This is a genomic window from Marisediminitalea oceani, from assembly GCF_003731635.1.
Classification (GTDB): domain Bacteria; phylum Pseudomonadota; class Gammaproteobacteria; order Enterobacterales; family Alteromonadaceae; genus Alteromonas; species Alteromonas oceani.
Genome location: NZ_RCUA01000011.1, coordinates 62,292 through 119,962, shown reverse-complemented (window position 1 = coordinate 119,962; position 57,671 = coordinate 62,292). Strand labels below are relative to the sequence as shown.

Here is a 57,671-nt window from a genome sequence, read left to right as displayed (position 1 = left end):
ATAGCTGGAATCTCGGCATTCATGTAATAACGATTGTATAACCCGGTGAGTGGATCTCTGAAGGTTTGTTCAGTAAGCAGATCTAAATGAAGCTTGCTCAATACGATATTTTTTACCCGATGCTGTAAGGTTGATGCCACTACTGGTTTAACTATAAAGTCAGAGGCTCCAGCTTCCCAACATCTATCCTGGTCTTCGGGTTTACCTGAACCGGTAATGAAGATCACGGGTATATTGGCAGTAAATTTGTTCGCTTTGAGCTCCCGGCAAACTGTAATACCGTCTTTACCTGGCATATTTAGATCAAGCAAAACCACATCTGGTTTTGACTCCAGGCAAAACTCCACCATATTCAAACTATTATCACTGCACTCAGTAATAATAATGTCTTGCAAGATAGCAGCCAATACCAACTGACTGGACTTATCATCATCGACTATCACTGCCTTGCACTCTGTCAGGGCTTTGGTTTGAAACTGAGGCTCTTTGAATGTCGTATACTCGCCTAGTAAATTCATAGTATCTCTGAGTCTGTGGAATTCATAGAATAATGGGCTTCCAGGCATTTGTCAGTTCATCGACAGGCAATGGTTTACTAAAATAATAACCTTGCGCTTCGGTACAGCCCATCTCTTTTAATATATTCAGTTGCGCTTCATTCTCAACCCCTTCACACACAACATTTAAATTCAGTGAGTCTGCGAGATGTTTAATGGCCTTAAACAAATTCCTGGCTTGTTCTTCAAGTGCGATGTCATTGATAAAGGAACGGTCAACCTTGAGCACATTAAAATTAAAGCTACGAAGGTAGGATAAACTGGAATAACCCGTACCAAAATCGTCCAGGGCGATACTGATACCAATCTTTTGCAAAGATGTAATGGCTTGCTTGGCGGCGTTGATATTTTCAACCAAAGCTGATTCCGTTATCTCAAGCTCAAGATACTTAGCAGGTAAATCGCACTTTAACAGCGTATCAGCAACGGTTTTAGTAAAGCCAAACTTATTGAACTGCGCGGCCCCTATATTTACTGCAACCTTGGTTGGCCGCCCTTCGTCCAGCCACATTTTCGCTTGTCGGCAACTTTTTTCAAGGACTTGTTTGCCCAACTGAATAATAAGATCAGATTCTTCCGCAACGGGAATAAACACTATGGGTGGGAGTAACTGCCCGGTCTGATTGAACATTCTCACCAACGCTTCCATACCTGTTAACTCGCCATTAATGAGGCTATATTTGGGTTGAAAATATACCTCTAAGGCATCTTCTTTTATTCGTTGGTGCAACAACTTTTCAATACTTAATCGCTCTTCCAACTCGTGAGAAAGTGAATTGGAATAAAACGCGATATTGTTCTTCCCCTCGCTTTTTACTTTATACATGGCAGTGTCAGCATGACGCATCAGCTCTTCCGGCGTATTTGCATCTTTTGGGTAAATCGATATGCCCATGCTGACAGACAAGCGATGTTCTTCGCCATTAAGCACAAAGGGTTCATTTATGGCATCCAGTATTTGAGACGAAACACGATTGATACAATTCATACTTTTACAATCGCTTATCATTACCACAAATTCGTCACCACCAATGCGTGAAACCGTATCCCTGGAGTCAACAACACCATCAAGACGCCTCGCCACATGTTGGATGATATTATCCCCGAGGTGATGCCCTACCGCATCATTAATGTATTTGAAATTATCCAGGTCAATTAGCAGTGTTGCGACCATGTGGCCTGTACTTTCTGCCAACGTTATAGACTGTAGCATACGGTCGTGGAGTAATACGCGGTTCGGAAGCCCGGTTAGCTGGTCATGATTGGTAAGGTGTGTCATCTGAATAGCCATGGCAATGGCATCAGTAACATCCTGAAATACAATCACACCACCACTCAAGTGCCCTGCCATATCCACTATCGGGCTCGCTGTATCTTCAACCCGATAGCGTTCTCCATCCTTTGCAACCAGTTCTGCATTAAGTGCCATTGCAACAGTGCGTCTCTGCCTGAGCGCTACTTTAAGTGGGTTCTCCATTTTCTTACCACTGCTGGCATCCTGTAAGTTCATTACCGTGTCTATCGACTCCCCTTGCGCTTGTTTATCCGTCCAACCAGTTAAGCGCTGTCCAACAGGGTTAATATAGGTAATTTTTGCATCTTTATCGGTGGCGATTACGGCATCGCCGATACAATGCAAAATTGTGTTCAGGTGGGTCTTTTCCCGGTGCATGGCTGAATAGGCCTGATGAAGAGAGCGAGCTTGCTGTTTTATAGTAATCTGGCTTTTTACGCGTAAACGGCATACTTCCATATGAATGGGCTTTGATATGAAATCTACCGCGCCAATTTCTAATGCCTGCGCTTCCGACTGCACGTCTTTATGTGAAGTAATAAAAATAAAACTAGTGTTAACCAACGTTGGGATGGCCTGCAGAGCTTTACAAAGGGTAAATCCATCCATATCCGGCATTTCGATATCCAGAAGAATAACATCGGGCGAGTGTTTTTCAGCGAGTTTAAGCGCCTCGAATGGAGATGTGGTTTTGATGACAGAGTAATAATCTTTTAGCGCATTTTCCACAATCAACAAGTCGGCTTCCTGGTCATCCACGGCAAGAACCACGCCTTTTTGAAAATCTAGCTTCATCAACAATCCTTCGTACACAATAATACAAATAATGACTTCTCCATAAATCTTAGTAGACTTTTGGATTTCAGTCATTTTTTATTGCTATTCTTATAGTTATCGTCTATTCATTATAGCAATATTGATATTTTTTTCGTGCTAATCGACACACCATCCATTTCGCCACATGGGAAAATCTTAATGGATTCAAGGTTCTCTTTTTCTTTGTATGCAGCAGTCACCACAATCGTGTCATTGCTTATTGGTTTCACTGGTAACCAACAGATTGTTACGAGTTATAACGAAAATTTACTGACTGATTTGCAAATCAACCTGAAAGAAGCGGAAGTACATCTAAGTAATGAATTCGCTAGCTACAGAGAAGACATCGGCTTTTTGTACACCACGCCACCAATAAGTGGTCTTACACGCTCAAGTGTAACAGGCGTGGATCCGCTGGACGGTACTACAACGGCCTTATGGAAATCGCAACTTGAAAAAATTTTTATGGGCTTTATGCAGCACAATCGAGCCTACTTCCAATTACGCATTCTGGATAATCAGGGGCAAGAACTCATTCGGGTGGAACGGTTGGACAACCTGATTACGGCTCGCGCCAGCAACGACCTTCAGGATAAAAGTGACCGCTATTATTTTACTGAAACGTCGAAGCTTTCCGAAGAGCAGTTATTCGTCTCCATCATCGACCTGAACCGTGAAAATGGAAAGCTCTCATTTCCATACCGTCCCACACTCCGACTTGCCCGGCCAATATATGGAGAAGATAACGCCTTTTTTGGTATCTTAATTGCCAATATCGATGTCAGTTACCTAATAGCAGAGCTGGACCTTCTCGTCACTAACAAATATGACTTGCTCCTAACTGATGTTGAGGGCTTTTTTATTAAACACCCTGATAGTAAGTTGCGTTATAGCCGCGATTTGGCTCCTTCACTTGAGTTTTCCAGTTATTACAAGGTCACACCTACCTCTCTTTCAAACCTCTTGCACTACTCGACGACAGACCAGCTTTATTGGGGAATTGATGATGAGCTAACTGTTTCTGGTTACTCTCAGGGGAGTGAATTACACCCTTATATTCTGTTTCCAGACGACATTTATCAGGATGAATTAAATAATATCAGGCTTCAGTTTTTCCTGGCTCTCACTGGCATTTGGGCAGCCGCACTATTCGGACTTTTCTTTTTGAGTAACAACAATAAGCGGCTATCAAACCTTCTAAAAGTGGCAGAAGAAGCGCAATCAGCAGTTAATGTGGCAGACGATGCTATCATCACGGTAAATGAGTATGGCAACATTAATACTGTCAATAATGCATTTGAAAACATATTTTTAGTTCACCGTAATGAGTGCTTAGGCGAGTCTGTGTCTGATGTGTTTTCTCGGTTTGGGTGCGAAGTATTCAAAAACAGCTTTGAAACCGGCAAAGTTAATGCATTACAAAATTTCGAGTGGCAACTGGTGCGTCAAGGTGTTCCTGGTAAATGGTTAAAGACAAAAATTCAGCCAGTCGAAAACTCAAAATCGGAAGCCGCCTTTGCGATCGTTACCTGTGATATCACTGCGGAAAAACAGGCTACTTCAGAAATTGAAAAGAATAACCAACAATTAGAAGCGACGGTAAATGAAAGAACGTTAGAGCTTAAATCTGCAATGGATAAAGCTCTTGAAGTCAGCGTTCTGAAGTCAAATTTTATTTCCACTATCAGCCATGAAATGCGTACCCCGTTAAATGGGATTGTCGGCGCAGTGAGCCTGTTGAAAAATCAACCACTAAACGCTCAGCAGATCGAGCTTACACAAATGGCTGAAAACAGCGTTGATGCGCTGCGTCGCTTAATCAACGACGTTTTAGATCTATCAAAAATCGAGGCTGGAAAACTGGAATTACAGCATCGTCATTTTAATGCCGAAGCATTAATAGAAAGCATTGCCAGTACTATGTCAGTTGTGGCCCATGAAAAGTCACTGGACTTTTATATTGATACTGTTGATCTCGAATTATCAATGATAAATAGCGATCCACATCGTCTCACCCAGGTGCTAACCAACCTACTCAACAATGCTATTAAATTTACCGATGGCGGTTTTATTTTGCTTAAAGCCTGGAGTGCTGTAGCTAATGGCAACGCTTGTCTTCATATAGATATAACAGACACAGGCACCGGGATTGCAGCGCAAAACCTGGACAAATTATTTAAACCTTTTTCTCAGGCTGATGAAGGCATTTCGGCCAAATATGGTGGAACCGGCCTGGGGCTTTCCATCTGTAAGCAAATTCTCGATTTACTTGGCGGCATGATCACTGTGGAGTCAACCGAGGGTAAAGGTTCAACGTTCCACGTTGAGTTACCGGTAGATCTTTGGGAAGAAAAATCCCTGGAAGGTAAAGAGCGGTTGAGCGGCCAGACTATGGGTATTTTAGTCAACAAAAGCCCTTTAAACTCACTAGTTGAGCGGTTAGTGAATAGCCATGGTGGCGATTCACTTATTATGAGTAATTACCAGAACGAAGATGAGTGGGCGCAGTTATCAATGCTCGTGGTTAATCAGTCGCGAGAAGACTTCAATAAAATAAAAGCTATGTTCAAATCGGTAGTCTCGAAACTTGGCCGAGGCATTAAATTCATCGTAATTTCCGCTATGCCCATAAACAAGGATGATTTACCGGAAGGCTCAGTTAACCTAATTGAGCCTCTCTACCGCTCTTCGTTTTTATCCTCTTTATTGGACAGTCGGCAAAAGACCTGGAGCAGCCCCTTAGACTCAGAAACTTATGTTGAGCGACGAAGTACCGACATCCATTCATCTGATAAAACTGAGCCGCCCCGCTTACTCAACTGCAGGGCACTCGTTGTTGATGATAATGAAATCAACACCCAGGTGGCTCGCTTCATATTAGAACCCCACAACGTGAAGGTTGCCGTGGTCGAAAATGGCAAAAAAGCGATTAAACATTTGGCAAACTCTAAAGAAACCTACAACGTTGTCCTGATGGATTGCAACATGCCCGTTATGAACGGTTACGATGCAACGCGGGCAATTCGGGCCGGCCGTGCCGGTGAACACTATAAAGACATACCCATTATCGCCATGACAGCGAATGCTATGAAAGGTGAAAATGAGAAATGTAGGGCTGCAGGCATGGATGACTACATTACGAAACCCGTTGAGCCCTCTTTGCTTATAAGAAAACTTTCTCAACATATTGATACAGCAGTTTCAACCACGGATGAACCAAAACCGGCTAAGGCTGATGATGTTGTTATGGATGAAAATGAGTCTGCTACTGTGCCACTCTGGAAAAAAGACGATGCGTTAATACGGTTAGGTGGTAGAGAGCCTCTGCTGGCACAATTGTTATCATTATTTGTAAAAGGCGCTGAACAAAAGTTTGAAGCTATACAAGATGCTCTTTCAGCTCAGGATAGGGAGAAGCTTCGTTTTTCAGCTCATGCCCTTAAAGGCAATTCAGGGGATGTTGGTGCAGAGGCGCTGCATAAAACGCTGGCTGAGCTAGAACAGCAGGCACCTGATGCTCCATTTGATACTCTGAAGTTACTCGTTGAATCTGCCCAAACACTGTTAAATGAGACGCTACAGATATTTGATGATTATCTTCGTTCGCAAGGATAAGAAAGCACTTAGGCCTGTAGATAGGGATTAATTATCAAAATACTGCTTTAAACTATGAGAGCAGACCAACCAGACGCTTTAAATGTATTAACATCGATAAATACAGTGGAGTTGGTCGTTGTCAGTGCATCTAATTAAACACCCCCTAATCTTAGTTATAGATAACAAGCAATCGTCCCGGCAGTTATTGTTAGGCGTACTTGAAGAGCTTGGTGAGTGTGCTTCAGTTATCAACACCGACGATGCATTGCGGTTCCTGGGGAATAACTCAGTGGATCTGATTGTAGTGACTATTTCCCCTTCGGATCTCACCGGCATTGATTTTTGCAAATCGATTAAACAAGAGTACCGATTTTCAAATATCCCGGTTATTTTCGTAGCCCCCCTCCTTGGGCCTGACACAGAGCATGCTTGTTGGATGGCGGGAGGAAGCGATATTATAACAAATCCAACTGCAATAGATTCATTACGGATACGAATTGAGAGACTCCTCCAACAACAACTCTCAATGCAGCATGTTCGAAAAAACAGCTTCTATGATTCTGTTTCAGGGTTATTCACCGAAGAATATTTTGCGCAAGAGGTAGATGAGTTATACCAATTTGTCTCATCTACTGGCATACCGTTTTCTCTGGTCGTTATTGAAGTCTCTGGCATCGCACTGGTTCAAGCATTAAGCGGTTTTATAAAAGGAAACCGGGTTGTACAGGAGTTAGCGTCAATACTTTTAAGTATTGTGATAAAACCACTTAACAAGTGCATGTGTATCAAAGGATCGGTTTTTATTATCTCGTTGCCTGGCGTTAACAAAGAAGCAGCAAAACTCTACAAACTTCGCGCCGAGAAAGCATTGGCCTCCCACATGTTCAGCTCTGAATCATCACTCCCGCTGTCATTACAATTTAAATTTGGTATAGCCTGCTCAGAGGGCCGGACTTATAAAAATGTTCATGAGGTTCTTGAAGATTATCTACAGCACGGTTCGCAGCAAAAGGCTTGGCAGTATCTAAAACGATAAATCACCAAAGCTGCATTATTAATCGGATACTCAAACTACGCCACTGACTCTCTAGCTATTCATACTTTAGGATAAATCTGCTTTTTTCCTCACAGAAAAATTTGTCTGAAAATTGTTCTTCAACTATCAACTATATATGGGTGATTTTGAGAACTATGAAATTACTATGGCATTAACCATGATGCAGTCTGGTAAAAAGGATATGAATATGACTGATGAAGTAACAACCGAAATAATCACATCATCTTCGTGCCACGTGTTGAGCAAGAATGCCGGGGATTGTTACTTTATTGCTAAGCAGGTGGATGAAGATGTTGTACTTTGCAACAAATGTTTAATTGGTCAATTAATCGGAGGCAATACACTCCTGCTTCCGCCTGTTTTGGTAGGTAAAAATGCGCAACAGGTATTTTCTGCGCTGGGGTGTTTAAACTTCAATTCATATCAAAATAGTTTGTTTTATGTTGACTTCTCTCGGGTGGAGCGAGTCGACTCAGGCGGCATAGGCGCGCTCATACTGCTGCGAAAAAAAATCGTCCCCCGAAAAATAGAAATATGTCTTACCAACATTAAATCAGACATTTACAGAACTTTTTCGATGTGTAATTTTAATAAAATTTTTATGTTAAAAAGGTAGCTAACATAGCGGGTGATCCCGCTAGGTTTTTATCATTCACAATATCTTAAGATGCCTGTTTATTCATCTCCACATTGTCGGATCAATTTCAACTACTTTATTTATCATCTTGTATCTACAAGTTTGAATTAATTGGATATTTCTCTTCTAAGCCAATACACATTTAAGAATGTCTAAATCTATCTGGATGGTAATCCGATATAGCACTTAATAATGCATGCTCAGAAAGTGGTTTAGTTAAAACAAAGTCCATACCCTCGGACAAAAAGAGCGCATGTCGTTCCTTGAAAGCTTCTGCTGTCAAACCAATAATTGGCGTGTTGGTATATTTATCCAACTGACGAATTGCTTGCGTACTTCGAATGCCATCCATTTCTGGCATATGAATATCCATAAATATCATTTCAAATGATTGCTGCTCCGCTACTTCCAATGCTTCCCTGCCATTGATGACGCGCGTAACGTTATGGCCAAAGTCCTCAAGCATGGTTGTTGCAACCAGCGCATTAATGTCATTGTCTTCTGCTAACAATACAGTCAAATGTCGCTCTGGCGTGCATTTTTGTTCGGTGTAAGGCTCGTTGATGACCTGACGTTCTGTCATCAGTGTTACGGGAACTGAAAGCGTGAACTCTGTTCCCTTATTAAGTTCACTATCAAGGTTTATAGACCCATTCAGCAAATCCACAAGATTCTTAACTATGGCAAGTCCGAGTCCACTGCCACCATGCTTTCTGGTTATTGAGTAATCTGCCTGGGTAAACCTGTCGAATATTTTGGTTTGCGCTGTCTTATCAATACCGATACCTGTATCTGTTACGGTAAATGTGAGCTCAGTGCCTTGTGGTTCATCCTGTGGAGCCTTATTCGCTTGTGCTGACAGCGTAATGGAGCCACCTTCGGTAAATTTAACCGCATTATTGACAAGATTGTTCAGGATTTGACGAAGTTTAGCCCGATCACTTCGCACAACCAGGTTCGTAGCACAATTAATCTCTATGATTGTGTTTTTGGCATTTGCACTTGCCTCATAAAGCGTTTTTACGCCGCTGAGTAAGTCATTCACTTCTAATTCAGACTCGTCTACCTCTACACTACCAGCCTCTATTTTTGCCAAATCAAGTACATCAGAGACTAGCGTTGTAAGACTGTCTGCTGATTTAATAAGATTTCTTGTCAGTTCACGCTGATGATCATCCAGCTCTGTTTTTTCAAGTATAGATGCAATGCCAATAACACCATTCAACGGTGTACGGATCTCATGGCTCATGACTGAAAGAAACTCTGATTTAGCTTTATTTGCTGCCTGAGCCTTAACCAGGCTCGTTTCTATTGTTGTTGACATTGTTTCAATGGATTTTGCCAACCTGCCGATTTCATCTTTATTTTCAATGTTAATTTTAACAGTTTGTTTAGACTCAGCTATTTGTGAGGTTGCCTTTTCTAGTAGGTGTAATCGATTTAAAATTATATTTTTAATCACTAGTTTTACACATAAATAAACTACGCATGCGGACAATAAGGAGGCAAGAAACGTGAGCCAGGTGATTCGCCAAAGCTCAGCGCGAAGGCTGGAAATATCTTCAGAAACAACGATTGTCCACTCCCATGGCAGATAATCGATGTTCGCAAAAAGCGTTGAATCGTCAAGGATGCCTACCAATACGCCATTGCCAGCTCTATTTAGCGTATCCATTTCATCGATGTTTTTTTGTATCAGCGGTAATTCGCTTTTATGATAAACGGCGAATTGTTTACCTGTGCTTAAGGAAAGTGCCTCAAGCTCTTCTAGCACTTCATTTTGATAGGCTTTTTCAAATGATGCTATGCCTTTCAGACCACTTGAAACCAGAACTTGCTCTCTGCTATCAGCAATTTCATACGCCATCTGAGATGCGAATACTGCCAGTGTTTCAAACTCACGCTGTTTAAGCGTTTGGTAAGCTGTGAGATAAGACGTGTAGCCAAGTACTGCGACTCCAGTTACTACAGCGGGTATCAGCCAAAGTCCAATTTTAGCAGTTAATTTCATCGAGTTGTTCCTACTACCCTAGCATTACGCAAGATGTCTGATGGAATAACGATATTGTGTTGTAGAGCTGCGCTCAAATTAATAATTATTTGAAATGAAGTGATTCGGCTAATCGGCATTGAACGGACTTCTGCTTCGTCCGTCAACACTTGTATAGCCTTAGCTGCAAGTGACCGCCCGATTTGCTCCGGTTCTACTATCATGCCCATAATTGCACCATCTTTGACTTTCTGACTGTCCTCGGCAAAGAGTATTGGTACCCCCACTGTTTGTGCTATCGCGCCTGCTGCCGTAGGGTGGTGTAAAATAGGACCTGTGGTAAACCATAATGCGTCAAACTGTTTTTCAGAACTCTCTATTTTCTGCACAATACTCTTTATCATTTCATCTGCGCCACCTGCCTCTGAAAGATAAGGAGTAGAAACGTGCGTCAGTGAGAATGGATGTCGGTTAGTTATTGCAGCCTGTAGTGCTTTCACCTCACTTACTGATGATGGGTAATCTGAACTCACCAGCGCAATTTCCCATTTCTCTTTAAGGGAGGACTGTGAGAGTGAGCGAGACACCAGGTTTAATTTATTACTTGCGGTAATAACGTGTGATTCGCCACTTAATTTTGAACTGCTTACTTCACCAAAGCGCTTTGTAAAACCTTCGCCAATAGGATCTGCTACCACCATGAAAAGTTTGGGAATATGCTTCCACTCCTCAGTAGCGGCTGCTAATCGGCTTGCCAGCGTAGCCACAGTGACGATGAGGTCTGGCTCTGATGTTTCACTAATTGTATCGACAATCCGCTTACTGTCTGCGGTATTCCCCTTCATGTTATAAACCTCTATTTGAATACCTTCGTTAAAGTGTTGTTTTAACGTCGACTGAAAGGACTGACTGGACAGGGTTACTATCGGAACGTCCATGGTTTCTATCACAACAACTTTTGTTGAAGCACAAGCGATAAATGGTGCAACTGTGAAAAGTAGAAACAAGCGGGTAAGCATGGCACGAGATTTAAATTTAATTTTCATTAAGCTGCTGACTTTTCATAGAAATAGACGTGTTTTCCCTAAAGAGTAGTCCTTTTCGAAAAATAGACAAATGTAACTTTAGATTAAATTTAAAATCGCCGATCAGTGTGAGCGACTTGAGATAATCGTATAGGCAGCTAATCAAGGGGCTACATTAATTCTGGGTACACAAGTAGCCGCAGCCGTTGCTATTTCTCCCGTTATTTTTCAGGCGTTTTAATGATGAGTAACTTATCAAGAACTGCCTGAACAGAGGTCACCTCGCCTTTTAACTGAATGCACGGTGAATTTGATTTCTCTGATCAAAGTTTAATGGATACACACGAATTTGCCCTTAACAAAATGTAAGGCCCTAATCTCTTTAAATTTCTTTAGGGTCTTAACCCCCCTACTCTGGTAGCTATTAAATCTAATAAGCTCACGACCGGAATGTATACTTTTAACAAATTGTTTTTATTAAATATTTATCAAATCTATGCGCTTATTCCATAAAATGTTGATGAAAACCCTAAGAGCCAACTCTTCCAGGTTATCAATCTCCATAGCGAGATATGAGTCAATATAGGCAGAACTTTGGTCGTAAAGCTCGTCCCCATAACCAACATCAGGTGTATAAGCCGGTGCAATCCCTTGTATTAGTTAACTCGTCGGTTTGCTTGATTACTTAAGCGATAATACGCCTAATTTGTAAGGTTCGCCGCCATAACCACCATTAAGTGATGGCCCTGACTCTCCCTGGAATACAAACTGTAAGTTACACGGATCAATGGTGAGATATTCATCGTAGCCGGAGCGGATCATTTCACCGTGGCTGATCCCGTCTGCCCATTTGCCTTCAACCCAGTCTACGTTGGCATTTCCGGCAAAAGGGTTTTGTTCGGTGTCAGCCTGTGGCGTCCATGGCCCATCTAAATCTGTGGCCGTCCAGGAACGGAAGTATCTGGGGCCATAGGCCCCCTTTTCACTGTTATAAGCTTCCACCAATAACAGGTACTGATCAGTGCCGTCCACTTTGTAAACATTGGCCGCTTCAAATAAGAAGCTATTGCCGTTACCACGGTGGTCTTCCATTACGACTTCGTAGCCCACAAAGTTTGGAAAGTTTTCTCTGGACGTTTTGGATTTGTAGAGCACGCCATCGTCTCGGGAGAAAAATAAATGGCAATTCACATCGTCACAAATTACCCAGTAATCAAGTTCTGGCTTGCCTTGCTCAATAGGAGGCCCGTCTTGCAGAAAGTCTTTCCTGGCGGTCCAGCTGTTTACATCCGTTATATCGCTGGTTGTTGAATAGCCCCGCCCCCACTGCGTAAAGTTGTACCACTTGTTATGCGGGCGGTAATAGAACACCTGCGGTGCAACCGTGTTGCCCACCTTAGTGCCATTCATAGGTTGTTGAACAGCCTTCGACGCGTTTTGCCAGTCAGCAAAGCTGAAATACACCGATTTCCAGTTTCCGTCATTTATCGTAGCCCAAATATGATACTCGTCCTCGTAATAAACCACGGATGGATCTTTAATACCGAATATTCCTTCGTTAGGCGAAACCAACGCAGAACTGGCTTCCCACTGAAACTCAGACGGTAATGGACAGGTTTTAGCAATCTCGCGGTTATCTGAACTGCTTGTTCCTGTGCATCCTGCCAGCCACACGGAAGTGAGCACCGCACCTAAAACCTTCTTATTAAACTTCATCTCATTATTCCTGCTGATTTACCTTTAATGGAAATCTCCCGAAAGAGACAGTACCACTGTTAAAGGAATGTAAATTTATCAGCCATAGTATGAGTATCGCGGCGAGATGAAATTATTTTATAAAGGATCCACTTTGCGTTATTTGGCAAATTGCGCAACGCTCTCCTAGCGTAACAACTTGCGTATATAGGCACCGATGAACACAGTGATAAAAACAATGCCCACAACGGATTCAAATACGGTTAGTGCCGCAATGTTGCCGCTGGGCTCATAGTCTGGCCACTTGCCAAAGAAGTTGCCGGTAAAACCCTGAACGCTAAGCGCAAGTGAGGCATGCCAGCTCATATCGGGCTGGCAGAACCTGAATAGGAACATAAACAGCAAAATGATCAGTGTCGAAGATATGGCAATATTTCTAAGCCTCACGCCCCAACCAAAAACATGCCCAAACAATAATCGGGTTATTGCGAAGTGAGGTTGCTTCTGACGCATAAAAAAATACGCGTCGTCTTCAGCGTCCAGTTGACCCGTATCACTAAACCAGTTCTTTAATGAACAGTAGAGTTCGGCCGTTTTATCATTAGCTTCCTGCTCCTGAACGATAAACTGCCGGGGTTCTAATGAAAGCGGGAAATGCCGCTTTTGGACATAGATATCGTTAATGGGCAGAAATACCAGTCTTGCTGCACTGAGCCGGTTAAGCTGCAGATTACAGGCCTCAAGTTGGTTGTCTTCAATATAGGCATTGCCGTCAATGGTTGAATTTTGCAGTGCAAGGTTGCCAACAAAGCAATTATTAAACAGTCTCAGGTGACGTTCTATAGAAGTGCGTTGCATGGATATAGCTGGCAACTCAGGCGCGATAAAGGTTGTTTGAGAAATGCTTAAGTCTTTAACTATTGTTGCATCGGTAAGGTGAATGGTAGCTATTTCGGTCTGACTGATGGAGCAGTATTGAACAGTGGTGTTATTAAGGAATAAAGTATTGATATCACAATCTTTAATTTTTAACTTACCGTTTAAGATTGTGGTATTTGCGGTCTCAGAATCATAGAGTTCACGACCAGCATAAAATGCCTTAATCACTCCCCTGCTCGTTTCAGTTTCCTGGTCCTGATTACCGATGACTTCAATATCATTGTGAAAAGTACCACCTATTGACACCACGCCGGAAATTGCCACTTCATTAAGCCAGATAATGTCTTCACAGCCCATCACACCAAAATCAAGATAAACATTAGAAGCTATCAGGCCGCGCAACGATACGCCTCCCGGTCCGCTAAAATTGCAGGATTCCATATGCAGGTTATGTTGGATACCTGATGATTTTAAACTGAAATGTTTGTTAAATCTGCTGCTACAAAACCACAGATTACCCGGAAAATCGCAGGCAATTAGTCTGAAATCATCAGCAAATTCACAGTCGAAAAATGCGCATTGGCTGGTCAGCGATAGCCCTTCGATATTCACTAACCCGAAAGTGCACTGTCTGAATACAATTAATGGTACGTCCTTTTGCAGGAGGGACGATAACTGCTCCTGACTGAAAGTTTCCCCGATGTAATACTCAAAATCGGGAAATTCGCTGGGTTGCTCAAAACAAACTGCCGACTCCAGCGCCAAACCCCGCTCGATAGTCTTTTGGGGCTTAGGAGAAAATTGAGCACATAGTTCTTCACTTGCTCCAAGGTGCCTTATACCCAGTTTTTTGAGTTCCAGCCAGTACACAAAGTAAAGCGTTTTGTTTTCATTAATAAGAACCGAAAATCTAGAATGTTTCGGTTCGGTAAAAACACAATGAAACGACTTATAATTCAATGCTCATTCCCTGTTTGGCAAAACCCATAAAATGTTCTGTTACGACACCTTCGAAGGATAGCCAGTCATCGCCATAACTCATTAAAAGTATCTTTTGTTTTACGTTATCGGGATAGTCCAATAACGAACTCAGGTTTGCATGCACCGGGTTACCTTCATGTAATGACACATCGTGAAAGCAAAAATCGTAGTCGTACTGTTTTACTATATCCGGAATGGCCAGGGTATCTGCGGTATAGAGTATTTTCTTATTGATACAAATGCCATAGCACGGTTTCCCAGGGGTATGGGCTACTTCGAAGACCTCATAATTGACGCCCTCAAAGCTAAACTGGTTCTGCTCAATAAACCGCACATCAAAAAAGTCTTCCAGTGTGGCGTCGCCCTCACCAATTCTGCCCATAGAGCCTTTTAGGGTCTGATGCCACAACTCATCATAAATTTCACGCTTTAAATAAAGTGGCACTTTTCGTTGTAGACGAAACAGATATTCGTAGCCCACTCGCTCTAAACCGAATACATGATCACCATGTACATGACTGATAAAAATACCGGAAATGTTATCGAACCCAATGCCACATGTGTTTAAAGCACTTTTAATAGTGAATCCACAATCAATCAAAAAGGCCCCGGATGCGCTAACAATTGCAGCCCCCGTATTAAACATCGTGTCGGAATCTGAACTCCCTGTTCCCACCATTTTAAAAACAACATCCATAAACTTTGTACCTTCACTGGCAATAACAATCATTGATCTGCAACCTGGTAAAATACAAACTGCAGATCTAAGCATTGCACAAACCTACTATATAGCAGCCTCAATTGCATAGTTATCAATGACATTTGCGTAAATTTAGTAGTTAAAATATCCTTACATAAGATGAGAGGTTCAGTCGTCCAGGCTCACCTTCTTAATTATAAGAACATGCCAGGCATCAGGGAGGCAGCCAGTCATGCACGTTATTATTAAAGATAAATTCACCTTACTCACTGATCAGCACGACGGTACAAAAGTTAAATTTGGTCTTGGCTTAGGCATTTTGCTGTCTGTGCTTATTGCCTGGTTGGCCCTGAACCTACTCTTTCCTAAAGAAATCAAATCTAACCCACCGGCGATTATGTACGAGCTGGAAGCATCTAACCGCCCTGCTACAGATTCAGAACTTAATGAGATTTTCAATTATTACCGCAGTATCTGGCAGTTTGATTATGAATATATTCAGGCTAATAAGGATGTGATTTTTCAGAATAACTTAGTGTCCGATGCCCCCCATAAACGCCAGTATTTTCATGCCAGGGCTATTGCAGTTGCACCATTGCTGGATAAGCCCCTCAATGACTGGCTTGAGTATCTGAAGAACGAACCGGCACCAGCCAGTTCTCAGGTGTTTTTTGCTTTGCAGGAAACCTACAGCCGGGCGAATCATTGCGAAAGCTTGCTAACCCTGGAAACATTAAAAGCATGGTACTTTGCCAACGGTTACCGGGAACGACAGTTATCCTGTGGTACGGCCGAACAAAGAAGCCTGTTTGAATTTTTATCGCTATTTAACTTTGAAACCCGCCGCCAGCCTGATTTGATTTTTGCCGCTATAGCGAAGATAGAAAACCCCTCGGTAAGAGAGAAAATTTTAGCGAGCTATGAAGCGCACCTCACCACGTTAAGTGAGCTTTTTAACCGCTATGATGGCGCTGAGCGCCTGCAGGCAGCGCTGGAAAGTGACAGGTCACCCCAATTAGAAATCAACTGGTATCAATATCTTCAACAAAAGTGATCAGTTAACAAAAGTAGCTGGCCTTATCAAACATAAGGCCAGTAATTGAGGGCGTCTAAAAACAAAACAAAACAATACACCAATGCCCGGTGGATTAACTAATCGCGTTGGCATCTTCGTAAAAACGCTTTTCCAGTTCTTCGTACTCTTCGTTTAAAGCTTCAAACTGTCCGTTTATCTTATTGCTAACATAGGCGGCCATTAGCTTTCTGCCACCCAGAATAACAACCAGCGTCGCAACGCAGAATGAAATAGCTAATGATGATACTTCGAGCCCCATATTGGCAATCACCGACAGCACCACAAGCCAGGTGATAAGAGTAATAACAATACCCACACTTCGCAGAAAAGAAGGCTGCTTACCCAGTACCAGCAGTAAACTTCTGATAGAGGGATTTTTCGGCTTAATCGATGTCAGCCGATTTGCATAGTCTTCAATGGTAATCTGATTATTATGTTCTATCCCTTCTGCTTCCAGAAAGTCCTTTAGTCCCTGGCTAAGGTTAAATGCCACTCCCTTCTCCCGCGATTTCTGTATTCTGAAGTCAACGAAATCAGCCGCCTTTTCGCCATAACAGGCCATGACATCCTGGTAGATACGGTTTTGCACCTGTTTGTCGGCATATTCCCGGTAAGCAAAGTCAGTTGAACCGTCATTTTGTACCCAGTACACCACAGTTTCTGTGGCAATCAAGGCGCCAAAGTCACTGATAAGCTCATCCACCATCTTCTTACGGAAACTACGCATTCTTACCAAGTTACCAATCGCGTTACCAATCGCGTTACCCATCGCGGCGCCGACTGCTGCGCCCCCTGCTGCCATCGCAATACCTGAATTTCGACTCATAATAAGATCCTCATTATTTTTGTATGCACAAACAGGTGAGTCACTGAGCACGCGCTCAGTCAGTGGTGTGCCGGCCTACAGCAAACGGCCCTTTTTATTCGATTTTATTGGGCTTACTGGCTACAAACATCAGGTTGACCACACCCTGGTTCACCTTACAGACGAAAATTGCCTGCACCATTACCTTAATGAGGCTGCCGAATGATGTGTTATCGCTGCAGCGACAACAATTATCAAAGACACGACAAGCGTGCGACGCTTCGGTTATCTACTACTGCCGCGTGTAATAAACCAAATTACTGACTGTGTCAGACATATAGGCAAGGATCCCAGAGTTTCCTTCAAGTCCAAATTCTGGCCTTATCAGAACAAATAAGTACACATGGTGACTTAGCATTTTTGATTAGCTGATTCACCGCTTTTATACGTGTCAGCAAGAGTCACACTGCGCGTCTAAATTTTGGATACGAAAACAAGGAGACGATAATGTTGAACGAATACTATACATTGGCAAATAATGTACTGATCCCCAAAATTGGCCTGGGTACCTGGATGGTAGAGGATGAAGATGCTGAATAGGTGGTAGCCAGTGCAATTGAAGCCGGCTACCGTCACATAGACACCGCGCAGGCGTACGAAAATGAAGCCGGTGTAGGTCGTGGTATCAAGGCAGGCAACGTACCTCGTGACCAACTCTTTATTACAACTAAGCTGGCGGCCGAAGCTAAGTCTTATGACGAGGCGAAAAAGGCTATTGATGAGTCATTGGCTAAACTGGACCTCGACTACATTGATATGATGATCATCCACAGTCCGCAGCCATGGGCAAACTTTGGCGATGATGATCGTTACTTTGAAGGAAACCTGGAGGCGTGGAAAGCGCTGGAAGAAGCTTACAAAGATGGCAAACTGCGTGCTATTGGCCTGTCTAACTTTAAGCAGCAGGATATTCAGAACATCCTCGAGAACTGCACAGTGAAACCACTGGTAAACCAGGTATTGGCGCATGCCAGTAATACCCCTTTTGAGCTAATTGAGTTTGTTCAGAAGCAGGAAATGCTGATAGAAGCCTACTCTCCGGTGGGCCATGGCGAACTGTTTAAAAATGACGAAATTAAAGCATTAGCAGATAAGTACGGGGTTTCTGTACCGCAGTTAGCTATTCGTTATGATTTACAGCTTGGCTTATTGCCATTACCTAAGTCGACCAACCCGGAGCATATGAAAAATAACGCGGACGTGGACTTTGTCATCAGTGATGAAGACATGGAGACACTGAAAAATCTGCCCACCATAGAAGACTATGGTGATGCCAGCGATATGCCTGTGTTCCAGTAAGCATTAGGGTAAGTAAAAAGCCGCCTCGGAGCGGCTTTTCTTTTGCCTGATTTATGAAGTTCCACGCGCTAAGGTGGTGCTTATTGATAGGTATTATGCGCCAATATAGGTCATACGTGGTGTGCAACGGATAATCGGTACAACTTATCCATTTGAAAAATATGGAATTATTAACATGGCATCGTTAATGCTTCCATTTTATGAACAAATTGATTCATAAACACGGTCTATGTGTTTGAGCAAAGACGCTCATGCTGTGCCAGCTTGCTGGTAATGGCATGGGCGTTTTTTTGTGCCCAAAACTTAATATCGTTTAACCCAATACAGGAAGCTAACATCATGATTACCGATCGTACCCAGGTTACCGCAATGATCCAGTCTGCCAAAATTACCAAAGGAATTAAGTGGTCTGAAATTGCTGAAGTTGTAGGTCAGTCAAAAGAATGGAGTACCGCCGCGTGTTTAGGTCAGATGGCCATGACCAAAGAGCAGGCTGAAGGTGTAGGTTCACTGCTAGGGCTCAGTGATGAAGCCGTTGCCTGGCTACAAATTGCCCCTTATAAAGGTTCTTTACCTACTGAAGTGCCAACCGATCCGTTAATTTATCGCTGGTACGAACTGGTAAATGTATATGGCACCACGCTCAAAGAGCTTATCCACGAAGAGTTTGGTGACGGCATTATGAGCGCTATCGATTTCTCCATGGACTTACAGCGCGAGGAAGATCCCAAAGGCGACAGAGTTCACGTTGTCATGTCAGGTAAATTCCTGCCTTACAAGATGTATTAAAGGTTTCATTGGCTGTTCCCGGCCGGTTTCGCAACCTAACACCGTTTAGGTTGCGCCTTTTTTAGTTACTGTTATATCAATTTTAACCGAAATTCTGTTTGCCCTGTCCAAACTTACGCCACAGAGCCGTGGTGATCTGGTAGCATAGCACTATTGTTTAAATGGCTCTTACGCCCTGCCCCCAAATGTAATTCCAATAATGACGCAATCTTCGGTATTTACCTCCCGCTTTGTCTGGTTTTTGTTCGGACGAGGTATTTTTAGTGCCATCGAGTCTATTATGGCAGTGGCGTTTGCCTGGCATTTGTACGAACGCACCGGCGATCCTTTCGATTTAGCGTTAGTAGGTTTGTTCCAGATTGTGCCGGTGTATTTATTATTTCCTATCACCGGTTGGGCAGTAGACCACATCTCCCGCAGCAAAATTTTGCTAGCTGGTGCCACCATGCAGTTGGCGGTGCTTAGCGGTTTTGCGCTATTAATGATGACACCGGATTTTAATAAGTGGTTCCTGTTGGCGCTAATCAGCTTGCACGGATGTGGCAAAGCGTTTATGTCGCCGGCACTGCAGGCAACGTTACCGAATCTGGTCCCGCCACACCATTTAAATCAGGCCGTGGCTATCACCAGTACGGTGTGGAATATTGCTCTTACCGTAGGCCCATTTGTGGCGGGTATTCTGATTGCGCTGTTAGATCGAAATATCTACTGGCTATTGGTCGCCGCGGCCATTGCCACCCTCACCTGCTTTTATCAGATCCCAACCATGGGGGCAGCCAATACCGGTAAAGGTAAGCGGGATTTGCTCGGCGGCTTGCGTTATGTCTGGCAAAATCAAATTGTGCTGGGTAGCCTGAGCCTGGATTTGCTGATTGTGTTGTCAGGTAGTGTCGTAGCTCTGCTACCGGTATATGCCGCAGACATCTTAAATGTGGGGCCTGAGGGGCTGGGATTCCTGCGAGCCATGCCGGCAGCAGGCGCGGTACTAATGGGTATTTACTTATCTCGTTTCAAAACAGAATTCGAAAACACCGGTACAACCTTGTTTATTTCGCTTGGCGTGTTTGCCCTATCAATTATTACTTTTGCGCTTTCAGAAACGCTATGGCTTGCGGCCTGCGCGCTGTTTGTTTATGGCGCATCTGACATGATAAGCGTGGTCATTCGTGGCGCTGTAGTGCAATTAAATACCCCGGATGCATTGCGTGGCCGGGTGAGTGCTGCCAATTCTATATTTATCGCTTCTTCAAACCAACTGGGTGATTTTCGCGCAGGCGCCGTTGCTGCGGCAGTAGGGCCTGTTGGAGCGACTTTGCTTGGCGGTGCCTGTGCTATGGCAGTGGCAGCAGGCGGTGCCTTTTGGTTCAAAGACCTGCGCCGCTTAAAAAAGATCGAGAATTAACGGATACAAAATAGTAGCCCAGCAAAATAGCGCCAGCATGATTGCCACAAAAACAGCCGCAGAGCCAATATCTTTGGCTTTACCGCTGAGTTCATGAATTTCCGGCCCTATTCTGTCAACCACAGCTTCTATAGCACTATTGAGCAGTTCTACAATAATAATTAATAGCAGGCTACTAACCATCAGTACTCGTTCAACCGCGGTCACATCCAGCCAGAAGCTTATTGCTACACCGAACACCAGCAAGGCCAGTTCCTGACGAACCGCGGGTTCACTCAAAAACGCGGCTTTCAGTCCTTTGAGTGAATACCAGGTTGCATAATATAACCGTTTAATGCCGGTAACTTTGGTAACAAACATTACTGCTCCATAACTGCTCTGCACATGACGCCGGACCTATTTATACCATAATCTCAGGCCACCACTATGAATGTATGGTGTATAGATTGCAGGATAATTAATCGGCTCATTTTCTATAGTGTCGCGCATTTCGATTAAGGGAATCTTAAGTCATGGAATTCATTGATGTTTTGACAAGAAAGCAAAGTATGATCGCCGGCGGTTGCCTTGCTATTATAATCATTTTATATATCGCAAAACGCCTTTTTCTGGTGCGTTTGCGCGCTCAGATGCAGCAACAGGATAGCGAGCACAGTCACTTTTATCAGGTTCTCATTCTTGCCCTCAACGCCCCTCTCAACCTGACAATATTAACCATTCTGCTATGGCTGATTCGCTACGGGGTAACGATCACCGGCGCATTAGCAAAAGAAGATACCGAAATCTTCGGTCATGTGATCCAGGCGATGGTCATCATTACGCTTATTTTGTTTATAGAACGCTGGATCACCTATGCTATCAAGGTTTATGCTTCCCGCTCGCCGTTGCTGAATAATACCCGCAGCATTGCCAGTGGGGCTATCCGTGCTCTGCTTATTGGCCTGTGTGTATTGTTGGTGCTGGGATCCTTAGGTATTTCGGTAACGCCACTCATTGCCTCACTGGGTATCACTTCTTTGGCCGTGGCGCTGGCCCTGCAACCTACCCTGGAAAACTTCTTCTCCGGCGTGCAAATCATTATCGATAAACCTTTCCGTATCGGCGACTTCATCGAGCTGGAAAGCGGCGAACAGGGTTTTGTAGATAAAATTGGCTGGCGGTCAACCTGGATAAAAATGCTGCCAAACAATATCGTCATAGTGCCCAACAGCAAAGTATCGCAGTCCAAAATCATCAATTATTATTATCCTGAAAAGGAGCTGTCGGTGCCCGTAGAGGTCGGCGTTCACTATAATTCTGATTTGGAATTTGTTGAAAAGGTCACTCTGGAGGTGGCAAATCAGATACTGCTCGAGCACGAATGGGGAGTAGAGTCTTACGATCCCTTTGTGGTGTATCACACCTTTGATAATTCCAGCATTAATTTCACCGTCATGCTAAGAACCAAAGAGTATTTCAATCGTTTCTTTGTGAAGTCGACGTTTATCAAGGCACTACACAAGAGATTTAATGAAGAAAATATTGTTATCCCGTTCCCTATCACCGCACTCAATTTACAGCAGGAAGGCGCGGAATCAGTAATGGCAGGCCGTTACGCTGAACAACTCGACGCCGGTCAATCAGCGGGTGCTGAAACCAAATAAATAACGTGCGCACAGCACAAACGGCTGTGCGCTCCCTGTTTATACCTTAACGGCCAGCAAATCACACTCGATGCCGTGCAGCACAGAGTTGGCTGTAGAGCCAAGCAGCAATTGCACACCGCTTTGGCCATGTGTGCCCATAACGATTAAGTCGGCATTGAGCTTTTTGGCCATTTCATGGATCTCTTCGGCAGCAGAACCAATCGCTACGTGCAGATGAGTTCTGGGGATGCTGTGTCCGTCGGCAATGCCCTGCAATTTCTTAAGCGCCTGCTCGCGCACCTCTTCTGAAAAGTCCCGCTCTAAAAACAAGCCATAGGGCTCAAAATTAGTTTGCGGATAGGCAACGTATATCAGGTTTATTTTGCCCGGAGAGCCGGCCAGCTCCAGGGCTTTTTCCACCACTTTGCTGTGCTCATTAGCAAATACATCAATTGCAACTAAAACGCTGTTATAACCACTCATTGTCAGCCTCCTTATTTGGCTGTTTTGTTTACCTTAGTGTAGTACATCTGCGCGATGACTATTTGATGTTTATCAATATATTAAGTTATCGGTAAAACCGTTTTATACATCGTGGCTAAACCGACTGGGTTTCATGATTCACCTCAGCCAGGGTATTCGCCGGCTTGAAGGTTGAGGCGCAGGCCTCTTTTAAATGTAACTGATAAGCCTTGGGGGCATCGTCTTCATCCATAAAACTACCCGGGTGAATTAATGGGAAAATTTCGTCGTAGCGTAATACGGTGTGCTGGTCGACCCGGCGGAAAATATGCGTACGATTTAAGTGTTCAGTGCTGCTATGACCGGTAGACGACAAAATATCCACCATGGCCAGGATGGTTTTCTTATGGAACATGGCCACCCTGGTACTCTTGTGATTTACATCCAGGCCTTTATATAACTTTGGATCCTGAGTCGCGACACCGGTTGGACAAGTATTGGTATTACACGACAAAGACTGTACACAACCAATCGCAAACATCATTCCCCGGGCACTGTTACACAAATCAGCACCCAGTGAGAGGTTTTTAACAATCTGAAAAGCAGTAATGATTTTACCTGAAGCAATGATTTTTATCCGGTCTCTGAGGTCAAATCCTACCAGGGCATCATCCACAAATGCCAACGCTTCTCTGAGCGGAAAACCTATGGAATTAGAGTATTCCAGTGGTGCCGCTCCGGTGCCGCCTTCCCCGCCATCCACGGTAATAAAATCCGGTGTGATTCCGGTTTGCTTCATGGCTTTACAAATGGCAAGAAACTCACTTTTGCGCCCCAATGCCAGTTTAAAACCGATTGGCTTGCCACCGGATAACTCTCGCAGCTTCTTAATAAACTCAAGCATTTCAAGCGGCGTATTAAAAGCATTGTGGGTAGGCGGTGAAATAACGTCTTCGCCAGCAGTAACACCGCGGATATCGGCAATCTCCTGGCTGTTTTTATGGGCCGGTAAAATCCCTCCATGGCCGGGCTTAGCCCCTTGGGAGAGTTTTATTTCTATCATTTTTACCGCGGGTAGTTTGGCTTTTTCCTCAAACTGCAATTCATTAAAACGGCCATCCTTGGTACGACAGCCAAAATAGCCCGTACCAATCTGCCACACAATATCACCACCATTTTCAAGGTGGTAAGGTGTAAGCCCACCCTCGCCGGTGTTTTGGTAAAAACCACCCAGCGCTGCACCTTTATTTAACGCCAGCACGGCGTTTTTACTCAACGCGCCAAAGCTCATAGCTGAAATGTTGAGAATACTGGCCGCATAGGGCTGTTTACAATCCGGCCCGCCAATAACTACACGGGGATCGTCATCGAGTTCGTCAACGCTTAAGGCAGACAGTGAATGTCCAATCCATTCATAGCCCGACTTGTAAGTGTCAATTTGAGTACCGAAAGGCACGCTGTCCATACTGCCTTTGGCGCGCTGATACACAATTGAGCGAAACATCCGGCTGATGGGCCGGCCGCTGGTTTCCGTTTCCAATAGGTATTGTTGAAAGAACGGCCGGAAATCTTCGATTATCCAGCGCATACGGCCTATCAGGGGAAAGTTAACCAACAAGGAATGTTTGTGCTGACGAGCATCGTAAATTGCCACGCCCAGCAGGCCACCGCTGAGCACAACTAACCACCACAGCACCGGTAACCAAAGGCTTAACACAATACTGATAACCAACGCTGCAATCAGGTAGGTAAAAATTAACTGTCGCACATCAACTCCTTGATTATGTTGATTTAGCAGGTTCTATATGAATGATGACATCATACAGATCAAACTCCTCTTTGAGGCGGTCCTCGAACGCATGAGACAGGGCATGCGCCGCAGTGAGCGAGAGCTGAGGATCAATACATAGGGTAAGATCGCAGATCACCTGCTCACCCATCGCCCGGCTACGAATATCAGTCACTTGCTCAATAGGCTTAAACTCATTCACAATTGACTCAAGCTGCGCCGACGTAAACATCTCGTCGGTTACATCGGCGTCAACAAGTACCGGTAAGGCCTGCTGAAAAAGCTCCCAGGCCAGTTTGCCAACAAACACCGCCACCAGTAAACAAAACAGCGTATCCAGCCAGTAATAGCCGAGTGCAGCTAGTTGCCAGCCAACCAACACGGCAATGGAGGTCAGCACGTCGCTGAAGGTATGCTTGGCATCGGCTGCAAGCAGTTTTGAACGCAGTTTCTTAGCCTGTGCCCCTTCCCATTGGCTAAGCGTAAAATTAACCACTATGGCCAGAATGAGAATAGCCAGCCCGGCATAACTTTGCTGTACCACCTGACCGTGATTTTCGATAGCATAGGCTACTAATTCGAACGCCACTACACTCAGCAGTACCGCTAATATAAAGATAGCCAGGTATTCAAATTTCTGATGACCATAGGGATGGGAATTATCAGGCGGCTTATGACTAATACGCATGGCCACTACTGCGATAATATTATTGGTTAAGTCGGTCAGGGAGTGCAATGCATCGGCCAGTATCACCGAAGACTGGGTAATCAACCCGATGACCAGCTTTACCACGCACAACAGTAGGTTTACAGCCCCTTCAATAACGAGTACGCGGGTGATAGCACGGTTTTTTGACGTTTCCTTACTTACTGCCGACAACTGATTTTTACCTTCTAGCGTCAAGTAAATTTACAGCACGAATCATACAGTTAAACGCAATGAAAGTGCAAAAAACGGTTAAAAACACGTCAAATATTTGACTTTCGTAGCATTGCGTGCTCAATTAATCACCTGTAACATCGACCTTTGAAATCGGTAAGTTTACGATTCTTAACATCATAATAATCCATAACTATAAATTCTGGCATTAAATCAGTCAGATAAAATAATAAGTGCGCAAAAATGGAAAAATTAGAAACCGTAAAACGATTAGTTCGTCAGAACAATTACAGAGACAACGACATTACCTATAAGCAATGCCAGGAACTCGGCGTTACTGTTAATCGTGTTGGTCTGGAAATATTTGCCCGTAAACTGCGAGCAATGGACAGAGCAGACGAAGTCAACGCGTACAAAGAGCAGTCCATGGCAGCTCAGGCTGAACAAAATGGCTCACCTGCTACGGGGCTGTCTTTTGAGAAGTCATCCTATATCCCCGGTACGTTTGAGCAGAATTACTCATCGTCTACGCAGTACTCTAACGTTACCCCGTTAAATAAGGCGGAAGTTCGCCGCAAGCCTTTGCCGAACGACCCTACCGAACGTAAACGGGAAATCACCTTCGAACTGGGTACTATCAAGGTACGTGAATACGAGTTGCTGCAGGAGCTGAATTTTCTGGAGCATAACGAGAGAATGGCCGAAGCTCACTAAAGCTGAACTTCGGTCTTTTCATTTCCCCACGACCACTTCCGCTGCGCCACGACTGGTTGGTAAATCGGCGTAGAGTACTCTCTGTCGACTAAGACATTGGTATACCAGCCTGGTTTTCGCCATATTTTTTGCGTAAGTAACTTTGCCAGTTATTGAACTATCGTGATATTTTGTAGAAAACCGGTAATTCGATAGCATTTAATGGAATATATATTTTTACTCTTCGCTTTTGTATGTGGCCTGGGCGTAAAACTTGTAGGCATCCCACCGTTGGTTGGCTATCTGGTTGCCGGATTTCTGCTTAACGCATTTGGCTTTTCAGCCACCCCTGCTATTACTACATTTGCCAATCTGGGCATTACCATAATGCTCTTTACGATTGGCCTTAAGCTGAATTTAAAAGATTTATCCAAACGGGAAGTCTGGGCCGGCAGTATTGCGCATACTGTGCTTTGGGTAGTTGTTATTACCGCGTTACTGATTGGTGCAGGCGCGGTTCTGAGTGCTTTAACCGGCCAGATAGACTGGCAATCCGCAGCCCTTATCGCTTTTGCCTTTTCGTTCAGCAGTACGGTGTGCGTTGTAAAAGTACTTGAAGAAGCGGGTGAATCAAAAACCCGCCATGGCAAACTGGCCATTGGTGTGCTGGTTATGCAGGATATTTTTGCGGTGGTTTTTCTGGTTGTCGCCACCGGTAAAATACCCAGTTTGTGGGCACCGCTACTGTTGCTAATTATTCCATTAATGCCTGTTTTAAAGCGTGTACTCAATCAGTCCGGGCACGGTGAGTTACTCCCTCTTACCGGGTTTATATTTGCCCTGGGTGGATATCACTTATTCGAACTGGTCAATATCAAAGGCGATCTCGGCGCGCTTATTTTCGGATTATTATTTGCTCCCCATCCAAAAGCCTCAGAGATGGCGAAGTCTCTGCTGGCGTTTAAAGATCTCTTCCTGATTGGCTTCTTCTTATCCATCGGGCTAACCGCCCTGCCGGATATCAACATGTTGATGATGTCAGGCCTGCTGGTACTGATCATTCCAATTAAATTTATGCTGTTCTTCTGGCTGTTTACCCGCCTGCAGCTGCGTGGTCGTACTGCCTACCTCGGTGGTTTGGTGTTGTCTAACTACAGTGAATTTGGCCTTATTGTCGGGGCGTTAGCCGTGAGCCTGGGTATGCTGGGTGAAAAATGGCTGGTGGTACTGGCAGTCACCACTTCAATTTCGTTTATTTTTACCAGTATTATTTACCGCTACTCTCACAGCATTTATCAGCGCATTAAAGAGCCGGTTAAAAAGCTGGAGAGTCCGGTTCGACTCAAAGAAGACATCTACCCCGAAATTACTCGCGCCAAGATCCTTGTGGTTGGCCTTGGTCGTGTTGGTATCGGTGCATTTACCTCGTTAAATAAGATTGCAGACTCCCGCGTATGGGGAATGGATGCCGACCGAGCAAAAATTCAGCGTATGCGCAAGGACGGCATGAATGTGATCAACGGCGACGGTGAAGACGTTGACCTGTGGGAAAACCTTGATATCCGCCATGTTCAGCTGGTTCTGCTGGCCCTGCCGTCTATTGAGGATGCCATCAACATTACCAAACAGCTTAAAAACGCCGGTTACAGCGGTAAGATAGCGGCAATTGCCCGCTATGAGGATGAAGTATCTGCCCTGGCCGATAACGGCGTTGATAAAGTGTTTAACTTCTTTACCGAGGCCGGACTGGGTTTTGCTGAGGAAAGTTTGTCTTTAGTCGAGTAATCAGGGTGTTACGCCAAATACTAACAAAGGACAAACCGATAATCGTTATCATTTGTATGTGACTGTTTTTTATAGAAAAACTTGATATGTCGTACAATACCGCCTACACTTAAGCCATTAAACGCTCAGGAATCAGATTATGCAAGGCGATAAATCGGTAATTGCCATACTAAACGAAGTGTTAACCAGTGAGTTGACCTCGATCAATCAATACTTCCTTCATGCCCGTATGTTTAAAAACTGGGGCCTGGAAGAGCTCAACGAGAAAGACTACAAAAAGTCCATCAAAGACATGAAACAAGCTGATGAACTCATCGAGCGCATTTTGTTTCTGGAAGGTCTGCCTAATCTTCAGGCGCTGGGTAAGCTTTATATTGGTGAGCACACCGAAGAAATGCTTCAGTGCGATAAGAAGTTTCAGGAAGAGCAACTTCCCCTGCTCCGCAAGGCGATCGCGCTGTGTGAGGAAAAGCAGGATTATGTAAGTCGCGATATTCTTGAATCGTTACTCGAATATGAAGAAGAACACTTAGACTGGCTCGAAACCCAGGAATACCAGATTGAAAACATGGGTATCGAGAACTATCTGCAAGCACAAGTAATGGGAGACGACTAATGCAGGGTAATCAAAAAGTCCTTGAGGGCCTCAACGAACTGCTCTCATACGAGCTCGCGGCGATGGATCAGTATTTCATTCATGCACAAATGTACCTCGATTGGGGGTTCAACAAATTGTATGAGCGCATCAATCACGAGTTCGACGATGAGAAAGGTCATGCCACCAAGCTTATCGATCGTATGCTGATGCTTGAGTACGCACCGGATATGACTCAGCGTACTGGCTTTAAAGTGGGTAAAGACGTTCCGGAAATGCTCGAAAGCGATTTGCGTGTAGAGTACGAAGTCGGTGCTAAATTGAAAGAAGTTATCGCTGTGTGCGAAGAAGCCCAGGATTACGTTACGCGTGACTTTTTAGTCGAACTGCTCGACGACACCGAAGTAGACCACGCGCACTGGCTTGAACAACAGCTTAAGCTGATTAAAATCCTCGGCTTACCTAATTACCTGCAATCTCAGATGTAAGCTACATCTGGGTGGTAAAGAATATCCAAACCGGCTCCGGCCGGTTTTTTATTGTTATCACCATTTGCCATTGCATGGTGGATTCTGAGCAAGCCCCCAGCATAAACCACCCCTGCCACTGCTGGTTATCCTCAGGCTCAAGTGGTACCGGAATTTTACCCATAAACATATTCACGCCTTCAATATAGGCTGAGTCTATTTGCAGCCCCTCAGGCAATGTCACGGTTAGCGGGATTTGTTCTTCGATTGTCGGCAAACGGTCCATCACCACCGTAAATGTGCCTTCTGGTAGTCCAATTTCGCAAGAATTACCAGCCAGCCAACATGACGTTTTATTATCAGGCTTATAGTTATTATTCTCGCTAAGAATATTCACCATTCCGACCACTACCGCAGTTAGCAGAATTACCGCAAAAACAATGACATGTTTAACCTTGTGTAACCGCTCAAATGTTAAATTTTTGATCATTAATATCACTATTTTGTAAATGTCAGTTTTTCTTTATTGACTAGGATCAAGCGCTCCTAGTTTATGGTATCTTTTTATTATTAAAAACTTTATTATCCGCGGTACCAACTGGCCTGTAGACAATAAACCATAAACTATAGGCTTCAGGGGATGTCCGCAACCTCACCTGAAATACGTTAGTATCACGGTTGGAAACCCTTTTTTAAAAGAAGTGGAAGATTCATTACAATGAGTGAAATAAGCCAAGCACAGCCAGATTACAACTATAAAGTTGTACGGCAATTTACCATTATGACCGTTATTTGGGGTATTGTGGGAATGAGCCTTGGGGTATTTATTGCAGCGCAATTATTTGCCCCGGCCCTGAACTTCGACATTCCATGGTTAACCTATTCTCGCCTACGTCCTTTGCACACCAACGCCGTAATTTTTGCTTTCGGTGGCTGTGCATTGTTCGCAACCTCTTACTACATCGTTCAGCGTACATCTCAGGTTCGCTTGTTCAGCGATAAGCTCGCCGCCTTTACCTTCTGGGGATGGCAGGCCGTTATCGTTGCAGCAGTTCTGACCCTGCCTTTCGGTTATACAACCAGTAAAGAATACGCAGAGCTGGAATGGCCAATCGATATCCTGATTGCCCTGGTGTGGGTTGCTTACATCATTAACTTCTTTGGAACCCTTGCTATTCGTAAGGTTTCGCACATTTATGTAGCGAACTGGTTCCTGGGTGCCTTTATGCTGACGGTTGCGGTGTTACATATTGGTAATAGTATGGCGCTTCCTGTTTCATTCATGAAATCCTATTCAATGTATGCTGGTGCCGTAGATGCCATGATGCAATGGTGGTACGGTCACAACGCGGTAGGATTCTTCCTGACTGCGGGCTTCTTAGGCATGATGTACTACTTCGTACCTAAGCAGGCCGGACGTCCGGTTTACTCGTACCGTCTGTCAGTTGTTCACTTCTGGGCGCTGATTTCACTGTACATCTGGGCTGGTCCTCACCACTTACATTACACTGCCCTGCCTGACTGGACTCAGTCTTTAGGTATGGTTATGTCGGTGATCCTGTTCGTACCGTCCTGGGGTGGCATGATCAACGGTATCATGACGCTGTCAGGCGCATGGCACAAACTGCGTACCGACCCTGTTCTGCGTTTCCTGATTGTTTCTCTGTCTTTCTACGGTATGTCTACCTTCGAAGGCCCGATGATGGCAATCAAAACCGTAAACGCGCTGTCACACTACACTGACTGGACCGTAGGTCACGTACACTCTGGTGCACTGGGCTGGGTTGCCATGGTATCAATTGGTTCAATCTACCACCTGATCCCGCACCTGTTCGGTCAAAAAGCAATGTACTCAACCAAACTGGTTAACGTTCACTTCTGGTTCGCTACCATTGGTGTGGTGCTGTACATCGTAGCAATGTGGATGTCTGGTGTTCTGCAAGGTCTGATGTGGCGTGCAGTTAACGCTGACGGTACCCTGACTTACAGCTTTGTTGAGTCTCTGGAAGCGTCTAAACCATTCTATGTTGTACGTTTCGTGGGTGGCTGCTTCGTTGTTGCCGGTATGTTAATCATGGCTTACAACACTTACAGAACAGTAAGTGCACCGAAAGGTAGCCTGGTTCCAGAACCAGCCGCAGCATAAGGAGTAGTAGAAATGCGTAATCCACATGAATTAGTTGAAAAGAACGTTGGTCTGCTAACAGTTCTTATCTTAATTGCAATCAGCTTCGGTGCTCTGGTTCAGATCACGCCGCTGATGTTCCAACAGCAGGTAATGGAGCCGGTAAAAGGTCTTAAGCCTTACACTGCCCTGCAATTAGAAGGTCGTGATATCTACATCCGTGAAGGTTGTGTAGGTTGTCACAGCCAGATGATTCGCCCATTCCGTGCTGAAACAGAACGTTATGGTCACTATTCAGTAGCTGGTGAGTCAGTATGGGAACATCCGTTCCTGTGGGGCTCTAAGCGTACTGGTCCTGATCTGGCCCGTGTTGGTGGCCGTTACAGTGATGAGTGGCACCGCGTTCATTTGATTAACCCTCGTGATGTTGTACCTGAGTCAAACATGCCAGGCTTCCCATGGTTAGCAGAAAACACGCTGACCGGTGAAGACACCGCTAAGAAGATGGAAGTATTCCAGACTCTGGGCGTGCCTTACACAGAGGAAGACATCGCAGGTGCACAGGCGGCAGTAAAAGGCAAAACCGAAATGGAAGCCCTTATTGCTTATCTACAATCTCTTGGCACATACCTGAAATAGTATGGACCAGGGTACTGTAGGCAGCATTTTTACTGTCATCGTCTTCGTCATATTTATGGGCATTGTGTGGTGGGCATTTAGCGGTCGTAACAAGAAAAAGTTCGACGAGGCCGCTAACCTCCCCTTTGCCGACGAAGACAAAGAAGAATCAAAGAAAGAATAGCGGGAGTTAACACTCATGAGCATGTTTTGGACAATTTGGATCTCTGTGATCACACTGGGAACCATAGTCGGAAGTTACTTGCTGTTACGTTGGAACCTGACCAACTACACCGGCCATCCGGAAGGCGAGTCAATGGGACACGAGTTTGACGGGATTGTTGAAATCAACAATCCGCTGCCAAGATGGTGGACCATTCTGTTTTACATCACAATCGTATGGAGTTTCTTCTACTTAGCTCTGTATCCTGGTTTAGGTTCCTGGGAAGGTTTCTGGGGCTGGAAGAGTTCTAACCAGAATGTACAGTCTTTAGAAGAATCAGCTCAGGCACGTATTGAAGCGAAAGAAGAAGGTTATCTGGTTCAGTATGACCGTGAGTTAGACTTCGCTGCTGAAAAGTTTGACCCAATCTTCGAAGCGTACGCTCAGGTACCAGTAGAAGAACTGGTTAAAAACGAAGAAGCGGTTAAAGTGGGTCAGCGTCTGTTTATGCAGAACTGTTCACAGTGTCACGGTTCAGATGCCCGCGGTAACATGGGCTTCCCTAACCTGACTGATGATGACTGGCTGTACGGCGGTTCTGGTGCCAAGATTAAAGAAACCCTGACTAACGGTCGTATTGCAGCAATGCCTGCATGGATCGACGCCATGGGTGAGCAAGGCATCAAAGAAACTGTTGCTTACGTGTTGAGCCTGAGTGGTCGTGAAATGGAAGAAAATCACGATACACTGGCCGAAGCTGGTAAAGCCCGCTTCATGGCATGTGCGGCCTGTCACGGTATGGACGGTAAAGGTAACCAAATGCTTGGCGCACCTAACCTGACAGACAACATCTGGCTGTACGGTGGCTCTGAGCGCGCTATCACCGAAACTCTGACCTACGGTCGTAACGGTGTAATGCCTTCGTTCAAGAAAACACTGGGTGACAACAAGATCCACGTAGTAGCTACTTACGTGTACAGCTTGTCTAACTAAGATTTTAAAATATAATGCAAAAGCCTCGTTTTTTACGGGGCTTTTTTATTCGACACAACCGTAATACCAATTCGCATAAAAACCTGATCAGGTGTTATCCGAATTCGTATTAACAGTTCCATAAAGTTCATCGGGAATGCAGTAATGGAAAAAACCGATACCAAACCCTGGTATAAATACTTCTGGCCGTGGTTTTTGATAGCCGTGCCGGTTTCATCATTTGTTATGGCCTATTTCTTAGTAAATTTTGCCGCCAACACCGAAGATTCGTTGGTGGTTGACGATTATTACAAGGAAGGTAAAGCCATCAACGCCAGCATGGCGAAGGTTGAAGAAGCCCAGAGGCTGCGGATCATGACCGATTTAACCGTTAATGATGGTCAGATTGCGCTGGAATTTCACAGCGGTATTCCCAGCACTGGTAACGCCCTTAAACTTAACTTTTATCACGTAACATTGCAGGAAAAGGACTTTTCGCTGCTGTTAACCCGTGATGCCAAAGGGATTTATCGTGGCTTTACCGAGCAGGACACCAACGGTAAATGGCGCGTATCACTAACGCCTATCGATGACAGCTGGAAAGTACAGCAGGAAATCTCTCTGCATCGTAAAGATAAGATTCGCTTCGTTCCCTAATGAACGTTACCGCCATCGAATGCTACCACTGCGGGTTGCCCGCAGAAGCTGACAGCCCCTATCATGCCACTATACTCGGTAAAGACCGGGTTATGTGCTGTCCCGGTTGTCAGGCGGTAGCCGAAGCCATTGTTGACAATGGTCTGGAAGATTATTATCAGTTTCGTACCGAACCGGCTGCCCGCGGTGATACCGAATTTCAGGCCACGCTGGGTAAACTGGCAATGTATGATGACCCTGCCCTACAGGAAGACTTCGTTATAGATGAAGGCAATAACAAGCAAATTCAGCTCACAGTAGAGGGGATCACCTGCGCGGCCTGCGGCTGGCTAATAGAAAAGCAACTGGCCAGGGTAAACGGTATCAATCAGGTTTCCGTGAATGTTTCGGAGCGCCGGGCTGCAGTAACCTGGTCTGACGAAGTTATTCATCTTAGCGGTATCTTAAAAGCGCTTAAGAAAATAGGCTATGCGGCACTGCCTTTCCAGCCAGATCAACACGAAGCCTCATATCAGAACGAACAAAAGCAGTTTCTTAAAAAACTGGGGCTTGCCGGGCTGATGACCATGCAGGTCATGATGTTAATGACCGGCCTGTATTTTGATTTGTTTGGGGCTATCGAAGCCGAAACCCGCCAGTATTTTTACTGGGTAGCATTGGTACTTACTACGCCAGTGGTTTTCTACTCCGGCAGTACCTTTTACCTGGGGGCGATTAAAGCTATCAGTGCCCGCACGGTAAATATGGATGTACCGGTGACTATTGCCGTTTTCGGCACCTATATTGCGGGGATAAAATCGACGTTACTGGAAACCGGTGATGTGTACTTTGAATCCATCTGCATGTTTATCTTTTTGCTGCTGTTAAGCCGCTACCTGGAGCACCGCTCCCGTCATCGGGCAACGCAGATATCCGCCAATATGATGCAATACATCCCGGTTACTGCTCACCGGCTGAGCGACGATGGCAAAGTTGAACCCTGCCTGGCAAAACACCTCGCTGTGGGCGATAAGGTACTGGTAAAAGCGGGCGAAACCATCCCGGTCGACGGCCGCATTATTGAAGGCGCTTCAGCCATTGATGAGTCTATGCTCACCGGTGAATTTGAGCCGGTTCTGAAAGAAACCGGTGCAGCGGTATTTGGTGGTACGGTGAATCAACAAAATACCCTTACCATAGAGGTTCATCAGCAACTCAAATATGCGCTGGTAAATCAGATTATACGCCTGCAATCTACCGCGATGGCCAACAAGCCCAAGGCGGCGCAAATGGCAGATTCGTTTTCTCGTTATTTTGTTATGGCGGTGTTAGCGATTAGTGCCCTCACCTTCGCTTATTGGACTGTACAAGGTAACAACGAGGCATTCTGGATAGCTATTGCGGTACTGGTAGCAACCTGCCCCTGCGCACTGGGACTGGCTACGCCATCGGCGCTTACCTGCGCCATGGCCAGGCTCAACAAGCAGGGAATATTACTCAAGCGCGCCGATGCTCTGGAGCAAATCACCGGTATTGATACCATTGCCCTGGATAAAACCGGTACCCTTACCGAAGGTAAATTCGGTATTGCCGACCGCTGGTTCGCCAATCCTGCACAGGCAGATTATCTCTTTAATGTGACGGCAAGCCTTGAGTCTCGTTCTGAACATCCTATCAGTAAGGCATTTTCTGCCAGCGAGTCGTTTAAGGTGAGTGATTTTGAGGTCACTGCCGGCGGCGGAATTCGCGGCACAGTAGACGGTGAGCAATATCTGCTCGGCTCAGCCACGTTTACCCAGGCAGACCCGTCTGCTGTGCCGGTAAGCGCCAATGTGTACCTGGTTTGCAATGGCGAGTGCCTGGCAGCCTATGAAGTTACCGACAGTCTCAAGAGCGATACGGCTGAAACCCTCGCCGGGTTAGACAGCTTTCAGTTGGTGCTATTAAGTGGGGATACCCAGCAAAACGTTGATAAGCTGGCCGCTAAGCTGCCCCTGGCAGTGGCCACCGGTGAATTAACACCAGAACAAAAATATCAGGCGGTACAGAAACTGCAGGATCAGGGTCATAAAGTAATGATGCTGGGTGACGGTATTAACGATGCGCCGGTACTGGCCAGTGCAGATGTGTCGGTAGCTGTTGGCAATGCCACCGACATTGCCCGCAACGCGGCGGACGTTGTGTTGTTGAGCGAATCACTCAGCACAGTACCGGCACTGGTGGATATTGCTGCGAAAACCCGCCGCAAAATCCGCCAGAATATTCTCTGGGCACTTGGCTACAACCTGCTTATTTTACCTTTTGCGGTTTCCGGCCTGCTGTTGCCGTGGATGGCCGTGATCGGTATGTCATTAAGTAGTATCATAGTGGTGTCAAACTCGACCCGATTATTAAAGTAAGGCGGTATTGTGAGTATTATTTATGTGCTGATCCCGTTGGCTATTATTCTGGTCGCAGTGGCGCTGGGAATTTTCTTCTGGGCGGTAAAATCCGATCAGTTTCAGGACCTTGAGCGCCAGGGCTACAGCATTCTGTTCGACGACGATTTACCCGAAGAAGAACGTAACCAACAAGCCAAAGCCCAGGATAAAGCTAACAACGATAATGAGTGATTTCAGCTTTATTTCGGCCTTTGTCGTAGGCCTCGCCGGTTCGCTGCATTGCGTAGGCATGTGTGGTGGCATTGCGGGAGCCTTGCGGGCAGCGGTACCAGGTGGTCAGCCACCCCTTGCCTATATATTCAGTTATAATCTCGGGCGCATTACCAGCTATGCTATTGCCGGAGCCGTAACCGGGGTACTTGGTCAGGTGGCGCGTGCTTCGGTGAGCCATGGCCTGATGATATTTCAGCTACTCAGCGCCGCGATGCTGATTGCTATGGGTTTATATCTGGCCCAGTGGTGGCGTGGTCTTGCCCGGCTGGAAAAGCTGGGTAACGGCCTTTGGCAACGCATTCGCCCGTGGTCGAAACGTTTTATACCCTTTAAGTCACCCTTATCGGCGTTTCCTTATGGTTTTATCTGGGGCTGGTTACCCTGTGGACTGGTCTATTCAACTCTTACCTGGGCATTAGTCAGTGGTGATGGTTTGTATGGGGCTGTTACAATGGCCGCCTTTGGACTGGGTACTTTTCCGGCGCTTATTGCCGTGAGCCTGGGGGCTGGCTGGTTATTAAAGCTCCTACAACACCCGAAGACTAAGTCATTAGTCGCAATTTGCCTGATAATATATGCGGTTTTCTTGATTTACCGCACCCTAAACGGTAATAATTAAACGACGCCCACACGGAGACGTAATCTATGTCAAAAGGCTCAGAATTTTCGATTCATTGTCAAAGCTGTAGTTTCAGCCATTTGTGCCTGCCGGTTTCGTTAAATAAAACCGAACTCGATTCGCTGGATGATATCATCGAGCGTAAAAAGCCGCTTCACAAGCACGATAAACTGGTTAAAGCCGGTGATAAATTTAACTCGCTTTACGCAGTGCGTGCTGGTTCATTTAAATCTTTTGTAAGTAGTAAAGACGGCGAAGAGCAAATCATTGGCTTTCATTTTCCCGGTGATATTATCGGCTTTGATGCGCTGCGCGAAAATGCTCACCAGAGCTACACCCAGGCGCTCGAAACCGCTATGGTTTGTGAGTTACCTTATGAAACGCTGGATAAAATGGCGGTTCAGTTCCCTAAACTGCGTCACCAGATCATGAGCTTTATGAGTGCCGAAATTAAGCAGGATCACGATCTGATGATGTTGCTTAACAAGCGTACTGCCGAAGAACGCCTGATATATTTTCTTGCGCATCTGTCCAAACGCTTTGAAGACCGTGGCTTTTCGCCGCGTCAGTATAACCTGAGTATGACCCGTAATGAGATTGGTAATTACCTGGGTCTGACCGTAGAAACCATCTCCCGCCTGTTAACTCGCTTCCAGAAGGAAGGCATTATCAAGGTTGATGGCAAACTTATCACTATCCTCGATTTTGAAGCGATGGATAATAAACTGCATAGCATGGATATTCCTTCCACCACTATTAGTTAGTCCGTTAAAAAGCTGTTTTTCTCTGGTTTTGTAGCATTACTTGATCCCAGACAAGTCTGAAACTGGAGAAACAGCTGTTCACGTCGTACACTCATAATGAATACTTCCCAGGGAGAGTCGTTATGATTGAGTACAGCAATATTCTGGCCGTGGTAGAACCTGAAAGGGAAAACCAGCCCGCTATCTCCAGAGCCATCGAACTGGCCGAAAAAACCGGCGCGTCTATTACCGCCCTGATGACCATCTACGATTTCTCATACGAAATGACCACCATGCTATCCGGTGAAGAGCGTGAGGCCATGCGTCAGGCCGTTGTGAACGAGAGAACAGCCTGGCTTAAGGAACAACTGGCAGAGTACGGCCAGCCCATAGAGGCTGTCGTGGAATGGAATAACCGCCCTTACGAAGCCATTATTAAATACGCTCTTGCCAGCAGCGCCGACATTGTGGTGAAAGCGACCCGCTCTCACGATGATTTACGCTCAGTGATCTTTACCCCTACCGACTGGCACCTTGTACGTAAGTGCCCTGCACCGGTACTGCTGGTTAAAGAGCACGACTGGCCCCAGGATGGCAAAATTGTAGCGGCGGTTAACGTGGGAACGGAAGACCGTGAACATGCCCAGCTCAATGATCGCCTAACGAATATTGCACTCGACTACGCCAAATTGCTGAGTGGTCATGTCCATCTGGCCAACTGCTACCCTGGCACACCGCTCAACATTGCTATTGAGGTGCCTGAGTTTGATCCGGAATCTTATAATGCTTCGGTGAAAATCCATCACCTTGAAGAAATGGAAAAACACAGTAATCAGTACAATATCCCGCTGGATAGCTGCCATGTGAGAGAAGGATTACCCGAAAAAGTCATCCCGCAGGTTGCCAAAGAGCTGGATGCCGAGCTGGTAATCATCGGTACCGTGGGCCGTGTAGGCATTTCAGCAGCACTCATTGGCAATACCGCCGAACATGTTATCGATGAACTCAACTGTGATGTGCTGGCCATTAAACCCGAGGGCTTTGAAAGCCCTGTTAGCTAATGCAGGCTGCCGTGGCAGGATTTAGTTACTGCCACGGGTTATCACTGGATTATTCAGGGATGCAGCCTACCCTGGCTTCACGTATAATGGCGCCCATTGCAACATGGGTCTTTCTTTATCATGAGTTTACACATCAACAGTGCCGCGCCGGCAACGCAAACCAAGCAAAAATACAGCTTCAATAAGCTACAAAAACGCATACGCCGTAATGTCGGCAAAGCCATAGACGATTTTGGCATGATTGAAGATGGCGACAAGGTAATGGTGTGCTTATCCGGCGGTAAAGACAGCTACACCATGCTGGATGTGCTGATGTATCTGCAGCGTATTGCACCGATCAGCTTTGACATAGTGGCGGTTAACCTCGACCAGAAACAGCCCGGTTTTCCAGAGCATATCTTGCCAGAATATCTGCAAAGCCTGGGCGTGGATTTCCGTATTGTTGAGGAAGACACTTACTCCATCGTGAAAGATAAGATCCCCGAGGGAAAAACCACCTGCTCGTTATGCTCACGGTTACGCCGCGGCATTTTGTACCGCACGGCTACAGAGCTGGGCGCCACTAAGATCGCCCTTGGCCATCACCGCGACGATATGCTTGAGACCCTGTTTCTTAACATGTTCCATGGCGGCAAATTAAAATCTATGCCACCTAAACTGGTCAGCGATGACGGCAAACATGTGGTGATCCGCCCGTTAGCCTACTGTACCGAGCGGGATATTGAAAAATACGCCACTGCGGTTGAATTTCCCATCATTCCCTGTAACTTATGTGGTTCACAGGAGAATTTGCAGCGACAGAACATCAAAATGATGTTGCAGGACTGGAACAAACGGTTCCCGGGCCGCATCGAATCAATGTTCAGGGCGATGCAAAATGTTACCCCTTCGCATTTGGTTGATAAAAATCTTCATGACTTCAAAGCCATAAAAGCAACAGGTGAAGCACAACCAGAGGGTGACATCGCATTCGATGCCCCCGAGTTTGAACCCGAGAGCCGCCCTGACACTGCAGACTCCATCAATATCGTAAACTTGACGGAATAAGGTTGCTATGAAAATAGGCATCGCCCTGGGCTCAGGTGCAGCCCGTGGATGGGCTCACATTGGCGTCATCCAGGCACTGGAAAAACTTGGCGTTAAAATCGACGTGGTTGCAGGCTGTTCCATTGGCGCTTATGTAGGTGCAGCCTACGCCAGCGGTCGACTCGAAGAATTAAAAGCCTGGGCGTCCTCGTTAACCGAATGGCAAACCCTGAGTTTAATGGGGATCGGTATTCGCCGTGGCGGCCTGGCGAGCGGTCAGAAGGTCTTTGACAAGCTGTCAGCTGACTTTTGCGCCGCTACATTTGAAGCAATGGATAAACCCTTCGCCTGTGTTGCCACCGACCTGTATTCAGGTCGTGAAGTGGTTTTTAATAAGGGAGAAGTGGGCAATTCAGTCCAGGCATCCTGTGCCATTCCGGCGTTATTTTCGCCCATTGCCTACCATGACAGATGGCTGGTAGACGGCGCCGTTGTCAACCCGGTCCCGGTAAACCTGTGCCGCCAGTTAGGCGCTGATTTTGTGATAGCGGTTAACCTGAATGCCGACTTCAGACCATTGCAGATAGCCCGGGAAACCGCCAAGCATGAAGAAACTCAGGAAAAAAACGAGCATTTCTTCAAGAAAAGTCAGGATGTTGTACGTCAGTGGTTCTCACCCGAGCCCAAGGACAACAACAAACAGGCGCCGGGCATATTAAGTGTGATGAGCAGCTCTCTGGAAATTCTGCAGGCCAGGGTTACCCGCTCCCGCCTTGCCGGAGAGCCGCCGGATATCTTAATCGAGCCAACGTTAACCGATGTTGGCCTGATGGAGTTTCACCGCTGTGCAGAGCTCTGTGAAACCGGTGAGCAGGTAGTAAAACGTCTGGCAGAACAAATTCGTTATCAACTGGTGCTCGATGAAGTCTTACCGCCATCACAAGTGGATCCTGATGCACTGGAAGCGCCTAAGGCGCCGGACGAAGCAAATGAAGAAATCAGCTAATCACAAAAAAGGGGCTGAATAAGCCCCTTTTCGTTGTGACATACCGCGCGTTTAGCTTTTAGCCAGCGCGGTAATACGCAACGGTTCAACCGGCAGTTTTAATGGCTTGCCCTGCTCTAACCAGTTATTATCCAGCATTAACATCCCATTAGTAATGTCCGGTGCACCGGGTACCGGTGCGTCGAGTTCGTCGTCACCAAAGCGGAAGGTCAGGCCTTTTACCGAAGGCATCATAAACGACAGGAATCCGCCCATCTCGTTAAAGAAGGCTTCATATTGTTGTTTGATGAAAGCAAGGTCTTCTGCGGTATATTCAGTTTTTACGTAATCAGCGGTAGTTTCTATCTGCACTGACATATCACATAAATTAGCGGCTTCACCAAGGTCAATTACAATGTATGCATCGGCTAACTTAAGCGCCCGTTCATTGGGAACTAAAAAGCGGTTTTCAGGTGTAACCGTTAAGGGAATATCCTGTTTTTGAGTAACAATGGTGGCCTGATTAATGGGGCATAAATTACTGGTGCCTACTCTTAAAAAGCCAAAGGCAAACTGCAGTGCAGAGGTACTTTCGTCGCCTATTTTATTAATGTGGCTGTAAAAGCGCTTGTATTCCACTTCAATTTGTTCGGCGCCGGCACTAAAGGCAGAGGCAAGCAGGCTCAGTGCTACTAAGGTACGTTTCATTCGGTGATAAACCCTTTGTTGTATCGGATCATATTCTGAAGTTCATTAACATAGGCGGCACCACGCTCAGAATAGTTCATTAACCCTTCTGCCAGTGCCAGACCTGTTACCGGTAATTGTGCCCGACGTAAAGAGGCTCTGATATGACGTAGCTCACGATAAGCGTCATGACGGTTAATATTTCGCATATAGGTGTAGGTAGCGCGCGATAAATTTTCAAATTTTGCCACTTCATGACTGGCACCGCTGTTTCGTCGAGCTGGTACAAAACCGCAGCCTTTTTGGTAACACCAAAGACCAAAGAAATTATAACCCTGTTGAGCAAACCGCGACGTCCCCCAGGCAGACTCATTCGCCGCCTGCATCAAAACCAGCTCTACGGGTAAAATATCCACTTTATTTAGCAGTTTAGGAATTTGCGCGTCGGCCGGTAGATCCTGATCTACACGATATTCACCAGCCAGCCATTCCAGGCGCTCATCGTCGTCTTCTGTCAGGCTGTTACCTGCCGCAAGCTGGCGCTGTAAGGTTTGCAGATAATGCCGCAAACTCAGTAAGTAATCATTTTGCTTTTCCACCTCAGGTCTTAAGTAGGCAAAGAACGCTTTTTTCTTTTCTGTGGTGTCTTCTATCGCTTTAAAATCAGGAACAGGTTGCTCGGCCTGCTCGGTTTCCGGTACATCCAGAATATCGGGTTCACTGGTACCGGTCATCCACGCAAGCACCACCATCAGTGCCATAATGGCAATTGCGATAAGGATGATCTTACTGGTTTCCCGTTTATGCATCGAGTATCGAATCCTCTTTGGTTGGATGTATTTGTTGAGGCGCGTCATCAAGGCCAAACAGGTCCACGTATAGACGGCCCATTACCAGCGAATAAACCGGCCCCACCCACAAAATAGCCAGCCCCATGGTAAACAGAACCAATACAAACATCATGATAAAGGCGAGCAATAACAGTGTGAAGGGTAATAAATAGCGGTTAGTGACACGTGCTGAAAGGATAATTGACTGCATCAGGCCAAGGCGCTTTTTAACCAGTAACACTACTGTAAACTGGGTGACCAGGTAGACATACAATCCCGGCAGGATAAGCAGATTAAGACCAACCTGCATGACCAGGCTGATTAGCAAATTTGCAGTAACCAACACCAGAATGTAAGAGAAATACTGAAACAGCTCATTAATACTGGCTGCCTTGTGACTAACCAGTTTTATGCCAAGCATGCGAAAGCCAACAATCATCGGCGTCATCAGCACCAGCATAGCTATGTCGAGCAGACCGGCGTTCCCCGACTGCATACTTTCCACCGATGTCATGTCCAGCGCCAACAGATTAATCATTATCACCATGGCACCAAGGCCAATGGCCATCAGCAAACCGGTGGCTTTTAACAATAAGCCCAGATGCTGCTTATACAAGCTTTGCGCCTCGACAAACAGTTGGCGGATATTAAACTGATATTCACCGGCCAGAGCACGTTCCAGAGCGGAGCTGTTAGCAGGCGGTTGATTATTGTCGGTCAAAATGTCGTCTCATCGGGTAATCTCGGCGGGGAGTATATCATTGCCATCAGGCTGGCCCAAACTACAAACCACCGACTCAGAGTGTTACCAGTCGTATTGCCAGCGCTACTAACACGACGCCCATTAAACGGTCCAGCCAGTAACCCTTGTCACCAATCAGCTTAGCCACTCTTGAGGTACTTAACAGATAGGATAAAAAGCAAAACCAGACCCCGGTTGCGACCGCCAGATAAACACCATACATAGCCTTTACGGCAAAGGGCGTTTCAATATCAATGATGGCGGTAAATAATGATAAGAAGAACAAGGTCGCCTTTGGGTTAAGGCCATTAGTAAGAAACCCGCTTACCAGTGCCTTTTTAGGACTTATTGCCGCGGTTTGACCCGAGGTAGAAACCGTTGCAGCTGAATCTGACGGGCCGGCGCGCAGTGCTCCCCAGGCAAGGTAAAGTAAATAAGCCGCCGACAAATAGCTGATGGCGGAGTATAGCCATGGGGTGGTTTTGATGACAACACTCAGGCCAATTAACGAATACGCTACGTGCAGCAATATTCCGAAACCAACGCCCACACTGGTATACATCGCAATACGCCGGCCGTAGCTGATGCTGTAACGAACAACGATTGCAAAGTCAGGTCCGGGGCTTGCGACCGCTACCAAATGCACCAACGCAATGGTGATAAACTCACTCAGATAATCCATAGGTAACGATTCGCCTAGCAATAATCCTGGATAAACCGGGCAACAAATTCCGGCAGGGTTTTCCCCGCCTGCCCGACAATTTTTTCTTCAAACAGACTGTTTTGTTGACTCGGTTCCAGGTTTATTTCGATGGTTCGCGCACCGCTATCGGCTGCCATCGCGACAAAATTAGCCGCCGGATACACCTGACCGGAAGTGCCAACAGCAATAAACACATCGGCCTGGGCCAGCGCCATAATGATGTCATCCATGTGCATGGGCACTTCACCGAACCACACAATATCCGGGCGCATTTGCTCACCAGGCAGACAACAACGACACTCTGTTGTGTCATCAAAGTCATCTTGCCAGGGAATTGCCCTGCCGGTGCTACAGCAACGCGCTGAGAGTAATTTGCCGTGCATGTGCAGTACTCGTTTACTGCCTGCGCGCTCATGCAAATCGTCGACATTCTGGGTGACCAGCAAAAACTGTTCGCCCAGTGCCTGCTCTAATTCAGCCAACGCTTTGTGTGCAGGATTGGGCTGCACATCGGGTTGCTGTAATTGGGCCCGGCGTTCATTGTAAAAGCGATAAACCAGCGCGGGATTGGCCGCAAAGCCCTCCGGCGTGGCAACGTCTTCTACCCGATGGTTTTCCCACAAGCCGTTGTTATCACGAAAGGTTTTAAGGCCCGACTCTGCCGATACGCCAGCTCCGGTTAACACGACGACCCGGGGTTTATACGTATTAGTCATGGTTAACCTCAACCGGTAATGATGAATTACCTCCCCATTCAGACCAGGAGCCGTCATATACAGTTACCTGTTCTGCACCGGCTTCCAGCGCTGCGAGTCCAATTACGCAGGCAGTAACGCCTGAACCACAGGAACAAATAATCGGTTTGGTTAAATCGATACCGTGTTCGGTAAAATAGGCTTTTAATGCCGCAGGGGATTTAAGGGTTGTACCGTTATCCAGTAATTCAGTGAAAGGGACATTAACTGCCCCGGGCATATGACCACTGCGTAATCCGGCGCGGGGTTCAGGAGCACTACCCTCAAAGCGCGGGCGACTTCTGGCATCCCAGATAGTAACTGACGGCTCTTCGATAGCGGCAAGAACTCTGTCAGTGTTACAGAACCATTCATCTGCTGTACAACCGCTAAACACTTGGGGAAAGGGGTCGGCAGGTTTGCTGACCACTTCATGACCCGCGGCTTTCCAGGCCGGTAGACCACCATTTAACACTGCGGCATTACTATGGCCCATCGCAGTTAGCATCCACCACACGCGGGGCGCGCAAAACATGCCCGAGTTATCGTAAATCAGCACCGGTTTGTCTGTGGTGATACCGAGTTTGCCAAACAATGCGCTAAGCGCTGCCTGCTCTGGTATTGTATGCGGGAGTGACGAGGTATGATCGCTGCCCTCGCCGTCCAAATCGAACTTAACGGCACCAGGAATAAATCCATCGGCCGGATCATCAGCCTGGCCTGACACCGGGTTGGTCATGGAAGCAAACAACACAACGTAGTCAGTTAAGTTGCTTGCGCTAATATCGTTTACCGAAATAAGTCGCGGCAATGCTATCTCCCCAAGGTGCAACAAATAATGACTGCATCACCCCGTGTGAACAGCACAAGGGTGATATGAGATATTGCTTGGGATGATTATGCCAAAATTCTGCTGATATTTTAAATTATTTGCTTAATAACAGCAGGATATGGGACTGAGCTTGATGATAAGGCACCTCAGGGTAAAAGCTGAGTCGTTCTACGATCACCGGAAAATCACCGGCTTGTTCATTATGCTGAGCGAGAAAGTCGGTGGCTATGAAGTTAACCGCTGCTTCCAGTACCTTCTCACCTCCGGTTATTTCCAGGCTGGCGTAGCGCCCAGTTGGGATAGTATCGAAACGCATGTCTTCTTCCAGAGCTACCTGTTTTGCAGGCCTTTCGCAGGCCAGGTCGAAACAAAACGCTTCTGGCGCAACGGTAGTAGGATCGTTATGCAAAAAGTTAAACGTACGGTATTGGTCGGGCGGGAGCTTATGTTCCCGACGCCAGCCGATAAAATGTTGAATACTGCCATTCAGCCCGGCCGGATGACCGTTATGCCGAAGTACGCAGACCTCCAATGCAGGCAAAGAAATTATGGAGACTTGGGCGTTAAAATCGTCTTGTGAAGGTACTGGCATAGTACTAGGTTCCTCATTCCATTGGTGTAAGTAAGGCTGTAACGGTGGCGTTATAGTGACTTGTTGCGCTTTAAACTGAGTTGGCGTGTAGCCGGTTACCCGTTTGAACGCCCGGCTGAAACTGTCCGGGGATTCATAACCACAGTCAAAAGCAATGTCGGTAACCGATAACCAGGTTCGGTAAGACAGCAAAAAGTAGCCACGCTGAAGGCGGATAAGTTCGTTTAACTTCCCCGGACCCAGTCCAAGCTTTCGCTGGCACAAGCGTTGAAAATGGCACGGACTATAGCCGGCGACTTTAGCCAGTCGATTGAGCGAAATACTCTGATCATGATGGGTTTGGAGATAATCCAGTACGTGTTGCACAGCTGCGTACCTGCCTTAACTAACTGTTGGTAGAGCTAGCCTATCAAAGCTCAGAGCGCCCTGCCCGACAGATATTGCGATAGCAAGCTTAAAGCATTCTGACTTCCCGCTGCGGGAAGGGAATATCGACATCAGCTCGCTGTAACGCTGCAAAGATGGCTGCATTTAAGGCATAACGAATTTCAAAATGACGATTTGGATCGGCCCACACCCGTACCCCAAAATTAATGCTACTGTCGCCAAAGCTGTCTACGCCGATGGCCGGAGCCTTCTCCTCCGACAAACCATCTACAGTATTAACTGCTTCGGCAATTACGCGGGTAACGGTTTCGATATCACTGGAATACGCCACGCCAATCTCCAGCTCTATAAGCATTTGGGTTGCTGAGTTATGCAGGATCTCGCCGACTATTAGTTTGTTGGGGATTTGAATAGAAACGTTATCTTCGTTGATCAGAATAGTGTAAGGCAGCATTACCTTATCCACCACGCCGGCCACACCACATACCTGGATGGTATCACCAACGACAAACGGCCGGGTAATAATGATGGTAAAGCCTGCTGCATAGTTAGCCAGCATGCCCTGAATGGCCAGGCCAGCGCCTAAACCTACCGCACCAACGGCCGCAATGAGCGGTGTTACGCTTATACCAATATTGCCCAGCGCGATTATAATCACCAGGCCCAGAACAATCAGCTTACTCGCACCACCGGTAAAGCGGCTCAGCGTAATATCAATATTACGCCCCACCATCATGTTCTCAACGACATTGCCAATTTTGGCGGCTATCCACCAACCAACCAGCAATATAACCAGCGCACCAGCTATCTGAAAGCTGTAGGTAACGGCATATTCAATGAGAGTATCGTAAAGGGCCTGGGCTTGTTGTAATTCTTCTTGCATGAGAGCAGATTCAGCAGGGTTAATATATTTCAGAGCATAAACAACAATCTGGTGCTTCACAAGCTCGCAAGTAATGGCCAATTTTTAAATAAGAAATGTGTTAGAAAACTCGTGCAATTACTTTAATCAGGTGGAAATAGAGAATATCCATTCCTTCCGAATAACACTACTTTGGGGCAAGATTGACCATTATCGGTGCATTTTGCCAGCTCAACTCACTTACCCCCTTCATTTTCATCACTTCTTTTGGCTTAAAATGCTGGTCTTTAGTTTGCAAGTTATTATTTTGTAATAATGAAAAGTAGCTACACTGTAATAGTAGCAAATCAGCTATTTTTACTAGCGACTACGCGCCAAGCGAATGGATTGATGACCAGAAGGATTAGGCATGAAAACACTGATTGAATCACCGGCTTTAGTGCTGATCAAAGCATTTGGCTTAAAGCAGGCGGCTTTTTTAATAGTGTTATGTAATCTCGCCGGGTACGGGTATGTTGCCCTGACACCCGCGGCTAGTGTACCGGTAACCCTGGTTTGCGGGCTATTGATGACCTGGCTGGTTGCCTCGATGCTGACCTGTTTACTTGATGAACTGTTTATCATTGATGCCCTGCTAGCCGACGCCAGTAGAAGCCATAATGAATTTGAGCTGATCACCAGAGCACCACGCATCCTGACCAATCACATGAAATCGGTCTTCGATTTAACTAAAGAAATTTCACGGGAGCGGGACAAGCTGGAAGAATATTTCTCCGAAATGAAATATTCCTCACTACAAATGATAGATTCAGCTAACAAGGTATCGGTAAATGCTACCGAACAATCGGCCGCTACCGAAACTACCGCGGCTGCAGTCAATGAGCTCACGGTATCGCTGGGAGAAATTGTAGAAAAATTCACCCTGGTAAACCAAGCGGCCGAACGAGCCAGCGATTTTGCACATCAGGGCTCACAGAATATTGCCGACCTGGTTAGTGAGTTTGCCCTAGTGCAACAAGAGGTCGCGCAAACACAGCAAGCGATAATAGAGTTAGGTCAATCCGTGGAAGCAGTTCTGAGCCTGACCAGCGCGATTCAGAGTATTGCAGAACAAACTAATTTATTGGCACTGAACGCCTCCATTGAAGCCGCCAGGGCCGGCGATATGGGCCGCGGCTTCGCAGTCGTTGCCGATGAAGTGCGCAACCTCGCTGAAGACAGCCGTAAAACGGCCGACAGCATTAGTCAGCGAATGGCGGAGCTAGATAGTCAGCGCATTGAGGTGGCCGAAAAAATGCAAAGTGTCACCAGCCACTCGTAAATATGCTCAGACAAAGCAAACAACGCGGCCGATATGCTGGCACAGATTGAAAACGAATCTGAGAATTCAAAATCACAGGTCATCGAAGTCTCAGCCTTCGCCACTCAACAAAGTAAAGCAACTGAGGAAATTTCAAAAAGTATTGAACGTGTAGTAGAAGGCGCCATGGAAAATGCCATCATTGCTCGTCAGACTTCCACCGTTGCCGATTATCTGCGTACCCTTACAACCCGCTAGGAGAAGCCAATCATCGCTGTTATTTCAGGGATGATTATCTTGTTGTTTGTGTTGGTGGGTATTCAGCTATCCATTTCCAGAACACAACAAAAAGCAAACTTCAGAGCGACATTGAAACTGGTCGCCATTATTAAGCGCATCATTGGCCTGAGTCAGAAGCACCGGGGGTTAACCGCCACTTACCTGCAAGGCAATCAAGCAGTAGCGGGTGAGCTTCACGAAATCAGGCGCAACATTGAGTTGCTCATCAGTGACGCTAACCAGATTGGCCTGACAACCAGTGAAGCGCGCTGGGAAGCCTACCTGGATCACTGGCGACGCCTCGAATCGACCAGTATGCAACTTAACCCACCAGAGAGCTTTAAACAGCATACCAGCCTGATTGAAACCTTGTTGTACCTGTTACAGGACGTGGCCGAACACATAGAGTTTGCCGAGACCGATCAGTCTGTGAATGAGGCGCACTTTTTATGGCGGGAATTTCCTCAATTGGTGGAATATATCGGCCAGGCCAGAGCTGTTGGTGTAGCTACCGCAACCAAAGGGGAGTCCACCCAAATCGATAAGGTAAAGCTGGGCTATCTGTGCGAAAAGATAAATCTGATGAGTGAGACCGTGTTTAATAAATTAAACCAAGTGGCTAAGGTATCTGAAAGCGGCCAGTTAATTCAGGCCAGACAAGCCTGCCTGCAACTGGTAAGCCTGATCAATGAACAGCTGATTCAACCCGGTAAAGTGAGCATTGCTAATCAGGACTACTTCGCCAAAGCCAGTCATACCATGGACCAATGCAACACCCTGTTGGATAACGAGCTGTCAGCGATTGTTACCCGGTTTAGTGACTAACTGCCAGCTCACACCGGCTGCATAGCCCCCTGGGGTAGAATTGTACGCCCTCTACCCTGATTTTTGGCGGTGTAGAGTAATGTATCGCAATGGGCGATTGCCTTATCGATATCTTCATAAGTGCTGAGCTCAACTAGTCCGCAAGAAAAAGACACGGCAAATTCCTCTTCCGTGCTCTGCCAGGAGGTAACAGCATGCAATGCACTACGAATATCATCAATCACTTCTTGTGCCTGGTGCACAGTGGTGTCTTTTAACAATAGCAGGAATTCTTCTCCGCCGTAGCGGCAATACTGGTCGGTACTGCGTAATCGTTGGCGGATAAGCTGGCTACACTTAACCAGCACTTCATCACCGGTTTGATGGCCGTAGGTATCGTTAACTTTTTTGAAGTGATCGATATCTAGTAATGCAATACAGTTACCTTTACGAGCTTTAGTAAATACCTTGGTCAGCAAATTAAACATAAAACGTCGGTTTGGCGCGTTGGTAAGCGGATCGATATAAGCTAACTGATGGATCCGTCGTCGCTGCACAAACAACCAGGCTGCCAGAGTGCCAACTAATAGCGCTACCAGTAGCACTATGATCGTTTTGAGGTTAGCGGTTTCTATGGCTTGCTGCTGAGCAATATTATTTGCTTTTAATTTTTCGAAATTGACCAACTCGATGTCGGCCTGCATGCCTCGGCTCAGTTTATCCAGCCGGTTATTTAAGGCGTTTAATAGCTTATCGCGCTCTTGCCTGACCAATTGATAACTGGCCTTAATTGCCAGCTCTGTATCACTGTTAAATTCGGCTAAAAAGCGTTCCAACTCAGTAACGTGTTTAAAATCGGTCAGATTAAAGTGGCGTTTATTTTCAGCCATTACCTGTTTTAGTTGCGTTAGTAATGCCTTTGCAGCTGGCATATCCCTGCGCAAACCGGCTTCCATGGTATTGACGGCGAGCATTCTGGCTTCATCAACCACATCCCAGTCTTTCGGTTTTGACGACAATTTGGCCATACCGAGTAATTCAAAGGCTTGTTGCAAATCGCCCGGTTCCCCGCGGCGCGCATAGACCGACACTTTGGCCAGCAACGCATAGAGCTGCGCCGATGGATGCTCTTGCTGAGCTACAATCTGTAGTTCATCAGCATAATCAAGCGCCTCGTTATATTTCCCCAGATGACTGGCTAACTGGACCATTAAAAAATAATCGCTGCTGTGCATCATTTGCGGAGACGTTTTCGATGCCAGATCAAAATAGGCCTTGCCATATTGGTAAGATGACTCATAAGCCCCTAAGTCATAAAGGATGGCAAACAGATGAAAGAGGACAAACTCCTTATCGAATAACAGGCCATACATGTCATTACCGTTATTGACCTGTATTTCAGGTAGCGCGTACATCAACTCTTCCAGCGCGTTTAATGAATCCTGTTTAAAATCCAGATATAAAACCGCCAGCATACTGGCAACCTGAGCAACAGCAACCTTGTTGCCGGTAATTAATAGTTCCTGCTTAAGCGCCTTTAGCTTGGCTTCATCCTGTTCAATAAAGCCCGTCATGAGTGAGCGTGCAGCCGCGTAATAAATCTCATCAGTGGCTTTTAGTGTTTGCCAGTCTGCTTCAGATGGAGACTCAATAGACTGCCACGGGGTATATTGCGCCAAATCCGGCTGCCCCTGAACATAAATATAACGAAACACGCGGGCAACTGGCGTATTCGCAGTCAAAAGATCGGTTTGACGGGCTGCATCAATAAATTCTGCAGTATCTTTATTTCGATACTGAAAGAGACCGGAATACTGGTAAAGCGACGGCTCAGCCTCTGCGGCCTGAACAGGAGGAAGGGTTAACAACAAAAAACAACACGCGAAAACCTTAGCTTTAAACACAAAAATCCCTTTAGTGCGTTAACGACAAACTAATAGGGTTAATTTACCTTTAAGACCAGATAGATGCAATTACCAAAAAATCATTATTGCGCTGGTCGTCAGCAAGAAAACCTGACGATAACTTTTAAAATAACAGCTGAACCACGATGCCCGTTGCTACGAACATCGTGGAGATATTTGAAGTGTTATGAGGGTTTGCTATCTGGCAACCAGCACAACACCGCCCTGACCTTTTAATGACAGCATCATACGGCCATTTTCAGGTACGGTGACTGTTTTGCTTTGCGTTTTATTGTTTGCGTTATCAAATAATAGATGCACTGATTTTCCGGCCAGCATAGGCAGATTCACAGACACTTCTTTGGCATCTTTCTCGCCATTTACCGCTACTACATACCAATTGCTGCCCTGCCGTCTGGCAAGTACAACGTGCTTACCTGGATAACCATCGACAAACTGGGTTTCATCCCATGTCGCTGGGACTTCGCGAATAAAGTCGAGCACATGCTCAGGTTGCTCATTGAGGTTATTAGGCGTTAAGCCAAAATGCTGCACCGGCGACTGATACAGCACACTGGTTGCCAGTTCGAAGGTATCGGTGGTAGAACGAATAGTGCCTCGTTCCTGATCGCGGGATAAACGGTCATTTAAAAACACCGGCGCAAAATCCATGGCGGCAACGGTATTACGCGTGAACGGCAGCATGGTGGCGTTATAGGCATGCATATCCAGCGAGTTTTGGTTAAACACCAGATTTTCCGACGCTAACACAGCTTCTGAGGTAACGAAGTTGGGGAACATGCGCTCCCATCCACGGGGTAACGTACACCCATGAAAGGTAACACCAATGCCGTAATCGTTAGCGTCTGACAGGATCCCTTCGTAAAGGGCCATGGTGGCTTGCTTATCACCACCAAAGAAATCAACTTTAATCCCTTTTACGCCAATTTTTTGCAGCCAGGCCATTTCCTGTTTTCGGGCGATAGACGTATTCATTTTGTCCTGAGGCGTTTGTGGCGCATCGTTCCACCAACCGTTTGAGTTATACCACAGGATCACCGCTACGTTTTTATCCGCAGCATACTGCACCAGCTCTTCCATTTTATCCCGGCCGATACGGGCATCCCACCAGTTATCAATCAGCACATATTCAAAATTAAGTTCGGCGGCCATATCAATGTATTTGATCTGGTCCTCGTAGTTAATGCTGTTATCCTGCCAGACAATCCAGCTCCAGGTTGCCCTACCCATCTTGTAGTCTTCAGATGGCTCATATAATGGCTTTACCACATCATAGCTCACTGTTGTCTCAACAATGGGCTCTAAATCCTGCCCCACTGTAATGGTGCGCCAGGGAGTGGTTGCCGGTAATGCCATAGAAGCATAGGTATCGCCAATACCTGCATTTTCACCGGGTTGCGGAAAAGCAATCTTATAGATCCCTTCAGCATTGCCCTCACTAAGTCGAGAGCCTACATAATGGCTGTCTACCCCTGTTTCAGACAGTAATACCCAACCCTTATCGTCATTTTTAAACAGCGCCGGAAAAGTATAACCAACACCATTTGGAGAGGCTTTGGCCATCGACTCATCGTAGGTATACCCTTCTTCGTAACTGGGTTTAGTGCCATTCCAGCCTGTCATAGGCAGGGCCTGGTGAGTGATAAAAGTCGTTGCATTGTTTGGCAGGTTAAAGCTGGTGGCTTCACTGAGTACCTTAAAGCGGGTCGCTTCATTATTGGATACCACGTGGAAACGCAGTGCGATGTCGTTATCAGACACCTGGAATATGATGCTTATCTCATCCCCTTTTGCGTTAAGAAAGCGACTGGTTAAACCGTTGGCCTCATAAGTGACCTGGCTGACTTTTGCTCTGTCGAGCTCATACTGTTCCAGAATGGTGTTACGTTTGCTGTCGATATAAGTAAGGTTCTGACTAAAATCACCAATAGAACTGTTCAGACCCAGCGGTGAGCTTTCCAGAAATACTTCACCCTTATAGGTAACAGAATAATGGGGTTTACCTTTTGATAGTGACAATGAAACGGCGAGTTGATTATCCGGCCCTTTAATTGTTTCCAGTAGTTCAGCCAACGCCGTCTTGGGCGCAATAACGGTTGCCAGGCAAATCGGCAATATCATTCCGTAGCGTTTCATTGTGTATCCTGTATTAGTTAGCAATTCATCCTTATAAAGCTATCATAATACAATACTACATTAACAATTTAATAACTAATCAGATCTGATTTTACCTGTTATGAAAAACAGTATTTGGAGGCGTCTTAAGCAAACGAAAAGAATAGAATCAAAACACTACAATCCAAACACGATGCTGAATAACAAGGTCTGCTTAATTTGTAAGTCAGGGAGAAGAAAAACTTTGAAATGGTGCCCGGGGCCGGACTTGAACCGGCACGCTGTTACCAGCGAGGGATTTTAAATCCCTTGTGTCTACCAATTTCACCACCCGGGCTTGGGTTGCACTGCTGTGCTGGTGCGGGCTGGTTGCCCTTAAAAAATGGAGGCGGAACCCGGAGTCGAACCGAGATCCACGGATTTGCAATCCGCTGCATAGCCATTCTGCCATTCCGCCTTTGATTGCGTTGTGACGAGAGGCCGTCTACTGCAAACGCAACATTCGAGAAATTGGAGCGGGAAACGAGATTCGAACTCGCGACCCCAACCTTGGCAAGGTTGTGCTCTACCAACTGAGCTATTCCCGCTTTGTTTTCTTGCTGGTTACTTACCGGAAGGTTCACTTACCTGTTGGTGCAAACTCTGCTGAGTTGCTGTGTTCCGTTCTAGTCAGTATGTCCTGCTTCGAATGTGGGAGGCATTTTACTTGCCCAAGCGAATGTGTCAACAACTAAAAAACTCATTCGCCGCTATTTTCGCCAAAAACGAATTGTTTGGTCATAAATCCGTCATTTAGCTCAAAAAATACTAATTCTTCAGGCCAGACAGATGCGGCCACGCTGCTTTTGTGTAGCTAATCATTGACCACACCGACAGCCAGGTAGCGATATACAGTAAAATGTAACCCAGGGTTACCCAGTAAATCGGGAAGCCCATAAACTCTTCCAGGCCCGACAATAAACCAATTAAGGCCAACATTTGAGCGGTGGTCTTGGCTTTACCGATAAAGGATACCTGTACTGTATCGCGCACGCCCTGGGAACCCATCCACTCTCTTAGCGCTGAAACGTAAATTTCACGCACTAACAGTAAAATAGCCGGCACGGTAATCCACACCGAATCGTAAGAATGAGTAATCATTAATAACGCGGCAGCCACAATGAGTTTGTCGGCGACCGGATCTAAAAATGCACCAAAAGGAGTTGATTGTTGTAACTTGCGAGCCAGATAGCCATCAAACCAATCGGTAATTGCCGCAAACCAGAAAATGAACGCTGCGGTTTCTTTTGCCCAGCGCCAGTCCAGAAAATACACACATACAAAAATTGGAATAAGAACTACCCGGATTAAGGTAATTACGTTTGGGATCGTCCACATAAACTACTCGGAAGGGTTTTCCTTTATATTGCGACTATTGTCACACGATATAACCTATTAAGAAACTGCCAATTGGATTTAATATAAGGGCATTCTTATTAATTATGCAAATGGTCGTAAATCGTTTCGGCCAGTTCGTCACTGATCCCCGGCACACTGGCAATTTCATTACGGCTGGCTTTTTTAAGCCCCTGCAGGCCACCCATGTATTTAAGCAGTGACTGTCGGCGCTTGGCCCCTACTCCGGGAATAGATTCCAGGGAGCTGGTTGTTTTAACCTTTTGGCGACGGTTACGGTGGCCGCTGATAGCAAATCGGTGCGACTCATCACGAATATGCTGAATTAAATGCAACGCCGGTCGGTCGGCATTAAGCGGGATAGTGTCGTGAGTATCAGCCAGAATCAAGGTTTCCAGACCTGGCTTACGGGTAGTCCCTTTAGCCACACCAATCAGCAATGGTTTTTTGTCGTGTGGCCAGTCGGCAAAGAAATCTTCGGCCTGCCCTAACTGCCCTTTACCACCATCGATAAACAGAATGTCGGGAATTTTTTCGGCATCCTGCACGTTTTTATACCGGCGTTTTAAGGCCTGAGCCATGGCGGCATAGTCATCACCTGGCGTGATCCCTTCAATATTATACCGGCGATAATCACTCTTTAGTGGGCCTTCACGGTTGAATACCACACAGGACGCCACGGTTTGCTGACCAGAAGTGTGGCTGATATCAAAACATTCCATACGCTGGATTGGGTCGTCCCATTCAAGGGCTGACTCTAAATCAATATAACGAGCAAATACCGACTTTTGCTGGCCATACTGGGCATCCAGTGCATTTTGAGCATTAGCCTGCGCCAATTGAAGGTATTGCTTTTTCTCTTCTCTGGCGCCGCGGTAAAACCGCACTTTATGCTTCGCTTCCTGACTCAGCAGATCGGCTATGGCCGCTTCATCTGAAAGCCCCTGAGGAAGCACGATTTGTTTTGGAATAATCTTATTACCGGCCAGATAAAACTGCAGCAGGAATGCTTCGAAAATCTCGGACTCGGTAGTAGTTGAAGGTATCTTTGGGAAAAATGCTTTACTGCCCAGCAATTGGCTATCGCGAATAAACATCACCTGGATACAGGCCATTCCGCCCCGATAGGCAAAACCAAAAATATCCATTTCGTCCTGGGTACCAGCCACCCACTGGCGCTCCTGCACTTTGCGCAGTGCACCTATCTGGTCGCGATACCGGGCCGCCGCCTCAAAGTTCAGCTGCTCACTGGCGGCTTCCATCTTATCGGCCAGAGAATTAATCACCTGCTGGTTCTTCCCTTTCAGAAACAGCCGCACCAGTTGCACCTGTTCGGCATACTCTTCATCACTCACATAGCCTTTTACACAAGGAGCTGAACAACGTTGCATCTGATATTGCAAACACGGGCGGCTGCGAGCACGGTAGTAGCTGTCTTCACACTGACGCACCGGAAACAGTTTCTGCATGGTACGCAGGCTTTCTCTTACCGCCCAGGCACTGGGATAAGGTCCGAAGTATTCGCCCTTACGCTTTTGTGGTCCGCGGTGAAAATCCAGTCTGGGATGTTCATGAGCTGAGAGAAAGATAAAAGGATAGGACTTATCGTCACGTAACAGTACGTTATAGCGTGGGCGATATTTTTTGATGAAGTTATTTTCGAGCAGAAACGCTTCGGTTTCGCTGTTAACCACCGTTACATCCATGCGGGCGATCTGACTGACCAGGGCGATGGTTTTGGGATTATCCAGGTTCGCTTTAAAGTAGCTGGAAACCCGGTTTTTCAGGTTTTTGGCCTTGCCCACATAAATAACTTCATCAGCGGCGTTGTACATACGGTACACGCCGGGCTGATGAGTTAACGATTTGAGAAAAGCGTTAGAATCAAATTCTGTCATTGAATCCTGTCAGCAACTACGACAGTTCAATAAGCTTATGGCGTAATGCCAGGTGGGTTAGCTCAACGTCGGTGCTGATTTCTAGTTTATCGAACAAGCGATAACGATACGTGTTTACGGTCTTCGCGGCAATATGCAATTGCTCGGCGATATCCGGCACCTTCTGGCCACGAGTTATGCGAATGGCAATATCCAGCTCACGCCCGGATAAATCGCTGAAAGGATTATCGTTATCCGGCGACAATTTGCTCATTGCAATGCGTTGGGCAATTTCCGGGCTCAGGTACTTCTGACCAGAGGCCACTTTGTATATCGCATTTATCATCTCTTCCGGCTCGGCGTCTTTAGTTAAAAAACCAAAGGCTCCCGCCTGTATTACCTGAGATGGGATAGGATCTTCTTTTTGCATGGAGAGGCCAATTACTTTAATGCTCTCACCAATGCGTAAAATTTGGCGTGTGGCTTCAAGACCACCAATGCCCGGCATATTTAAATCCATTAATACAACGTCAGGCGCAAGCTTCCTGCAGTTCTTTACGGCTGATTCACCATCTTTTGCTTCACATACTACAGAAAAGTCGGCGACATCCTCAAGAATACGTCTGATACCCGTTCTCACCAGGTCATGATCATCTACTAGCGCTATCTTGATCATGTATTACTCACTTCGGCTATTTTAGTCATTATTACTGAAAGGTGTCCTGTACCCCGCTCGTCTCTCACTTACTTCGCGAGCAATTGCACCTTTTCCTGTGCCAATACAGCGCATATTAATCAAAAACACCGGTAAAGGTAAGCCTAAATAGATGTTAATTTCGCTGTATGGGTATAAATCAGACGATAAAACCGAGACATTAATTATGGGAAGACGTCTTAGGCTATATTTAACACAGCGAAGACCGTTGGGAGCAGATTCGTTTAGTTATTTTTTGTTTCAGGCAATAAAAAACCCGCAACGTGTGCGGGTTTCTCAAATATGGCGGAGAGTGAGGGATTCATTCGCGCCGTCCATGGCGCTCACCCTTAATAA

54 protein-coding genes and 3 tRNA genes (1 of these 57 only partly in view) are annotated in these 57,671 nt (G+C 46.0%); 28 read left to right on the top strand and 29 right to left on the bottom strand.

Features of this window, described 5'->3' with window-relative positions; genetic code table 11:
- Window positions 1-518: the 5' portion of a GGDEF domain-containing response regulator gene (locus D9T21_RS03435; RefSeq protein ID WP_164464568.1), read on the bottom strand. It extends 439 nt beyond the left edge of the window; 518 of the gene's 957 nt are visible here — the first part of the coding sequence; it begins with the start codon at window positions 516-518; the stop codon falls past the left edge of the window.
- Window positions 519-540: 22 nt separating this feature from the next.
- Complete coding sequence (locus D9T21_RS03430; protein WP_123323733.1) at window positions 541-2,721, bottom strand: EAL domain-containing protein; 2,181 nt, start codon at window positions 2,719-2,721, stop codon at window positions 541-543.
- A 105-nt stretch (window positions 2,722-2,826) separates the two neighbouring features.
- Here D9T21_RS03430 and D9T21_RS03425 point away from each other — a divergent pair, with 105 nt between their 5' ends.
- From D9T21_RS03425 to D9T21_RS03415, 3 genes are all read left to right on the top strand, one after another.
- The gene (locus tag D9T21_RS03425) at window positions 2,827-6,282 is read left to right on the top strand and encodes an ATP-binding protein (RefSeq protein WP_123323732.1); all 3,456 of its coding nucleotides are present in this window, start codon (window positions 2,827-2,829) and stop codon (window positions 6,280-6,282) included.
- Window positions 6,283-6,406: 124 nt separating this feature from the next.
- Window positions 6,407-7,300, top strand: a complete 894-nt coding sequence (locus tag D9T21_RS03420; RefSeq protein WP_277423848.1) for a diguanylate cyclase domain-containing protein — start codon at window positions 6,407-6,409, stop codon at window positions 7,298-7,300.
- Window positions 7,301-7,466: 166 nt separating this feature from the next.
- Window positions 7,467-7,937, top strand: coding sequence for an STAS domain-containing protein (locus tag D9T21_RS03415; protein WP_164464566.1), 471 nt, complete (start codon window positions 7,467-7,469; stop codon window positions 7,935-7,937).
- Window positions 7,938-8,100: 163 nt separating this feature from the next.
- On the opposite strand, the gene D9T21_RS03410 is transcribed toward D9T21_RS03415, so the two are convergent.
- The 5 genes from D9T21_RS03410 to D9T21_RS03390 all read right to left on the bottom strand — a co-directional run bounded on the left by D9T21_RS03410 (window position 8,101) and on the right by D9T21_RS03390 (window position 15,258).
- Window positions 8,101-9,969 carry an ATP-binding protein gene (locus tag D9T21_RS03410; RefSeq protein ID WP_123323729.1) on the bottom strand — a complete coding sequence of 623 codons (1,869 nt, stop codon included), beginning with the start codon at window positions 9,967-9,969 and terminating at the stop codon, window positions 8,101-8,103.
- Entirely contained in the window at window positions 9,966-10,994 is a 1,029-nt protein-coding gene (locus tag D9T21_RS03405) for an ABC transporter substrate-binding protein (RefSeq protein ID WP_123323728.1), read from the bottom strand. The genes D9T21_RS03410 and D9T21_RS03405 overlap by 4 nt, the downstream gene beginning before the upstream one ends.
- A 660-nt stretch (window positions 10,995-11,654) precedes the next feature.
- Entirely contained in the window at window positions 11,655-12,689 is a 1,035-nt protein-coding gene (locus D9T21_RS03400; RefSeq protein WP_123323727.1) for a glycoside hydrolase family 62 protein, read from the bottom strand.
- 165 nt (window positions 12,690-12,854) lie between these two features.
- Window positions 12,855-14,507, bottom strand: a complete 1,653-nt coding sequence (locus D9T21_RS03395) for a hypothetical protein (RefSeq protein ID WP_123323726.1) — start codon at window positions 14,505-14,507, stop codon at window positions 12,855-12,857.
- On the bottom strand, window positions 14,497-15,258 hold the full coding sequence (locus D9T21_RS03390) for an MBL fold metallo-hydrolase (RefSeq protein ID WP_206427223.1): 762 nt from the start codon (window positions 15,256-15,258) through the stop codon (window positions 14,497-14,499). Before D9T21_RS03390 ends, D9T21_RS03395 begins: the two co-directional genes overlap by 11 nt.
- A 202-nt stretch (window positions 15,259-15,460) precedes the next feature.
- Here D9T21_RS03390 and D9T21_RS03385 point away from each other — a divergent pair, with 202 nt between their 5' ends.
- A complete protein-coding gene (locus tag D9T21_RS03385; protein WP_123323725.1) occupies window positions 15,461-16,282 on the top strand; it encodes a hypothetical protein in 822 nt (273 codons plus the stop codon).
- 94 nt (window positions 16,283-16,376) lie between these two features.
- Here D9T21_RS03385 and D9T21_RS03380 read toward each other — a convergent pair whose 3' ends face one another.
- Window positions 16,377-17,129: a hypothetical protein gene (locus D9T21_RS03380; RefSeq protein WP_164464565.1), complete on the bottom strand. Its 753-nt coding sequence runs from the start codon at window positions 17,127-17,129 to the stop codon at window positions 16,377-16,379.
- Window positions 17,130-17,148: 19 nt separating this feature from the next.
- Here D9T21_RS03380 and D9T21_RS22680 point away from each other — a divergent pair, with 19 nt between their 5' ends.
- The 4 genes from D9T21_RS22680 to D9T21_RS03365 all read left to right on the top strand — a co-directional run bounded on the left by D9T21_RS22680 (window position 17,149) and on the right by D9T21_RS03365 (window position 20,658).
- Entirely contained in the window at window positions 17,149-17,334 is a 186-nt protein-coding gene (locus tag D9T21_RS22680; protein WP_164464564.1) for a hypothetical protein, read from the top strand.
- 374 nt (window positions 17,335-17,708) lie between these two features.
- Window positions 17,709-18,467, top strand: a complete 759-nt coding sequence (locus D9T21_RS03375) for an aldo/keto reductase (RefSeq protein WP_206427222.1) — start codon at window positions 17,709-17,711, stop codon at window positions 18,465-18,467.
- Window positions 18,468-18,806: 339 nt separating this feature from the next.
- Window positions 18,807-19,256, top strand: coding sequence for a cyanase (gene cynS / locus D9T21_RS03370; RefSeq protein ID WP_123323723.1), 450 nt, complete (start codon window positions 18,807-18,809; stop codon window positions 19,254-19,256).
- Between the two features lie 199 nt (window positions 19,257-19,455).
- Window positions 19,456-20,658 carry an MFS transporter gene (locus tag D9T21_RS03365; RefSeq protein WP_123323722.1) on the top strand — a complete coding sequence of 401 codons (1,203 nt, stop codon included), beginning with the start codon at window positions 19,456-19,458 and terminating at the stop codon, window positions 20,656-20,658.
- On the opposite strand, the gene D9T21_RS03360 is transcribed toward D9T21_RS03365, so the two are convergent.
- Complete coding sequence (locus tag D9T21_RS03360; protein ID WP_123323721.1) at window positions 20,638-21,018, bottom strand: diacylglycerol kinase; 381 nt, start codon at window positions 21,016-21,018, stop codon at window positions 20,638-20,640. The genes D9T21_RS03365 and D9T21_RS03360 overlap by 21 nt on opposite strands.
- A gap of 152 nt (window positions 21,019-21,170) precedes the next feature.
- On the opposite strand from D9T21_RS03360, the gene D9T21_RS03355 reads away from it, so the two are divergent.
- The gene (locus D9T21_RS03355) at window positions 21,171-22,301 is read left to right on the top strand and encodes a mechanosensitive ion channel family protein (RefSeq protein ID WP_123323720.1); all 1,131 of its coding nucleotides are present in this window, start codon (window positions 21,171-21,173) and stop codon (window positions 22,299-22,301) included.
- A gap of 39 nt (window positions 22,302-22,340) precedes the next feature.
- Here the strand turns inward: D9T21_RS03355 and D9T21_RS03350 are convergent, their stop codons facing one another.
- The 3 genes from D9T21_RS03350 to D9T21_RS03340 all read right to left on the bottom strand — a co-directional run bounded on the left by D9T21_RS03350 (window position 22,341) and on the right by D9T21_RS03340 (window position 25,414).
- The gene (locus D9T21_RS03350) at window positions 22,341-22,766 is read right to left on the bottom strand and encodes a universal stress protein (protein WP_123323719.1); all 426 of its coding nucleotides are present in this window, start codon (window positions 22,764-22,766) and stop codon (window positions 22,341-22,343) included.
- Window positions 22,767-22,881: 115 nt separating this feature from the next.
- Window positions 22,882-24,513: an FMN-binding glutamate synthase family protein gene (locus D9T21_RS03345; protein ID WP_123323718.1), complete on the bottom strand. Its 1,632-nt coding sequence runs from the start codon at window positions 24,511-24,513 to the stop codon at window positions 22,882-22,884.
- Window positions 24,514-24,526: 13 nt separating this feature from the next.
- Window positions 24,527-25,414 carry a cation diffusion facilitator family transporter gene (locus D9T21_RS03340; protein ID WP_241155610.1) on the bottom strand — a complete coding sequence of 296 codons (888 nt, stop codon included), beginning with the start codon at window positions 25,412-25,414 and terminating at the stop codon, window positions 24,527-24,529.
- A gap of 243 nt (window positions 25,415-25,657) precedes the next feature.
- On the opposite strand from D9T21_RS03340, the gene D9T21_RS03335 reads away from it, so the two are divergent.
- From D9T21_RS03335 to bfr (D9T21_RS03320), 4 genes are all read left to right on the top strand, one after another.
- A complete protein-coding gene (locus D9T21_RS03335; RefSeq protein WP_123323717.1) occupies window positions 25,658-26,128 on the top strand; it encodes a hypothetical protein in 471 nt (156 codons plus the stop codon).
- Window positions 26,129-26,329: 201 nt separating this feature from the next.
- On the top strand, window positions 26,330-27,892 hold the full coding sequence (locus tag D9T21_RS03330) for a cation:proton antiporter family protein (protein ID WP_123323716.1): 1,563 nt from the start codon (window positions 26,330-26,332) through the stop codon (window positions 27,890-27,892).
- A 139-nt stretch (window positions 27,893-28,031) separates the two neighbouring features.
- Complete coding sequence (gene bfr, locus D9T21_RS03325) at window positions 28,032-28,508, top strand: bacterioferritin (protein ID WP_105934754.1); 477 nt, start codon at window positions 28,032-28,034, stop codon at window positions 28,506-28,508.
- Complete coding sequence (gene bfr, locus D9T21_RS03320; RefSeq protein WP_123323715.1) at window positions 28,508-28,975, top strand: bacterioferritin; 468 nt, start codon at window positions 28,508-28,510, stop codon at window positions 28,973-28,975. Before bfr (D9T21_RS03325) ends, bfr (D9T21_RS03320) begins: the two co-directional genes overlap by 1 nt.
- 1 nt (window position 28,976) lies before the next feature.
- On the opposite strand, the gene D9T21_RS03315 is transcribed toward bfr (D9T21_RS03320), so the two are convergent.
- The gene (locus tag D9T21_RS03315; protein ID WP_123323714.1) at window positions 28,977-29,444 is read right to left on the bottom strand and encodes a hypothetical protein; all 468 of its coding nucleotides are present in this window, start codon (window positions 29,442-29,444) and stop codon (window positions 28,977-28,979) included.
- Between the two features lie 228 nt (window positions 29,445-29,672).
- Here D9T21_RS03315 and ccoN point away from each other — a divergent pair, with 228 nt between their 5' ends.
- The 12 genes from ccoN to rssA all read left to right on the top strand — a co-directional run bounded on the left by ccoN (window position 29,673) and on the right by rssA (window position 40,577).
- On the top strand, window positions 29,673-31,100 hold the full coding sequence (gene ccoN, locus D9T21_RS03310; RefSeq protein WP_123323713.1) for a cytochrome-c oxidase, cbb3-type subunit I: 1,428 nt from the start codon (window positions 29,673-29,675) through the stop codon (window positions 31,098-31,100).
- 12 nt (window positions 31,101-31,112) lie between these two features.
- Window positions 31,113-31,718, top strand: a complete 606-nt coding sequence (gene ccoO, locus D9T21_RS03305) for a cytochrome-c oxidase, cbb3-type subunit II (protein WP_123323712.1) — start codon at window positions 31,113-31,115, stop codon at window positions 31,716-31,718.
- Between the two features lies 1 nt (window position 31,719).
- Complete coding sequence (locus tag D9T21_RS03300; protein WP_123323711.1) at window positions 31,720-31,881, top strand: cbb3-type cytochrome oxidase subunit 3; 162 nt, start codon at window positions 31,720-31,722, stop codon at window positions 31,879-31,881.
- Window positions 31,882-31,896: 15 nt separating this feature from the next.
- A complete protein-coding gene (ccoP, locus tag D9T21_RS03295; protein WP_123323710.1) occupies window positions 31,897-32,853 on the top strand; it encodes a cytochrome-c oxidase, cbb3-type subunit III in 957 nt (318 codons plus the stop codon).
- Window positions 32,854-32,997: 144 nt separating this feature from the next.
- Window positions 32,998-33,489 carry a FixH family protein gene (locus tag D9T21_RS03290; RefSeq protein WP_123323709.1) on the top strand — a complete coding sequence of 164 codons (492 nt, stop codon included), beginning with the start codon at window positions 32,998-33,000 and terminating at the stop codon, window positions 33,487-33,489.
- On the top strand, window positions 33,489-35,867 hold the full coding sequence (locus D9T21_RS03285; protein WP_123323708.1) for a heavy metal translocating P-type ATPase: 2,379 nt from the start codon (window positions 33,489-33,491) through the stop codon (window positions 35,865-35,867). Before D9T21_RS03290 ends, D9T21_RS03285 begins: the two co-directional genes overlap by 1 nt.
- Before the next feature lie 9 nt (window positions 35,868-35,876).
- The gene (ccoS, locus tag D9T21_RS03280) at window positions 35,877-36,080 is read left to right on the top strand and encodes a cbb3-type cytochrome oxidase assembly protein CcoS (RefSeq protein WP_123323707.1); all 204 of its coding nucleotides are present in this window, start codon (window positions 35,877-35,879) and stop codon (window positions 36,078-36,080) included.
- Window positions 36,073-36,741, top strand: coding sequence for a sulfite exporter TauE/SafE family protein (locus tag D9T21_RS03275; RefSeq protein WP_123323706.1), 669 nt, complete (start codon window positions 36,073-36,075; stop codon window positions 36,739-36,741). Before ccoS ends, D9T21_RS03275 begins: the two co-directional genes overlap by 8 nt.
- A gap of 26 nt (window positions 36,742-36,767) precedes the next feature.
- Window positions 36,768-37,505: a fumarate/nitrate reduction transcriptional regulator Fnr gene (fnr, locus tag D9T21_RS03270; protein WP_123323705.1), complete on the top strand. Its 738-nt coding sequence runs from the start codon at window positions 36,768-36,770 to the stop codon at window positions 37,503-37,505.
- Between the two features lie 122 nt (window positions 37,506-37,627).
- The gene (uspE, locus tag D9T21_RS03265) at window positions 37,628-38,545 is read left to right on the top strand and encodes a universal stress protein UspE (RefSeq protein WP_123323704.1); all 918 of its coding nucleotides are present in this window, start codon (window positions 37,628-37,630) and stop codon (window positions 38,543-38,545) included.
- Window positions 38,546-38,665: 120 nt separating this feature from the next.
- Window positions 38,666-39,592, top strand: coding sequence for a tRNA 2-thiocytidine(32) synthetase TtcA (gene ttcA, locus D9T21_RS03260; RefSeq protein WP_123323703.1), 927 nt, complete (start codon window positions 38,666-38,668; stop codon window positions 39,590-39,592).
- A 7-nt stretch (window positions 39,593-39,599) separates the two neighbouring features.
- Entirely contained in the window at window positions 39,600-40,577 is a 978-nt protein-coding gene (gene rssA / locus D9T21_RS03255) for a patatin-like phospholipase RssA (RefSeq protein ID WP_123323702.1), read from the top strand.
- A 51-nt stretch (window positions 40,578-40,628) separates the two neighbouring features.
- Here the strand turns inward: rssA and D9T21_RS03250 are convergent, their stop codons facing one another.
- The 8 genes from D9T21_RS03250 to D9T21_RS03215 all read right to left on the bottom strand — a co-directional run bounded on the left by D9T21_RS03250 (window position 40,629) and on the right by D9T21_RS03215 (window position 46,946).
- Window positions 40,629-41,264, bottom strand: coding sequence for a DUF2987 domain-containing protein (locus tag D9T21_RS03250; protein WP_123323701.1), 636 nt, complete (start codon window positions 41,262-41,264; stop codon window positions 40,629-40,631).
- Window positions 41,261-42,052, bottom strand: coding sequence for a glucosaminidase domain-containing protein (locus D9T21_RS03245; RefSeq protein ID WP_123323700.1), 792 nt, complete (start codon window positions 42,050-42,052; stop codon window positions 41,261-41,263). The genes D9T21_RS03250 and D9T21_RS03245 overlap by 4 nt, the downstream gene beginning before the upstream one ends.
- Window positions 42,045-42,794, bottom strand: coding sequence for a hypothetical protein (locus D9T21_RS03240; protein ID WP_123323699.1), 750 nt, complete (start codon window positions 42,792-42,794; stop codon window positions 42,045-42,047). The genes D9T21_RS03245 and D9T21_RS03240 overlap by 8 nt, the downstream gene beginning before the upstream one ends.
- A gap of 76 nt (window positions 42,795-42,870) precedes the next feature.
- A complete protein-coding gene (locus D9T21_RS03235) occupies window positions 42,871-43,497 on the bottom strand; it encodes a LysE family translocator (protein ID WP_123323698.1) in 627 nt (208 codons plus the stop codon).
- A gap of 14 nt (window positions 43,498-43,511) precedes the next feature.
- Window positions 43,512-44,234 (bottom strand): Sir2 family NAD+-dependent deacetylase, encoded by a 723-nt coding sequence (gene cobB, locus D9T21_RS03230; RefSeq protein WP_241155609.1) that lies wholly within the window; start codon window positions 44,232-44,234, stop codon window positions 43,512-43,514.
- Complete coding sequence (locus tag D9T21_RS03225; protein ID WP_164464563.1) at window positions 44,227-45,063, bottom strand: sulfurtransferase; 837 nt, start codon at window positions 45,061-45,063, stop codon at window positions 44,227-44,229. The genes cobB and D9T21_RS03225 overlap by 8 nt, the downstream gene beginning before the upstream one ends.
- A gap of 115 nt (window positions 45,064-45,178) precedes the next feature.
- Window positions 45,179-46,042, bottom strand: coding sequence for an AraC family transcriptional regulator (locus D9T21_RS03220; RefSeq protein WP_123323695.1), 864 nt, complete (start codon window positions 46,040-46,042; stop codon window positions 45,179-45,181).
- An 88-nt stretch (window positions 46,043-46,130) separates the two neighbouring features.
- A complete protein-coding gene (locus tag D9T21_RS03215) occupies window positions 46,131-46,946 on the bottom strand; it encodes a mechanosensitive ion channel family protein (protein ID WP_123323741.1) in 816 nt (271 codons plus the stop codon).
- 388 nt (window positions 46,947-47,334) lie between these two features.
- On the opposite strand from D9T21_RS03215, the gene D9T21_RS03210 reads away from it, so the two are divergent.
- From D9T21_RS03210 to D9T21_RS03200, 3 genes are read left to right on the top strand one after another with little or no spacing between them, the layout of a single operon-like run.
- A complete protein-coding gene (locus D9T21_RS03210; protein ID WP_123323694.1) occupies window positions 47,335-48,246 on the top strand; it encodes a methyl-accepting chemotaxis protein in 912 nt (303 codons plus the stop codon).
- A gap of 33 nt (window positions 48,247-48,279) precedes the next feature.
- Window positions 48,280-48,483: a hypothetical protein gene (locus tag D9T21_RS03205; RefSeq protein ID WP_123323693.1), complete on the top strand. Its 204-nt coding sequence runs from the start codon at window positions 48,280-48,282 to the stop codon at window positions 48,481-48,483.
- A 48-nt stretch (window positions 48,484-48,531) separates the two neighbouring features.
- Window positions 48,532-49,329, top strand: a complete 798-nt coding sequence (locus D9T21_RS03200; protein ID WP_241155611.1) for a nitrate- and nitrite sensing domain-containing protein — start codon at window positions 48,532-48,534, stop codon at window positions 49,327-49,329.
- A gap of 8 nt (window positions 49,330-49,337) precedes the next feature.
- On the opposite strand, the gene D9T21_RS03195 is transcribed toward D9T21_RS03200, so the two are convergent.
- From D9T21_RS03195 to uvrY, 8 genes are all read right to left on the bottom strand, one after another.
- A complete protein-coding gene (locus D9T21_RS03195; RefSeq protein ID WP_123323691.1) occupies window positions 49,338-51,212 on the bottom strand; it encodes a GGDEF domain-containing protein in 1,875 nt (624 codons plus the stop codon).
- Window positions 51,213-51,410: 198 nt separating this feature from the next.
- The gene (locus D9T21_RS03190; RefSeq protein WP_123323690.1) at window positions 51,411-53,369 is read right to left on the bottom strand and encodes a glycoside hydrolase family 97 protein; all 1,959 of its coding nucleotides are present in this window, start codon (window positions 53,367-53,369) and stop codon (window positions 51,411-51,413) included.
- Window positions 53,370-53,598: 229 nt separating this feature from the next.
- Window positions 53,599-53,685: transfer RNA gene (locus D9T21_RS03185), tRNA-Leu, on the bottom strand.
- A gap of 46 nt (window positions 53,686-53,731) precedes the next feature.
- Window positions 53,732-53,805 (bottom strand) — tRNA-Cys (locus D9T21_RS03180).
- 54 nt (window positions 53,806-53,859) lie between these two features.
- Window positions 53,860-53,935 (bottom strand) — tRNA-Gly (locus D9T21_RS03175).
- A gap of 220 nt (window positions 53,936-54,155) precedes the next feature.
- The gene (pgsA, locus tag D9T21_RS03170) at window positions 54,156-54,725 is read right to left on the bottom strand and encodes a CDP-diacylglycerol--glycerol-3-phosphate 3-phosphatidyltransferase (RefSeq protein ID WP_123323689.1); all 570 of its coding nucleotides are present in this window, start codon (window positions 54,723-54,725) and stop codon (window positions 54,156-54,158) included.
- A gap of 98 nt (window positions 54,726-54,823) precedes the next feature.
- Window positions 54,824-56,641 (bottom strand): excinuclease ABC subunit UvrC, encoded by a 1,818-nt coding sequence (gene uvrC, locus D9T21_RS03165; protein WP_123323688.1) that lies wholly within the window; start codon window positions 56,639-56,641, stop codon window positions 54,824-54,826.
- Window positions 56,642-56,657: 16 nt separating this feature from the next.
- Window positions 56,658-57,296: a UvrY/SirA/GacA family response regulator transcription factor gene (uvrY, locus tag D9T21_RS03160; RefSeq protein WP_123323687.1), complete on the bottom strand. Its 639-nt coding sequence runs from the start codon at window positions 57,294-57,296 to the stop codon at window positions 56,658-56,660.
- Window positions 57,297-57,671: the final 375 nt, after the last annotated feature.

Bases quoted from the DNA above. Each gene is read 5' to 3' on its own strand.
- D9T21_RS03430 (WP_123323733.1), bottom strand. From the start codon at position 2,721: ATGACTGAAATCCAAAAGTCTACTAAGATTTATGGAGAAGTCATTATT.
- D9T21_RS03425 (WP_123323732.1), top strand. From the start codon at position 2,827: ATGGATTCAAGGTTCTCTTTTTCTTTGTATGCAGCAGTCACCACAATC.
- D9T21_RS03415 (WP_164464566.1), top strand. From the start codon at position 7,467: ATGGCATTAACCATGATGCAGTCTGGTAAAAAGGATATGAATATGACT.
- D9T21_RS03410 (WP_123323729.1), bottom strand. From the start codon at position 9,969: ATGAAATTAACTGCTAAAATTGGACTTTGGCTGATACCCGCTGTAGTA.
- D9T21_RS03405 (WP_123323728.1), bottom strand. From the start codon at position 10,994: ATGAAAATTAAATTTAAATCTCGTGCCATGCTTACCCGCTTGTTTCTA.
- D9T21_RS03400 (WP_123323727.1), bottom strand. From the start codon at position 12,689: ATGAAGTTTAATAAGAAGGTTTTAGGTGCGGTGCTCACTTCCGTGTGG.
- D9T21_RS03390 (WP_206427223.1), bottom strand. From the start codon at position 15,258: ATGATTGTTATTGCCAGTGAAGGTACAAAGTTTATGGATGTTGTTTTT.
- D9T21_RS03385 (WP_123323725.1), top strand. From the start codon at position 15,461: ATGCACGTTATTATTAAAGATAAATTCACCTTACTCACTGATCAGCAC.
- D9T21_RS03380 (WP_164464565.1), bottom strand. From the start codon at position 17,129: ATGAGTCGAAATTCAGGTATTGCGATGGCAGCAGGGGGCGCAGCAGTC.
- cynS (WP_123323723.1), top strand. From the start codon at position 18,807: ATGATTACCGATCGTACCCAGGTTACCGCAATGATCCAGTCTGCCAAA.
- D9T21_RS03365 (WP_123323722.1), top strand. From the start codon at position 19,456: ATGACGCAATCTTCGGTATTTACCTCCCGCTTTGTCTGGTTTTTGTTC.
- D9T21_RS03360 (WP_123323721.1), bottom strand. From the start codon at position 21,018: ATGTTTGTTACCAAAGTTACCGGCATTAAACGGTTATATTATGCAACC.
- D9T21_RS03355 (WP_123323720.1), top strand. From the start codon at position 21,171: ATGGAATTCATTGATGTTTTGACAAGAAAGCAAAGTATGATCGCCGGC.
- D9T21_RS03350 (WP_123323719.1), bottom strand. From the start codon at position 22,766: ATGAGTGGTTATAACAGCGTTTTAGTTGCAATTGATGTATTTGCTAAT.
- D9T21_RS03335 (WP_123323717.1), top strand. From the start codon at position 25,658: ATGGAAAAATTAGAAACCGTAAAACGATTAGTTCGTCAGAACAATTAC.
- D9T21_RS03330 (WP_123323716.1), top strand. From the start codon at position 26,330: ATGGAATATATATTTTTACTCTTCGCTTTTGTATGTGGCCTGGGCGTA.
- bfr (WP_105934754.1), top strand. From the start codon at position 28,032: ATGCAAGGCGATAAATCGGTAATTGCCATACTAAACGAAGTGTTAACC.
- bfr (WP_123323715.1), top strand. From the start codon at position 28,508: ATGCAGGGTAATCAAAAAGTCCTTGAGGGCCTCAACGAACTGCTCTCA.
- D9T21_RS03315 (WP_123323714.1), bottom strand. From the start codon at position 29,444: ATGATCAAAAATTTAACATTTGAGCGGTTACACAAGGTTAAACATGTC.
- ccoN (WP_123323713.1), top strand. From the start codon at position 29,673: ATGAGTGAAATAAGCCAAGCACAGCCAGATTACAACTATAAAGTTGTA.
- ccoO (WP_123323712.1), top strand. From the start codon at position 31,113: ATGCGTAATCCACATGAATTAGTTGAAAAGAACGTTGGTCTGCTAACA.
- D9T21_RS03300 (WP_123323711.1), top strand. From the start codon at position 31,720: ATGGACCAGGGTACTGTAGGCAGCATTTTTACTGTCATCGTCTTCGTC.
- ccoP (WP_123323710.1), top strand. From the start codon at position 31,897: ATGAGCATGTTTTGGACAATTTGGATCTCTGTGATCACACTGGGAACC.
- D9T21_RS03290 (WP_123323709.1), top strand. From the start codon at position 32,998: ATGGAAAAAACCGATACCAAACCCTGGTATAAATACTTCTGGCCGTGG.
- D9T21_RS03285 (WP_123323708.1), top strand. From the start codon at position 33,489: ATGAACGTTACCGCCATCGAATGCTACCACTGCGGGTTGCCCGCAGAA.
- D9T21_RS03275 (WP_123323706.1), top strand. From the start codon at position 36,073: ATGAGTGATTTCAGCTTTATTTCGGCCTTTGTCGTAGGCCTCGCCGGT.
- fnr (WP_123323705.1), top strand. From the start codon at position 36,768: ATGTCAAAAGGCTCAGAATTTTCGATTCATTGTCAAAGCTGTAGTTTC.
- uspE (WP_123323704.1), top strand. From the start codon at position 37,628: ATGATTGAGTACAGCAATATTCTGGCCGTGGTAGAACCTGAAAGGGAA.
- ttcA (WP_123323703.1), top strand. From the start codon at position 38,666: ATGAGTTTACACATCAACAGTGCCGCGCCGGCAACGCAAACCAAGCAA.
- rssA (WP_123323702.1), top strand. From the start codon at position 39,600: ATGAAAATAGGCATCGCCCTGGGCTCAGGTGCAGCCCGTGGATGGGCT.
- D9T21_RS03250 (WP_123323701.1), bottom strand. From the start codon at position 41,264: ATGAAACGTACCTTAGTAGCACTGAGCCTGCTTGCCTCTGCCTTTAGT.
- D9T21_RS03245 (WP_123323700.1), bottom strand. From the start codon at position 42,052: ATGCATAAACGGGAAACCAGTAAGATCATCCTTATCGCAATTGCCATT.
- D9T21_RS03235 (WP_123323698.1), bottom strand. From the start codon at position 43,497: ATGGATTATCTGAGTGAGTTTATCACCATTGCGTTGGTGCATTTGGTA.
- cobB (WP_241155609.1), bottom strand. From the start codon at position 44,234: ATGACTAATACGTATAAACCCCGGGTCGTCGTGTTAACCGGAGCTGGC.
- D9T21_RS03215 (WP_123323741.1), bottom strand. From the start codon at position 46,946: ATGCAAGAAGAATTACAACAAGCCCAGGCCCTTTACGATACTCTCATT.
- D9T21_RS03210 (WP_123323694.1), top strand. From the start codon at position 47,335: ATGAAAACACTGATTGAATCACCGGCTTTAGTGCTGATCAAAGCATTT.
- D9T21_RS03205 (WP_123323693.1), top strand. From the start codon at position 48,280: ATGCTGGCACAGATTGAAAACGAATCTGAGAATTCAAAATCACAGGTC.
- D9T21_RS03190 (WP_123323690.1), bottom strand. From the start codon at position 53,369: ATGAAACGCTACGGAATGATATTGCCGATTTGCCTGGCAACCGTTATT.
- pgsA (WP_123323689.1), bottom strand. From the start codon at position 54,725: ATGTGGACGATCCCAAACGTAATTACCTTAATCCGGGTAGTTCTTATT.
- uvrC (WP_123323688.1), bottom strand. From the start codon at position 56,641: ATGACAGAATTTGATTCTAACGCTTTTCTCAAATCGTTAACTCATCAG.
- uvrY (WP_123323687.1), bottom strand. From the start codon at position 57,296: ATGATCAAGATAGCGCTAGTAGATGATCATGACCTGGTGAGAACGGGT.